Annotated in this window: 53 protein-coding genes (2 of these 53 running past the window's edge); 10 read left to right on the top strand and 43 right to left on the bottom strand. The window is 58.5% G+C overall.

All coding sequences use genetic code 11. The features are described 5' to 3' along the window. From fusA to mca, 6 genes are all read right to left on the bottom strand, one after another. A protein-coding gene (gene fusA, locus QBL02_RS10505; protein WP_282726386.1) for an elongation factor G crosses the window boundary here: on the bottom strand, positions 1-758 show its 5' end (the start). 1,357 nt of this gene lie to the left of the window's left edge; only the first 758 of its 2,115 coding nucleotides appear in the window; it begins with the start codon at positions 756-758; the stop codon falls past the left edge of the window. 196 nt (positions 759-954) lie between these two features. Further along, positions 955-1,425, bottom strand: coding sequence for a 30S ribosomal protein S7 (gene rpsG / locus QBL02_RS10500; protein ID WP_282726385.1), 471 nt, complete (start codon positions 1,423-1,425; stop codon positions 955-957). Continuing rightward, positions 1,425-1,796 (bottom strand): 30S ribosomal protein S12, encoded by a 372-nt coding sequence (gene rpsL, locus QBL02_RS10495; protein ID WP_282726384.1) that lies wholly within the window; start codon positions 1,794-1,796, stop codon positions 1,425-1,427. Before rpsL ends, rpsG begins: the two co-directional genes overlap by 1 nt. A gap of 334 nt (positions 1,797-2,130) precedes the next feature. After that, the gene (gene recQ / locus QBL02_RS10490; protein ID WP_282726383.1) at positions 2,131-3,951 is read right to left on the bottom strand and encodes a DNA helicase RecQ; all 1,821 of its coding nucleotides are present in this window, start codon (positions 3,949-3,951) and stop codon (positions 2,131-2,133) included. 9 nt (positions 3,952-3,960) lie between these two features. Continuing rightward, complete coding sequence (locus QBL02_RS10485) at positions 3,961-4,242, bottom strand: hypothetical protein (RefSeq protein ID WP_282726382.1); 282 nt, start codon at positions 4,240-4,242, stop codon at positions 3,961-3,963. Beyond that, positions 4,242-5,111, bottom strand: a complete 870-nt coding sequence (gene mca / locus QBL02_RS10480; protein WP_282726381.1) for a mycothiol conjugate amidase Mca — start codon at positions 5,109-5,111, stop codon at positions 4,242-4,244. Before mca ends, QBL02_RS10485 begins: the two co-directional genes overlap by 1 nt. A 107-nt stretch (positions 5,112-5,218) precedes the next feature. Between mca and QBL02_RS10475 the strand changes: the two genes are divergently transcribed. Further along, the gene (locus tag QBL02_RS10475; protein ID WP_282726380.1) at positions 5,219-5,635 is read left to right on the top strand and encodes a DUF4307 domain-containing protein; all 417 of its coding nucleotides are present in this window, start codon (positions 5,219-5,221) and stop codon (positions 5,633-5,635) included. Positions 5,636-5,815: 180 nt separating this feature from the next. Further along, a complete protein-coding gene (gene greA, locus QBL02_RS10470; RefSeq protein WP_282726379.1) occupies positions 5,816-6,298 on the top strand; it encodes a transcription elongation factor GreA in 483 nt (160 codons plus the stop codon). A 95-nt stretch (positions 6,299-6,393) separates the two neighbouring features. On the opposite strand, the gene ilvA is transcribed toward greA, so the two are convergent. Then, on the bottom strand, positions 6,394-7,653 hold the full coding sequence (ilvA, locus tag QBL02_RS10465; protein ID WP_282726378.1) for a threonine ammonia-lyase: 1,260 nt from the start codon (positions 7,651-7,653) through the stop codon (positions 6,394-6,396). Then, positions 7,650-8,879 (bottom strand): AI-2E family transporter, encoded by a 1,230-nt coding sequence (locus QBL02_RS10460; protein WP_282726377.1) that lies wholly within the window; start codon positions 8,877-8,879, stop codon positions 7,650-7,652. Before QBL02_RS10460 ends, ilvA begins: the two co-directional genes overlap by 4 nt. Before the next feature lie 39 nt (positions 8,880-8,918). Between QBL02_RS10460 and QBL02_RS10455 the strand changes: the two genes are divergently transcribed. After that, entirely contained in the window at positions 8,919-10,118 is a 1,200-nt protein-coding gene (locus QBL02_RS10455) for a crosslink repair DNA glycosylase YcaQ family protein (protein ID WP_282726376.1), read from the top strand. A gap of 28 nt (positions 10,119-10,146) precedes the next feature. Here QBL02_RS10455 and QBL02_RS10450 read toward each other — a convergent pair whose 3' ends face one another. From QBL02_RS10450 to QBL02_RS10440, 3 genes are all read right to left on the bottom strand, one after another. Next, on the bottom strand, positions 10,147-11,541 hold the full coding sequence (locus QBL02_RS10450) for an aldehyde dehydrogenase family protein (protein ID WP_282726375.1): 1,395 nt from the start codon (positions 11,539-11,541) through the stop codon (positions 10,147-10,149). Between the two features lie 107 nt (positions 11,542-11,648). After that, positions 11,649-11,942, bottom strand: a complete 294-nt coding sequence (locus tag QBL02_RS10445; protein ID WP_282726374.1) for a hypothetical protein — start codon at positions 11,940-11,942, stop codon at positions 11,649-11,651. Beyond that, complete coding sequence (locus tag QBL02_RS10440) at positions 11,939-13,294, bottom strand: inorganic phosphate transporter (protein WP_282726373.1); 1,356 nt, start codon at positions 13,292-13,294, stop codon at positions 11,939-11,941. Before QBL02_RS10440 ends, QBL02_RS10445 begins: the two co-directional genes overlap by 4 nt. 222 nt (positions 13,295-13,516) lie before the next feature. Here QBL02_RS10440 and QBL02_RS10435 point away from each other — a divergent pair, with 222 nt between their 5' ends. Then, positions 13,517-13,789 (top strand): mycoredoxin, encoded by a 273-nt coding sequence (locus QBL02_RS10435; protein ID WP_282726372.1) that lies wholly within the window; start codon positions 13,517-13,519, stop codon positions 13,787-13,789. Positions 13,790-13,830: 41 nt separating this feature from the next. Here the strand turns inward: QBL02_RS10435 and QBL02_RS10430 are convergent, their stop codons facing one another. The 6 genes from QBL02_RS10430 to truB form a co-directional block, all read right to left on the bottom strand. Further along, entirely contained in the window at positions 13,831-14,868 is a 1,038-nt protein-coding gene (locus QBL02_RS10430; protein WP_282726371.1) for an ATP-dependent 6-phosphofructokinase, read from the bottom strand. 84 nt (positions 14,869-14,952) lie between these two features. Continuing rightward, complete coding sequence (locus QBL02_RS10425) at positions 14,953-17,067, bottom strand: DEAD/DEAH box helicase (protein WP_282726370.1); 2,115 nt, start codon at positions 17,065-17,067, stop codon at positions 14,953-14,955. A gap of 187 nt (positions 17,068-17,254) precedes the next feature. Beyond that, on the bottom strand, positions 17,255-18,202 hold the full coding sequence (locus QBL02_RS10420; protein ID WP_282726369.1) for a bifunctional riboflavin kinase/FAD synthetase: 948 nt from the start codon (positions 18,200-18,202) through the stop codon (positions 17,255-17,257). Then, positions 18,202-18,675: a hypothetical protein gene (locus tag QBL02_RS10415; RefSeq protein WP_282726368.1), complete on the bottom strand. Its 474-nt coding sequence runs from the start codon at positions 18,673-18,675 to the stop codon at positions 18,202-18,204. The genes QBL02_RS10420 and QBL02_RS10415 overlap by 1 nt, the downstream gene beginning before the upstream one ends. Positions 18,676-18,797: 122 nt before the next feature. Beyond that, on the bottom strand, positions 18,798-19,154 hold the full coding sequence (locus tag QBL02_RS10410; protein ID WP_282726367.1) for a hypothetical protein: 357 nt from the start codon (positions 19,152-19,154) through the stop codon (positions 18,798-18,800). 11 nt (positions 19,155-19,165) lie between these two features. Next, on the bottom strand, positions 19,166-20,137 hold the full coding sequence (gene truB, locus QBL02_RS10405) for a tRNA pseudouridine(55) synthase TruB (RefSeq protein WP_282726366.1): 972 nt from the start codon (positions 20,135-20,137) through the stop codon (positions 19,166-19,168). Positions 20,138-20,187: 50 nt separating this feature from the next. Here truB and QBL02_RS10400 point away from each other — a divergent pair, with 50 nt between their 5' ends. Then, positions 20,188-21,096, top strand: a complete 909-nt coding sequence (locus QBL02_RS10400; protein WP_282726365.1) for an A/G-specific adenine glycosylase — start codon at positions 20,188-20,190, stop codon at positions 21,094-21,096. Between the two features lie 33 nt (positions 21,097-21,129). Here the strand turns inward: QBL02_RS10400 and rbfA are convergent, their stop codons facing one another. Then, complete coding sequence (gene rbfA, locus QBL02_RS10395) at positions 21,130-21,693, bottom strand: 30S ribosome-binding factor RbfA (protein WP_282726364.1); 564 nt, start codon at positions 21,691-21,693, stop codon at positions 21,130-21,132. 163 nt (positions 21,694-21,856) lie between these two features. On the opposite strand from rbfA, the gene QBL02_RS10390 reads away from it, so the two are divergent. Then, positions 21,857-22,852: a DUF805 domain-containing protein gene (locus QBL02_RS10390; RefSeq protein WP_282726363.1), complete on the top strand. Its 996-nt coding sequence runs from the start codon at positions 21,857-21,859 to the stop codon at positions 22,850-22,852. A 307-nt stretch (positions 22,853-23,159) separates the two neighbouring features. On the opposite strand, the gene infB is transcribed toward QBL02_RS10390, so the two are convergent. The 19 genes from infB to QBL02_RS10295 all read right to left on the bottom strand — a co-directional run bounded on the left by infB (position 23,160) and on the right by QBL02_RS10295 (position 46,719). Beyond that, positions 23,160-25,931, bottom strand: a complete 2,772-nt coding sequence (gene infB / locus QBL02_RS10385; RefSeq protein ID WP_282726362.1) for a translation initiation factor IF-2 — start codon at positions 25,929-25,931, stop codon at positions 23,160-23,162. Positions 25,932-26,005: 74 nt separating this feature from the next. Continuing rightward, positions 26,006-26,263, bottom strand: a complete 258-nt coding sequence (locus QBL02_RS10380; RefSeq protein WP_282726361.1) for a YlxR family protein — start codon at positions 26,261-26,263, stop codon at positions 26,006-26,008. A 185-nt stretch (positions 26,264-26,448) separates the two neighbouring features. Beyond that, positions 26,449-27,279: an ABC transporter permease subunit gene (locus QBL02_RS10375; RefSeq protein ID WP_282726360.1), complete on the bottom strand. Its 831-nt coding sequence runs from the start codon at positions 27,277-27,279 to the stop codon at positions 26,449-26,451. Then, positions 27,276-27,926, bottom strand: coding sequence for an amino acid ABC transporter permease (locus tag QBL02_RS10370; protein ID WP_282726359.1), 651 nt, complete (start codon positions 27,924-27,926; stop codon positions 27,276-27,278). The genes QBL02_RS10375 and QBL02_RS10370 overlap by 4 nt, the downstream gene beginning before the upstream one ends. Positions 27,927-28,024: 98 nt before the next feature. Further along, complete coding sequence (locus tag QBL02_RS10365; RefSeq protein WP_282726358.1) at positions 28,025-28,888, bottom strand: glutamate ABC transporter substrate-binding protein; 864 nt, start codon at positions 28,886-28,888, stop codon at positions 28,025-28,027. Between the two features lie 92 nt (positions 28,889-28,980). Continuing rightward, the gene (locus QBL02_RS10360; protein ID WP_282726357.1) at positions 28,981-29,793 is read right to left on the bottom strand and encodes an amino acid ABC transporter ATP-binding protein; all 813 of its coding nucleotides are present in this window, start codon (positions 29,791-29,793) and stop codon (positions 28,981-28,983) included. Positions 29,794-29,968: 175 nt separating this feature from the next. Then, on the bottom strand, positions 29,969-30,952 hold the full coding sequence (locus QBL02_RS10355) for a TAXI family TRAP transporter solute-binding subunit (protein WP_282726356.1): 984 nt from the start codon (positions 30,950-30,952) through the stop codon (positions 29,969-29,971). After that, on the bottom strand, positions 30,949-32,325 hold the full coding sequence (locus QBL02_RS10350) for a HAMP domain-containing sensor histidine kinase (protein WP_282726355.1): 1,377 nt from the start codon (positions 32,323-32,325) through the stop codon (positions 30,949-30,951). Before QBL02_RS10350 ends, QBL02_RS10355 begins: the two co-directional genes overlap by 4 nt. Before the next feature lie 3 nt (positions 32,326-32,328). Then, complete coding sequence (locus QBL02_RS10345) at positions 32,329-32,994, bottom strand: response regulator transcription factor (RefSeq protein WP_282726354.1); 666 nt, start codon at positions 32,992-32,994, stop codon at positions 32,329-32,331. A 414-nt stretch (positions 32,995-33,408) separates the two neighbouring features. Next, positions 33,409-34,404, bottom strand: coding sequence for a transcription termination factor NusA (nusA, locus tag QBL02_RS10340; protein ID WP_282726353.1), 996 nt, complete (start codon positions 34,402-34,404; stop codon positions 33,409-33,411). 108 nt (positions 34,405-34,512) lie between these two features. Beyond that, the gene (locus tag QBL02_RS10335) at positions 34,513-39,225 is read right to left on the bottom strand and encodes an FtsK/SpoIIIE domain-containing protein (RefSeq protein ID WP_282726352.1); all 4,713 of its coding nucleotides are present in this window, start codon (positions 39,223-39,225) and stop codon (positions 34,513-34,515) included. A gap of 81 nt (positions 39,226-39,306) precedes the next feature. Further along, positions 39,307-39,828 (bottom strand): hypothetical protein, encoded by a 522-nt coding sequence (locus QBL02_RS10330; RefSeq protein WP_282726351.1) that lies wholly within the window; start codon positions 39,826-39,828, stop codon positions 39,307-39,309. Between the two features lie 128 nt (positions 39,829-39,956). Then, positions 39,957-40,475, bottom strand: coding sequence for a hypothetical protein (locus QBL02_RS10325; RefSeq protein ID WP_282726350.1), 519 nt, complete (start codon positions 40,473-40,475; stop codon positions 39,957-39,959). Positions 40,476-40,609: 134 nt separating this feature from the next. Then, a complete protein-coding gene (locus QBL02_RS10320; protein WP_282726349.1) occupies positions 40,610-41,131 on the bottom strand; it encodes a hypothetical protein in 522 nt (173 codons plus the stop codon). A gap of 128 nt (positions 41,132-41,259) precedes the next feature. Continuing rightward, on the bottom strand, positions 41,260-41,793 hold the full coding sequence (locus tag QBL02_RS10315; protein WP_282726348.1) for a hypothetical protein: 534 nt from the start codon (positions 41,791-41,793) through the stop codon (positions 41,260-41,262). A 98-nt stretch (positions 41,794-41,891) separates the two neighbouring features. Then, positions 41,892-43,955 (bottom strand): alpha/beta hydrolase, encoded by a 2,064-nt coding sequence (locus QBL02_RS10310; RefSeq protein WP_282726347.1) that lies wholly within the window; start codon positions 43,953-43,955, stop codon positions 41,892-41,894. Further along, on the bottom strand, positions 43,952-44,260 hold the full coding sequence (locus QBL02_RS10305; RefSeq protein WP_282726346.1) for a hypothetical protein: 309 nt from the start codon (positions 44,258-44,260) through the stop codon (positions 43,952-43,954). The genes QBL02_RS10310 and QBL02_RS10305 overlap by 4 nt, the downstream gene beginning before the upstream one ends. 14 nt (positions 44,261-44,274) lie before the next feature. Next, positions 44,275-44,568, bottom strand: coding sequence for a WXG100 family type VII secretion target (locus QBL02_RS10300; protein ID WP_282726345.1), 294 nt, complete (start codon positions 44,566-44,568; stop codon positions 44,275-44,277). A 384-nt stretch (positions 44,569-44,952) separates the two neighbouring features. Then, positions 44,953-46,719: a proline--tRNA ligase gene (locus tag QBL02_RS10295; protein ID WP_282726344.1), complete on the bottom strand. Its 1,767-nt coding sequence runs from the start codon at positions 46,717-46,719 to the stop codon at positions 44,953-44,955. 87 nt (positions 46,720-46,806) lie between these two features. Here QBL02_RS10295 and QBL02_RS10290 point away from each other — a divergent pair, with 87 nt between their 5' ends. Further along, positions 46,807-48,318, top strand: coding sequence for a phospholipid carrier-dependent glycosyltransferase (locus QBL02_RS10290; protein ID WP_282726343.1), 1,512 nt, complete (start codon positions 46,807-46,809; stop codon positions 48,316-48,318). 45 nt (positions 48,319-48,363) lie between these two features. On the opposite strand, the gene QBL02_RS10285 is transcribed toward QBL02_RS10290, so the two are convergent. Next, complete coding sequence (locus QBL02_RS10285; protein ID WP_282726342.1) at positions 48,364-49,038, bottom strand: response regulator transcription factor; 675 nt, start codon at positions 49,036-49,038, stop codon at positions 48,364-48,366. After that, positions 49,031-50,452, bottom strand: a complete 1,422-nt coding sequence (locus tag QBL02_RS10280; RefSeq protein ID WP_282726341.1) for an ATP-binding protein — start codon at positions 50,450-50,452, stop codon at positions 49,031-49,033. The genes QBL02_RS10285 and QBL02_RS10280 overlap by 8 nt, the downstream gene beginning before the upstream one ends. Before the next feature lie 115 nt (positions 50,453-50,567). On the opposite strand from QBL02_RS10280, the gene QBL02_RS10275 reads away from it, so the two are divergent. Continuing rightward, on the top strand, positions 50,568-52,088 hold the full coding sequence (locus QBL02_RS10275) for a PspC domain-containing protein (protein ID WP_282726340.1): 1,521 nt from the start codon (positions 50,568-50,570) through the stop codon (positions 52,086-52,088). Further along, on the top strand, positions 52,085-52,597 hold the full coding sequence (locus tag QBL02_RS10270; protein WP_282726339.1) for a hypothetical protein: 513 nt from the start codon (positions 52,085-52,087) through the stop codon (positions 52,595-52,597). Before QBL02_RS10275 ends, QBL02_RS10270 begins: the two co-directional genes overlap by 4 nt. 153 nt (positions 52,598-52,750) lie before the next feature. On the opposite strand, the gene QBL02_RS10265 is transcribed toward QBL02_RS10270, so the two are convergent. Further along, a complete protein-coding gene (locus QBL02_RS10265; protein WP_282726338.1) occupies positions 52,751-54,304 on the bottom strand; it encodes a histidine kinase N-terminal domain-containing protein in 1,554 nt (517 codons plus the stop codon). Positions 54,305-54,527: 223 nt separating this feature from the next. Here QBL02_RS10265 and QBL02_RS10260 point away from each other — a divergent pair, with 223 nt between their 5' ends. Next, the gene (locus QBL02_RS10260; RefSeq protein ID WP_282726337.1) at positions 54,528-54,917 is read left to right on the top strand and encodes an Rv3235 family protein; all 390 of its coding nucleotides are present in this window, start codon (positions 54,528-54,530) and stop codon (positions 54,915-54,917) included. Positions 54,918-55,045: 128 nt separating this feature from the next. Here QBL02_RS10260 and QBL02_RS10255 read toward each other — a convergent pair whose 3' ends face one another. From QBL02_RS10255 to QBL02_RS10245, 3 genes are all read right to left on the bottom strand, one after another. Continuing rightward, on the bottom strand, positions 55,046-55,906 hold the full coding sequence (locus tag QBL02_RS10255) for a MetQ/NlpA family ABC transporter substrate-binding protein (RefSeq protein ID WP_282726336.1): 861 nt from the start codon (positions 55,904-55,906) through the stop codon (positions 55,046-55,048). Positions 55,907-56,006: 100 nt separating this feature from the next. After that, positions 56,007-56,771, bottom strand: a complete 765-nt coding sequence (locus QBL02_RS10250; protein ID WP_282726335.1) for a methionine ABC transporter permease — start codon at positions 56,769-56,771, stop codon at positions 56,007-56,009. Beyond that, positions 56,768-57,499, bottom strand: partial view of an ATP-binding cassette domain-containing protein gene (locus QBL02_RS10245; protein WP_282726334.1) — the 3' portion only. It continues 234 nt past the right edge of the window; 732 of the gene's 966 nt are visible here — the last part of the coding sequence; its start codon lies beyond the right edge, outside the window — the gene reads right to left on this strand; its stop codon occupies positions 56,768-56,770. The genes QBL02_RS10250 and QBL02_RS10245 overlap by 4 nt, the downstream gene beginning before the upstream one ends.

The following is a 57,499-nucleotide window of genomic DNA, read 5'->3' as shown; positions in this document are numbered from 1 at the left end:
CGGATGCCGCCCTTGATCTCATCGATGGTGAGCTCTTCGCCACCAAAGAACTTCTCGAGAAGTGCGTCGTCGGTCTCTGCAACGGTCTCGACGAGCTTTGCACGGTACTCTTCGGCGCGAGCCTGGAGGTCAGCTGGGATCTCCTGGGTCTCGTAGTTAGCACCGAGGGTAACGTCACCCTTCGAGTCGCCCTCCCAGACGAAAGCCTTCATGGTGAGCAGATCGACAACACCGATGAAGTCGCTCTCAGCGCCGATTGGCAGCTGCATAACGAGTGGCTTTGCACCGAGGCGGTTGACGATGGTGTCTACGGTGAAGTAGAAGTCAGCGCCCATCTTGTCCATCTTGTTGACGAAGCAGATGCGTGGAACACCGTACTTGTCAGCCTGACGCCAAACGGTCTCTGACTGAGGCTCAACGCCCTCCTTGCCATCGAACACAGCAACTGCGCCGTCGAGTACGCGGAGCGAACGCTCCACCTCAACGGTGAAGTCAACGTGGCCTGGGGTGTCGATGATGTTGATCTGGTTCTTGTTCCAGAAGCAGGTCACAGCGGCAGACGTAATCGTAATGCCGCGCTCCTTCTCCTGCTCCATCCAGTCAGTCGTCGCGCCACCATCGTGGGTCTCGCCCAGCTTGTGGTTCACACCCGTGTAGAACAGGATGCGCTCGGTCGTTGTGGTCTTGCCAGCATCGATGTGAGCCATGATGCCGATGTTGCGGACCTTGCTCAGGTCGGTGAGCACGTCTTGTGCCACGGGTGTCTCCTCCGATAAGGGGGTGAAAAAGTTTGTGTGATGCGGGTGAATACCCGCAGATTTGGGCGAGAAACACGCGAGGTGATCCTCGCCCAAATCTTAGAAAGCGATTACTACCAAAGGTAGTGAGCGTCTGCTTCGCGATAAACGAAGCAACGCGTTCGCCAGAAAGCCTGGAAGGGCTCTCTGCTGCCGCTTACCAGCGGTAGTGTGCGAATGCGCGGTTCGACTCAGCCATCTTGTGAGTGTCTTCACGACGCTTCACAGCGGCACCAAGGCCGTTCGAAGCGTCAAGAATCTCGTTGGTAAGGCGTTCGGTCATGGTGTTCTCACGACGTGCCTTTGCGTAGCTGGTCAACCAGCGCAGTGCCAGAGTGTTGGCACGGTGCGGCTTCACCTCGACGGGCACCTGGTAGGTGCTACCGCCGACGCGACGTGAACGAACCTCAAGGGTTGGGCGCACGTTGTCGAGCGCCTTCTTGAGTACGGTCACGGCATCCTGGCCGCTCTTCTCGGCAACGACCTCGAGTGCACCGTAAACGATGCGCTCTGCGAGGCCCTTCTTGCCGTCGAGCAGGATCTTGTTGACGAGCTGGCTAACTACGGGCGAGCCGTAAACCGGATCGGCTACGACTGGGCGCTTTGGAGCAGGACCCTTACGAGGCATTACTTCACCTTCTTTGCACCGTAGCGGCTACGAGCCTGCTGGCGATCCTTGACCGCCTGCGTGTCGAGCGCGCCGCGCACGATCTTGTAACGAACACCGGGAAGATCCTTGACTCGACCACCGCGAACGAGCACCATCGAGTGCTCCTGCAGGTTGTGGCCTTCGCCCGGGATGTACGCGGTGACCTCGGTACCGTTGGAAAGCTTCACACGAGCGACCTTACGCATCGCCGAGTTTGGCTTCTTTGGTGTGGTCGTGTACACACGTGTGCACACGCCGCGCTGCTGTGGGTTCGCCTTCAGAGCGGGAGCCTTGGTCTTGGTGACCTTTGGCGAGCGCCCCTTGCGAACCAGCTGCTGAATAGTAGGCACTGATTCTCCTTGTTACTCCTGCACGGTGACAGGAATGCTGCAATGTTTGAGCATTCGCGACCACTCGCGTGGCCACTGACCTGCTGCTGCTCACTCAAGAGTGCGCAACGGGTGCAGGTATGCCGTGGGGGTAGTTCGACTTTCGCCGAGTGACCCGTTGGTGACTCCCCCAGCGTTTACCGCGCACGGCAAACGACGGTGGAACACACCAAGAATCAACTATACGTGCCGTGTGTCACATTGCGCAATACAACAGGGCTTCGCATTTGCTGCGTTCATTTGATCTTCACTTATAGGCAAAAGATCCGGCTGCCAAGCACTCACCTATTGCGCGCTATACCGAAGCTGAAAGCAGTTCAAGCACAGCCTCACCGTAGCGCTCAAGTTTGGCCTGGCCGATACCCGAAATCTCAAGCAATGCCTCAGCGTCACGTGGCAGATGAGTAGCAAGCCCCCGCAGAGTCGCGTCACCAAACACCACATAGGGCGGCACACCCTGCTCACGAGCTTCGCCGAGTCGCCATTCGCGCAGCTTCTCGAACACTTCGGCCTGAGCTTCGGTGAGGTCCGCGGTAGCGGCCTGCTTTTTTGCGTTGGATCGCCCGGCCGCCCGCGCGACCACCTCTTCGCGCATCATCACCTGCTGCTCTCCGCGCAGCACAGGCTTTGAGGCTTCAGTCGGGGCAAGCACACCCCACTCGCCCTGTGATTCCAGCTGCCCGGTGGCCAACAAATGCCGCACCACGCCTCGCCACTGCGCAACGGAGAGATCGGCACCGATCCCCCAGGTGCTCAGCTCATCAAGTTTCAACTGCGTGACACGTTCAGAGCCGACGCCTCGCAGCACGTCAATGTGCTGCCCGGCAGCAAAGGTGCGACCACCGCGCTCGTTGTAGGTGCGCAACACAGTAGAGAGCAGCTTCTGTGCCGGCACTGTGGCATCCCAAAGCTTTGGCGGGTCAAGGCAGACATCGCAATTGCCGCACGCCTCGCCAAGTTCCTGGCCAAAATAGCGCAGCAAATACTGTCGCCGGCAGTGCACAATTTCGCACAGCTCAAGCATGTGGTTGAGATGCGAGATTTGATTGCGCTTCGCAAACTCGTCACCATCGCCGCCCTCAATCAGCTGCCGCTGCTGCACAACATCGGCGAGCCCGTAGGCCATCCATGCTTCCGCAGCATCACCGTCACGACCGGCGCGACCGGTCTCCTGGTAATACCCCTCGACTGATTTAGGTAGGTCAATGTGGGCAACAAAACGCACGTCAGGCTTATCTATGCCCATTCCAAAGGCGATTGTCGCAACCACCACGACACCGTCTTCACGCAAGAAACGAGTCTGCGCAGCGAGACGCTCGGCAGCCGGCAAGCCAGCGTGATAGGCAACAGCATCAACCCCGGCATCACGCAACCAGCCGGCAGTCTGTTCGACTTTGCGACGGCTCAGCGCGTAAACAATCCCAGCCTCACCGGCATGCTGATCCCGCACAAACCTAGTGAGCTGCTGTCGAACCTGCCCCTTCGACTCAATCTGGTAGCGAATATTGGGCCGATCAAAGCTTGAGACGAAGTGCTTCGCCTGCTCAAGATGCAGCCGCTCGGTGATTTCACGATGTGTTGCGGGTGTCGCGGTTGCGGTGAGAGCAATGCGCGGCACATCTGGCCACTCAACGGCGAGCGCACCGAGCCTCAAATAGTCTGGCCTGAAGTCATGGCCCCACTGCGACACACAGTGCGCCTCGTCGATGGCAAAAAGCGCGATCTTCGATTGGCGCAACAACTCGATGGTGCCTGGCGAGCTCAGTCGTTCCGGAGCGAGATACAACAGGTCCAGTTGGCCTGCAGCATACGCTTCTTCAACAGATCTGCGCTCTTCGAACGACATTGCAGCATTTAATGCCGCCGCCCGCACTCCCACCATCTGCAGTGCTGCCACCTGGTCATGCATGAGCGCAACCAGTGGCGACAGTACGATCCCCGTGCCCTCGCGGCACAGCGCCGGCACCTGATAGCAGATTGATTTGCCGCCGCCCGTGGGCATCAGCACTACGGCGTCACCGCCTGCGGTGACATGTTCAACGATTTGCTGCTGGTCGCCACGGAACGCCGGGTAGCCAAATACCTCGGCTAGCACCTGTGTCGGGGTGGCTACCATTTGAACTGCTTAGGCCTGAGAATCGGGGCGAGGATCAGTCTCGCCCTGCGCGCTCGCCTGTGCTGCTGCATCGCGCTCTGCGATTTCAGCTGCCAGTTCTTCCTGAATCTCAGCACGGTACTTTGACCGGCGCAGACGGCGCACCATGTCAAAGCCGAGGAAAAACAGTGCAATCGCAAGCAGCGCGATCACCAAGAATCCGCCAACACCTGGGGTGACCTTGTTCGGGTCAAACTGCTCGCTCTCAGCCGCTTCTGCAAGCACCGAAGCGAATTGAACTGCGGCAAACATTATGCGCTCTCCTTATTGATTCCTTGGAAAAGATCTGTCTCGTCAGTGCTTGTGGCAACGCGAGAGGCGGCAAGTCGGTAATCTTCCGACGGCCAAGCTTCGCGCTGCAGATCATTCGGCCAGAAGAAGAATGAGCTGTCTGGGGCGACCTGGCTCGCGTGCGCCCGCAAAGCGTCGTCGCGGCGCTCAAAGTAGTTGCCTACTTCAACACGCGTGGTGACATCGCTTGGCTTGTCGGCGAAGCGCTCGATCATTCCCTCGAATTGCTCGATCATTGGTGATTCGGGATCGCGCTCGCGAAGAGTCTCAAACACTCGCAGCATTCGTTCTGGGTTAAAGATTGATTCGTAATAAAGCTTGCTCATGGCCCAGGGCTCTCCAGCCTCTGGGTATGCCTCGGCGTCGCCTGACACTTCCCAGGCGAGCTTCGAGATCTCATGGCAGCGAATGTGATCTGGGTGTGGGTAACCACCGCGTTCGTTGTAGGTGATCATCACGTGAGGTTTGAATTCGCGTACGATCCGCACAAGGGCCTCAGCAGAAACCTCTACGGGAATGTCAGCGAAGCTACCCGCGGGAACCGCGATGCCCTCATCTGGTAGCCCGGAATCCTGGTACCCAAGCCAGCGGTGCTCAAAGCCAAGAATGTCGCGAGCCTTTTCCATTTCGCCGCGACGCAGACCGGCCAGGTCGCGACGACTTTTGGGGTCGCGAGCGACCAGCTCATTGAGCACGTCGCCTCGCTCACCACCGGTACAACTCACCACCAGAACTTCAACACCCTGGTCGCGGTAGTGCGCGTATGTGGCCGCACCCTTGCTTGATTCGTCGTCGGGGTGCGCGTGCACCGCGATCAGCCTCAGCGCCATCGACGCCCTCTCAAGTGATTCCCGGACAAACCCGGTACGCTGACAACCGGGGTTCAGTCTACTCGTCTGGGCTGAGACAGAATCTGTGTCTAAGAGAATGAGGATGCGTGACCGACCAAGCATCGCAATCGCTGCTCGATGAACGCTACGGGAAGGGCCGCAAACGCACCCTCGATAAGCGCCTGGGTTGGGTCGTAGGTGGAGCAGCGGTGCTCACCGGTCTCGCCTTTGTGCTCTTTGGCGGCTGGCAGCAGGGCTCCGACCTTGAGTTTAAAGATCTGCACTACTCGGTGAACAGCGAGACTTCGGTCACGGTAGATGTGCAGGTTACTGCCCCAGCTGACGCAACAGTGGTGTGCGCTGTCGAGGCTCTCAGTACTTCTCATGGAACAGTCGGCTGGAAACAGATCACCATCCCTCCGGGCGATGAACGTACCCGACGGTTCACTTCAACCATGATCACCACGTCACCTGCAACGACTGGTCGAGTCAGGGACTGCTGGGAGCTCACGGGCGAGGCCTAAGGCTGATCAGCTTTTCGCCTCTGGCCTTGCGTCTGCACGCAGAGACACGCGAATTCAAGCCGAATCACGCACAAGTGTCTGGCAAGCTCAGAGGGCGCAAAATCGGCACAACTGCTAAACTTGTTCGCTGAGCCCCGGCGTCGCTGGGGCTTTAGACATATATACCAAGGAGATGCCGCAATGGCAGACAAGCAGACTTGGCTCACTCAGGGCGCCTACGACCGACTCAAGGGTGAGCTCGATCAGTTGAGCGGACCCGGCCGTCGTGAGATTGCCGCACGTATCGAAGCAGCTCGCGAAGAGGGCGATCTGAAGGAGAACGGCGGCTACCACGCAGCCAAGGATCAGCAGGGCCAGATGGAGGCGCGCATTCGCGATCTTGAAGAGCTGCTGAAGCACGCCGTGGTTGGCGAGGCGCCAGAGGCAAGCGGCGTTGTCGAGGTCGGCACCGTAATCACCGCCGAAATCTGGGGCGATGAAGAGCGCTTCTTGCTTGGTAGCCGCGAAATCGCAGACGGCTCTGACCTTGATGTTTACAGTTCTGAAAGCCCACTTGGCGCCGCGATTCTGGGGCTCAAGGTTGGCGATACCTCAAGCTACGCCGCACCCAATGGCAACCAGATTGAAGTGAAGATTCTCTCGGTTGAAACCTACGAGGGCTAATCACCTGCCCTTCAGCGGCCTCACACTGAAAGCGAAATGCAATAGGCGCCCCGATTACTCGGGGCGCCTATTGCATTTCGGCTGAAGCCAGTACCTTAGTACCGCTCACCCACCCGCACGGTGTAGCCAGCTTCACGCAGCGCTTCAACGACCTCTTGGCCGTGCTCGACGCCGCGGGTTTCGATGTGCAGCTCGAGCTCAACATCGCTGATTGGCAATTCGGTTGCGTGCCTTGTGTGCAGCACCTCAACCACATTTGCGTTCTTCTCAGCAACAATCGAGGCGGTACGAACTAGCTGACCAGGAATATCTGGCAGCAGAATGCGCAACTTCAGGTAGCGAGATGAGGCAGCAAGGCCATGACCAATCACTCGCTGCAGCAATAGCGGATCAATGTTGCCACCAGAAAGAACCGTAGCTATCGGTCCGGTCGCCTTGATCTTGCCCGCCAAAATAGCTGCCACACCTGCGGCGCCGGCCGGCTCAACAACAAGCTTCATACGTTCAAGCAGCGCAACAATGGCGCGAGCGATGTCGTCGTCGGTAACCGTGACAATCTCATCAACGTATTTCTGCACGTATTCGAAAGTCAGGTCGCCTGGCCGCGCCACAGCGATACCGTCTGCAATGGTTGGCTTGGTCTTAATCGTCACAGGATGACCAGCTTCAAGCGAAGGCTGGAACGCCGCAGTGTTTTCAGACTGCACACCGATCACGCGGATCGAGCGGCCCTCTTTCTCAGCCCGCAGTTTTGCAGCGGCGGCGACTCCTGAGATCAAGCCGCCACCGCCGATAGCGACCACAAGCGTTTCAATATCTGGAGCCGCGTCGAGCATTTCAAGCGCAACGGTCCCCTGCCCCTCAATCACCGAGAGATGATCAAAAGGAGCGATAAAGACGGCCCCGGTGTCTTTCACAAACTGGCGTGCCCCCTCAAGAGTGCCCTCGAAGCTGTCGCCCTCAAGGCGAACATCTGCTCCATAGTTTCGGGTGGCCTGCAGCTTCGGCAATGCGACACCTAGAGGCATAAAAATTGTCGCCTTGATACCCAACTCGCGCGCCGCATATGCCACGCCCTGAGCATGATTGCCTGCAGAAGCCGCGACCACACCACGTGCGCGCTCTTCTTCGCTCAAACCAACGAGCCGGTTATATGCGCCACGCAGCTTGTAGGCACCGGTGCGCTGCAGGTTTTCGCACTTCAGATACACCTTTGATGCGCCGCTTGCCTCCGAAAGAAACCTTGAGGTTTCAAGCGGGGTGCGCCTGGTGACCTTGTGCACCGTTTCAAGTGCCTGCTCGAAGTCAGCCAGGGTGAGTTCGGCAGCGGGATTGTTGCTTGGTAGAGCGGTCATTCGCCCTCTCCTCCGCGATTCGTACGTGCGTTCATGCGGGCCCGCGTTTTAGCCTCGCGATGAACTCGATTCTTTTTGTGATAGTCAGCCACGGGGTCTTGCCCCGGGTCCCAATTTTTCTCAACGAGAGTGTTGACCATCGCACTCGCTGCCGCGGTGAGCGGCACAGCAAAGAGCGCGCCAGGGATACCAGCGAGCAATGCACCGGCTGAGACTGCAAGCACCACACCGAGCGGGTGCACCTTGACGGCGCTTCCCATCACGAGCGGCTGCAGAACGTGGCCCTCAATTTGATTCACGAGGATCACCACACTCAGCATCAAAAGGGCGTTAATTGGTCCGTTATAGACAAGCGCGATAAACACGGCAATCGCGCCGGTCGAGATTGCACCGAGGAACGGGATGAAGGAGCCCATAAACACGAGGATCGCAATAGGAATCGGCAACGGCACTCCAAGTACCGCTGCGCCAACGCCAATACCAACCGCGTCAATAAACGCTACGAGCACCTGCACACGCACGTACTGACCAACCGATACCCAGCCGTTTTTACCGGCAGCATCAATTGGCGCGTGCGCCCGCTTCGGGAAAAAGCCCAGCACCCAGAACCAAATACGTTTTCCGTCGATCAGCAAGAAGATCAACGAGAAAAGTGTGAGCAGCGCACCAGCGAGCACCTGAGTGAAGGTTGTGGTGACGCTCAGCGCTCCGCTCCAGATTTGGCCCTGGTTGTCTTTAATAGTTTCAAATACCTGCTCGACAGCAGCGTTGAGCTGATCTGCGCTGAGACCGAACGTGGTTTCAAGCCAGCCAAGAATGTCTTGCCAGGAGACCATCGCTTTACGGGCTACGTCACCGAAACCTGCACGAAACTGGCTAACGATCAGCCAGATAAGCCCGGTGACCGCAAGTAAGAACGCAAGCATCGCTGCGGTAACACCCAACCATCGCGGATAGCCGCGGTGCTGAAACGCATGCACAATCGGATACAGCAGGGCAGAGAGCAGAAGTGCAATCACGACAGGGATCACGATAATTGCGACCTGCGCGATCAGCCAGACAAATGCCGCTACGGCAATACCGATCAAGATCAGTCGCCATGACCATGCGGCCGCGACCCGAACTCCGAGCGGCAGCTCAACGGCAGCGTTGTCTACTACCTCTTCGTGCGCAGGATCGGCCAGAGTGTGGCCATCGCTGGCTCGTGCATGGGTTTGCTCTTCCACGGATTCATCCTAGTGTTCGTTGCGATACCATCCCTGAATATGCACGGAACCCCAAAGCAAAGCCTCTCCCTTGCAGAAGCGCGCCGCATCTCCCTGGTCGCCCAGGGTTTCACGGGAGCGCCAAAACTCGGAGCGCGCAGACCCTTTGATCCAGCGCTCGACAAACTGCATGTGCTGCAAATTGACTCAGTCAACGTTTTCGCCCGGTCGCACTATTTGCCAGTGTTTTCGCGGCACGGCGCATACGACGCACAAAGCTTTGATTCGCATCTCTGGCAAAGCGGCGAGTTCACCGAATATTGGGCGCACGAGGCGGCTTTTATTCCACTCGCGGATCGCCCACTCTTTGGCTGGCGAATGGACGATTTCGCGGCGCGCTACGCCGAACGAATGGTTCAAAGCAACACAGCGATTGAGCAAGTGCGCGCACAATTGCGCGAAGGCGGTCCACAATTTGTGCGTGAACTTGAGAGCGGCCCGCGCGAAAAGCGTGGACCCTGGTGGGACTGGAGCGAAACCAAACGAGCAGTCGAGATGCTTTTTGCCACGGGTGAGGTCGTTTCAACCGGCCGCGAACGATTTGAGCGGAGATATGCACTCGCCGAAGAGGTACTGCCTGCCGAGACCCTGCGCACGGTGTCGCGCGGCGATGCGCAACGTGCACTGATCGATCAGGCGGGGCGTTCGCTCGGAGTCGCGACGCTCAACGATCTTGCCGACTACCACCGTCTCAAAACAGGTGAAGCTCGAGTGGCCGTGCAGCAGCTTGAAGAATCCGGCGTACTCATTCCGGTGACCGTGCAGTCTTGGGTAGACGCAAAAGGCACAGCGTTGCCTGCCTGGCTACATTCAGAAGCCCGTATTCCTTCGCGTCTGAGCCCCGATGCCCTGCTCACGCCCTTTGACCCGGTTGTCTGGTTTCGCCCGCGCGCTGAGCGAATGTTTGACTTTCACTATCGGATCGAAATTTACACACCCAAAGAGAAGCGTCAGTTTGGCTACTACTGTTTGCCGCTCATGGTCGGCGGCAAACTTGCGGGGCGCATCGACCTGAAGGCTGATCGAGCGGGACGCGAACTCTTGGTACAGGCTGCTTGGCAAGAAGAGGGCGCAGCAGCGCGCACAGCAGAAGCTGCTGAGGCGCTACTCGCGCGTGCCGCCGGCTGGCAGGGGCTCGACCGAGTTCGAGTGTCAGGCGTGGGCAACCTTGCCCTGCCCTCTCACTTTGACGCGCAGTAGATCCTGCGATCCAACGAACAAAAGTCGGCTAACGGAGCTTACCGAGCACCTTTCGAACGATCTTCTCCTTGGCCCCAGTAAACGGCGGCATCACCGTCGCTGAAAGTGTGTCCGGTTGCAGCGGCTTCGAAAGCACAGCCTTCATGTGGCTAAACACCTCGAACGAACGCTCGCCGTGGTAAGCCCCTTGGCCGCTTTCGCCGACTCCACCGAAGGGCAAATCTGGCACGGTCAGATGCATCACCGGAACGCCGTACGAGAGTGCACCGGAACTTGTTTCGCTCTGCCAGCGGGCGCGCACCTGAGAATCATTACTGAAGACGTAGGCGGCGAGTGGCTTGTCGTGGGCATTTACATAGTCGAGTGCATCATCGAGGCTCTCGACCGCAACCAAAGGCAGAATCGGCCCAAAGATCTCGTCTTGCATCACCGAGGAATCACGGGAAACCCCGGCCAACACGGTTGGCTCGATAAATCTTGTCTCGGCATCGTGGCTGCCACCGACCACAATCTCACCATCGCCAAGGTAATTGACGAGGCGCTTGAACTGCGCGTCACTAACGATGCGCCCATAGTCAGGGTTGCGCTGCACGGCACTGCCATAAAGCTCGTGAATAGCGTCAGCGAGCTTTGGAGCGAGTTTGGCAAGCACCTCGGCGCGGCCGAGCACATAATCCGGTGCGACACAGGTCTGGCCAACGTTCATAAATTTGCCCCAGGCAATACGTTTCGCTGCCTCAGAGAGATTCACAGTCTCATCGATGTAGACCGGTGATTTTCCGCCCAGCTCAAGCGTAATCGGGGTGAGGTGTTCGGCTGCGGCACGGGCGACGATGCGACCCACCCTGCCGTTTCCCGTGTAGAAGATGTGATCGAAACGTTCAGCCAGCAGGGCGGTCGTTTCAGGGACACCACCTTCGACAACCGCAATGGCCCGACGATCGAGATACTCGGGAGTGAGCAGTGCAAGCACGGCGCTGGTGGCAGGTGCGATTTCGCTCGGCTTCACAATTGCCGCGTTACCCGCAGCGATCGAACCGATGAGCGGCGAAAGCGCGAGCATCAGCGGGTAATTCCAGGGTGCGATGATCAGCGCAAGGCCAAGCGGTTCGGGCACGATCTTTGCGGTCGCCGGTTGCACCGCGAGTGGGGTTGCCACTCGACGGGGACGCATCCACTTGCTCAGGTTGGCGAGAGTGTGATCGATTTCGCCAATCAAAAAGCCAATCTCAGTGATCTGCGATTCGAGCGGTGACTTGCCAAGATCGGCGTGCAGCGCTGCTTCGAAGTCTGCCTCGCGCTCAACAAGCATGTCTCGCATGCGCAGCAGCTGGCTGCGGCGCCAAGCTTCTGGACGGGTAACCCCGCTATTGAAGCTGTGTCGCAGGCCCTTCACTACTACGGGAACGGTCGATTCACTCATGGCCCAAGGCTACTCGGTGAAGCTCCGAGTCTGTAGGGCTTTGTGACTTCGCGCAGCTTATTCGCTAGTCGAGCTCGGCAGATTGGAGGAGATCAGCTCGACACGGCCTAGCCGTGGAGAGCTGGCACAATCAAATAAATACCAACCAGCACGCAAATCACGCTGAGTCCGAAGCAAATGGTTGCCGCGATTGTGGCCCAGCGCGGCCGATCGAGGTCGTCGACATCGTCATCTTCGTCATCACGTGATGGTCCGTCAGGTTCGTAGCTACCGTCGGGGCGAACCACTTTCGGTGCTGGGGTCGCCAGAAAACGAATTCCGAGCGAGTACAGTGCGACAACCACTACGGCCGAGCCGAGCGCCGCCACGAATACTGTCAGGAATGCCAGCCAGTCAATCATTGCTCGCCTCCGTGCTGCTTCTGTTCACGTTTTTTGGCCTGTTTTGCTGCCTTGCGTGCGGCACGTTCAGCGGCTTCTCGCTCTGCGGCAGCGCGCCGCTCTGCCTCACGGGCAGCCTTATCGTCGCGCACAGCGCTCTGTGCAACATTGGTGAGTGGCGGCACGGTACCGGTGCGGGTTGGCACCTTACGTACCTTGCGGCTACCAATGCGCACTGCATAGCCAGATTCAGCGACGTCTGCGACTGCCACTGCGTTTGTGTGATCCACCTTGTTGCGACGTGAACGCCAGAAGATGAAGACGATGAAGCCGAATCCGACAACTGTGTCGATCAAGATACCGATGGTGCCAAGGTGAGCGATCAGCGCGGCGATTGCACCGACTGCACCGGCTGCCGGCAGTGTGAAGAGCCAGCCGAGGCCGATTCGGCCCGCGGTGCGCCAGCGCACGCTTGAGCCTTTACGACCGAGGCCGGAGCCGATCACGGAGCCCGAGGCTACCTGTGTGGTTGAAAGCGCGAAGCCGAGGTGGCTCGACGCAAGAATTGTTGCTGCGGTTGAGGTTTCTGCTGCGAAGCCCTGTGCTGGCTTTACCTGGGTGAGGCCTGCACCGAGCGTGCGAATGATGCGCCAGCCGCCCGAGTAGGTGCCAATCGCGATTGCGAGCGCACAGGCCACGACTACCCAAAGGTGTGGGCCGGTGCCTGGCTCCTGCAGGTTGGCAGCGACCAGGGTGAGGGTAATCACGCCCATGGTCTTCTGTGCATCGTTGGTGCCGTGCGCGAGAGCGATCAGTGAAGACGATGCGATCTGTGCGTAGCGGAAGCGGCCGCGACCGTCTTTTTTGCCGTCGTGTCGACGGGTGATCGAGTAAGCAACCTTGGTTGCGATAAACGCAACAAGACCGGCGGTGAGCGGAGCCGCAAGCGCCGGAATGATGATCTTCGAGAGGAACACGCCGCCATTGATCGACGAGAGTCCGGCACCCACAATTGCGGCGCCAATCAGGCCGCCGAAGAGTGCGTGCGATGAGCTTGATGGCAGACCGTACAGCCAGGTGATCAGGTTCCAAACGATTGCGCCAATCAGACCGGCAAAAATCATCTCTGGGGTAATCAATACCCCTCCGTCGCCCTCGTTAATCAGGCCGCCAGAGATGGTTTTCGCAACCTCGGTTGAGAGGAAGGCACCAACAAGGTTCAGAATTGCGGCGAGCAGCACAGCCGTTTTCGGCTTGAGCGCTCCCGTGGCAATGGGAGTTGCCATCGCATTCGCGGTGTCATGAAACCCATTGGTGAAGTCGAAAAAGAGAGCCAGCACGATGACCAGCAACACGATGAGGGTGAATTCCACCAGCGTCTTCCGTTTGAGGTGTGCGTCCGCGCTCGCTCCCCCAGAAAATTCCCGGTGGTCACCAAAAATTTATTCTGCGTTTGCGTGCGATTCATTTTCGCAAGAGTCCTCGAATCGGTCAAGTCGAAACCACGTTCTCGCGATGGGAGTCCTGTCAGGGTTCTGGGACTCAGCGGCGGTAAGATTCAGGTTAATTCTTGAGCCTCAACAAGGAGTTCTTTCATGAGAGTTAGCGCGAACGATTTCATCCCCGCAGAGGGCACCATCACCATGTTCTCAACCGAGTGGTGCGGTTACTGCAAGCGACTCAAGAAAATGCTCGATAGCGAGGGCATCGGCTATACCGAGATCGACATCGAGAACACTCCGGGTACCCCTGAGCTCGTTGAAGCCGTAAATGGCGGCAATCGCACGGTTCCGACCGTGATCTATCCGGATGCAAGCACCGCCACGAACCCGTCGCTGCTTGATGTGAAGCAGAAGCTCGGCCGTTAAGCCGCAGTACTTCGGTAGTGCATCCAGTTTTTAGCGCTGGATCACCCGAAGCTCAGACGTGCCTCCGCATAGCGGTCGCCCGGCACTGTTTTGAGAATGCCGACTGCGTCTGCGAGCGGCACCATATCAATGCGGTCACCGTGCAAGCCTGCCATGGTGCCCCACTCGCCGCGCAGCACAGCGTCAGCAGCCGCAGTGCCGGTGCGCGTTGCGAGAACTCGATCGAACGCGGTTGGCGATCCACCGCGCTGTACGTAACCGAGCACGGTTGCTCGTGTTTCGATGCCGGTGTGTTCTTCGATCATGGGCGCGAGCACCTCAGCGATGCCGCCGAGCCTCGGGCGACCGAAACCGTCGAGACCCTCGCGAGTGGTTGCTTCGCTCTCGCCGGAGAGTTTAAAGCCTTCGGCGACCACGATGAGTGCCGAGCGACCCCGGTCGCGCACGCTGGTCACCCATTCGCTGATTTGCTCGATGCTTTCGGGGAACTCTGGCACGAGCATCGCTTGTGCACCACCGGCCATGCCAGCGTGTAGTGCGATCCAGCCAACGTCGCGCCCCATCACTTCAAGCACCATGCATCGACGGTGCGAGTCACCGGTGGTGCGCAAGCGGTCGATGGCTTCGGCGGCTACCGAGACTGCGGTGTCAAACCCAAAGGTGTAGTCAGTGGCAGCGAGGTCGTTGTCGATGGTTTTGGGTAGGCCGACAACGTTGATGTCGTGGCTTGCGAGAATGCTCGCTACGGTTTGGGTTCCGTTGCCGCCGATCAGCATGAATCCGTCGAGGCCGTAGCTGGCCATCTTTGCTTTGAACTCGCTGAGGTCGATCTTTTCGCCTGGGCGTCCGCTGAACGGCGCGACTCTGCTGGTGCCGAGAAAGACGCCACCGAGGGGTGAGATGCCCTGTACTGCGCTGCGATCCAGCGGCACCGTGTCTCCGTTGTGGAAGCCACTCCAGCCGTCAACAAATCCGATCATTTCGAATCCGTGCACGTCGACCCCGCGGAGCACGGCTCCACGAATCGCCGCATTCATTCCTGGGCTGTCGCCGCCCGAGCAGAGCACACCGATACGCATGAGCACCATGCTATCGAGCTAGCTCGCCCGAAGTGAATGGCAAGATAGCCACGCTTCGTAAGTAAAGCGCCAAGCAGCGTGATTTTAGCTCTCGAGAGCCGCCTTTAGCACTGCCATCAGGGTGAGCATCTGCACCGAATCTTCGTCTTCGCGAGGGCCTGCAGCGCCATCAAGCGCGCGGGCCGCAAGCCCGGCCTTCGAATCGATCAGCTCGGCAATACGCGCGTCGATCGTCTGCGCTGCAACAATTCGCCAAGCCGTGACCGGCTCTTCCTGGCCAATACGGTGCACACGGTCAATCGCCTGCGTCTGCTCTGCGTCGGTCCAGCTGAGCTCCGCAAGCACAACGTTTGACGACGCCTGCAGGTTCACGCCAACGCCGGCAGCGGTCAACGAACACACTGCCACCGAAACTGATTCATCGGTATTGAACGCGTCGATCTGCTGCTGCCTAAACGTCGCAGTCTGATCGCCACGAATCGAAACGGTACCGAGACCGCGTTCGGCGAATGCCGCTTCGGCACGGTCCATCACGTCAATATGCTTCGCAAAGAATACGACCTTGCCGACCGAACGAGCGAGCTGCGCCGCATAGTCCGCTGCCAGCGACGCCTTTGCCTGACCGATCTGACGCACCATAGTGAAGACGTTCAGACCGTTCGACGAGGCGTTCGACTCTTCAAGCTCTTGCGCTGCGACCATGCGAATAATCGACTCGTCACTCAGCTCCCGGCCAAGCTTGCCAGACTTGATCAGGTTGAATCTGGTCACCAGGCGATCAGCCAGTTGCTTCTCGGCATCGCGAATACCGCGGCCAAGATCATCGTCAAGCTCAACCGGCAGGTCGACGACACGCTTGGCAGGCAGATCAGCGGCAACATCAAGCTTGCGGCGACGCACAATGCCCATCTCGATCACACTCTCGCGTGCCGCCGGGTAGAACTGCGGATCAGCCGGTGTGTAGCCATTCGACTCGAGAGCAGCCATCAGGTCTGGTCCCGGCTTTTCAGCGTCGGTCCAGCCGAGGAAACGCCAGATCGCACGGAAGTCATCAATGTCGTTGATCAGGGGTGTGCCCGTAAGCGCGAGCAGTAGCGGCCTACCGCCTGGCACTCGCTCACGAATACGTTCAGCAATAGCGAGCACATTGCGTGAGCGCTGCGACTGCACATTTTTGATCATGTGCGCCTCATCGACGACCATTCCCTTGAACCCGAAACGCGAGATCCAGCTCAGGTGGCGGTCGAGAATGTCATAGTTCACGACAAACACATCCGCGAAGGCGTCAATGTTGTCACCGTCACCGTGAATCACAGTGACGCGGCGCTGTGGAGTCCAGCGCTCTACCTCGCGCGCCCAGTTCATCTTCACCACGTTAGGCACGACAACGAGCAGCGGGTATGCGTTCGCGACCGAAGCAGCGATTACCGACTGCGCGGTCTTGCCAAGGCCAGGCTCATCGGCAAGCAGATAGCTTCGGTGGCCCTCTCGCACGCTCTCCAAGAAACGCGCCTGGTGCGGCATCACTTCGAGGCCGCGCGGCGAGAGCCGATCGATCGCCGGCGCTTCGGGGAGTGGCATACAGGCGCTACCGCCGCCACCCTGCTCGAACGCTTTCAGCAACGGCCCAAGCAGCTCCCAGTTCGCCAGTCGCACCACCGGAGTCGGCTTTTTGTGCTCGGTGAGATCTGGAGCAAGGAACGGGTTCGAGAGCATACGCCCCTCGATCCCCGGAGGCTCAACCTGCCGTTCTGCCAACTCTGGCGGAACATAGCTGGCCTTCTTTTCTGGCTCTGGTTCTGCGTCAGGCAACTCAATACCGGCCTGCGTGAGCATCTTGCGCTTCAACGCGCGTGTGCCTTCGTTAATCGGCGCTGTCGGTTCAAGCAACGTGATGAGCGAGGTGTCCCGCGCCGCCGCTTTCGCCAAAATCGCAGCCACACCGTCGAGCCGCTTGAGTGTCTCTGCGCGCTCCGCGTCGCTCATCTGCTCGTCAGTTTTTACCCTGGCGCGCTCTTCACGCATCAACAGCGCGATGACATGAAACTTCGTGCGCCCCGAAGAGCTCGCTTTGCCTCGATGAGCAGAGGCTTCAACCTCGCGCACGGCGCGAGCAAGCAGCGGGATGATTCCCTCGTTATGTGTGTGGCGCCGACGGTTCTTCGAACGGTTCGTGCGAGCGGCAGTCGTGGTTGCCATGGATCTCCTGAATGGCGTGGCGCGAATTCGTAAATCGAATTGCGAGGCGCGCAGCAGATGCCCTGCCTGAAGCGTGAATTTCACGACGGCCTGAGCGTATCGCGCGCTGCCTACCGATATGTTACAACACGAGTCTGGGTCGACTCGCCGAAGCGACACTCAACACGCTGGATCGCCCAGCCACAGTTCACGGATGCTGCGCGATCAGGATAGTGCGAGTCTCGCGCACATCCTCGTTCATACGAAGCAAAAGCGCATCGACATTGGGGAACGCGACCATACCGCGCAGACGCTCGACAAACTGAACTTCGATCTGTTTGCCGTACAGATCGCCATCGAAGTCAAGCAAAAATGCTTCAACCCGCGGCTCACCCTCGGGATCAAAAGTGACGTTCGCACCAACCGAGATAGCAGCCTTGTGCGTTTCACCGTCAACGGTTGCCCAGCCTGCATACACGCCGTCTGCCGGGCGAAGTCCCTCGACAACGCCACCAAGGTTCGCGGTTGGAAAACCAATTTCCCGGCCACGCGCATCACCGTGTACGACTTCACCGCGCAGTGCGACATGGCGATCCATCATACGAAATGCGGTTTCCACGTCACCCTGCAAGATCGCTTCACGCACCCGAGACGAAGAAATCTTGCCGACCGATGGATCCTCGACATTGCCGATAATTTCGACCGTAAAGCCAAGACGCTCACCTGCGCTCGCAAGCAAAGCAGGATCGCCAGCGCCACCCTTGCCGAAACGGAAGTCAGCACCTACACAGATGTGTTTCACGTGCAGCAAGTCGACCAGCACCTGCGCAACAAAATCTTCAGCCGGAATCGCAGAAAGCTGTTCGTCAAACGGCACCATGACACACGCTGTGGCACCGGCAGCCTCAAGCGCATCAACACGCTGATAACGACTCATGATCGGATCAGGGCAAGCCTCGGGGCGCAGCAAACTGAGCGGATTATTCGTAAAAGTGAAAACGACCGGGGTCAGCTCTCGAGCCTGGGCAACCGCGGTGACACAGTCGAGCAAAGCGCGGTGGCCTCGGTGCACACCGTCAAACTTGCCTATCGCGATTGCGGTGCCGCCGCTGAAATCATCACCAGAGATTTCCGCCAAAGATTCATAGACCCGCATTAGTAGAGGCTCTCACTCTCATCGTGATCCTCGACCGGCAACTTCTGGCGCGCACCGTCACGAACCAGCCAAATCATGCCAAGAATCGGCAAAACCAGCGGCACAAAAAGGTAACCGCTACCAAAATATGACCACACAGAATCGTGTGCAAACAAACTCGGCACAAGCAGGCTCAGCGTGCCAACAATCAGCACACCAGCCATCTCAAAAATCAGTGCACTCCAAGCGAGCGTGCGCCACACGGCACCCTGCCCCCGCTTCAGCAACGCGAAGGTCGCAACGATGTACACCAGGCCACTCACCAGCGACAAACTGTAGGCGAGTGGAGCCTCATCGAACTTCGAAATGAGCTGGTACACCGCACGAAGCGTCGCAGCAAGCGCGAGAATCAGGTAGACCGTAATCAGCACTCGGCCAAGCCCACTCGTGCGGGACTCGGCGGTAACGACGTTGGCGCTCTCATTATTCGGCACGGGCACCAGTTTACCGTCTCGCGGGTGCAAGTCTGCCCACCGACCCGAGACGTCAGCACTGCGACGTCAAGCCCTGAGGGCTCAACGCGCCGAGCTTTCATACGCGCTCTAAAGTGCGTGAATCAACCCCAGATAACGAGCATGCGGTAAAGCATGACCGCGACCGCAAGATTTACCACCATAAGCACCAGATGGGCGCTTCGGCGCCGATCGATCAACGCCCAAAACGCGGCACCAAATGGCAAAACGGCGGCCACGATCAGATACATCCAGAACTCAAGCAAATCGCCAATCGCGAAGTTGCCAAAAGCAGGAGCAGCTATCGCCATCACTATCTGCACGACCAAAAGCACCCCGACAAGCGCGGTCGCGCCAAGGGTGTAATCGTTTGGGGTGCGCTTGCGGGCGTAATCGATCAGGCAGACAATCGCAGCAATGCCCGCCACCGCCATCTGCATAATGGCAAACCAGGTAACCATTCGATCGATCCTTACTGCTCTACCGAGGGAAAGTTAGTAACCACCCTGGTACGGCCATTTTTCACTTCAACGAGCCCAACCAAACGCCCCGATGGCGCAATGGCTGCCGCCAGCATTGCACGATCAGAACCGTTGCTGAGCAGCTGATCCTCGTCAAGATCCAATCGCTTGCCGTGCCCAAGATCAACTTCTTGCTGATCGCTGAGGGCAAGCACCGGGAAGAGTTTCGAGGCGACCTCTGCCGGCGGCAACAGATTCGCAGTGCTCACCGAGCCGTCGGCCAAGCCCTCGTTTGGTGCGGCATCGGTCACCGAAAACGGGCCAACCTCGGTGCGTCGAAGTGCGGTCAAATGCCCGCCAACCCCAAGTGCCACACCCAAGTCGCGCGCTAACGCGCGAATATAGGTGCCTGAAGAACAGCGAACAGTTACGTCAATGTCGAGCACCACAATCGGGATATCCCCGCCATTGAGTCCGTGCGCAGCCACGAGTTTTGGTTCTTCAATTTCGAATGAGTGCACCGTCACCGGTCGCTTTTTCAGTTCAACCTGCTCACCCGCGCGCACGAGGTCGTAGGCCCGCTTTCCATCAACTTTGATGGCGCTCACTGAGCTTGGTGCCTGCTCAATCGGCCCGGTGAGAGCAGTGACAGCTACACGAATTGCCGCCGGATCTTGCTCTAGCGCACGGATCTTCTTAGCGTCAGCAATATCAAGCACGTCGCCTTCGCGGTCATCGGTCACGGTCGAAACGCCGAGCCGAATCGTCGCAGTGTATGTCTTGTCGAGGCCGACCAAATGAGTGAGCAAACGTGTTGCTGGGCCGGCACCGAGCATCAGAAGGCCGGTTGCCATCGGGTCGAGAGTGCCGGCATGCCCTACTTTCCGGGTGCCGAGTGCGCGGCGAGCTTTCGCTACCACGTCGTGGCTGGTCCACTCGCTTGCCTTGTCAATCAGCAAAATGCCGTTCGCCGCATTATTCACTCCACCACCCTACCGGCGAAGCCTGCGGCAACGGCTAATACACTGGGCGGGTGGCACAGTTTGATGAGCGTGAGACGGCGAAGATCCAAGACGCCATCATTGATTGGTTCGCGCTCGAAGCGCGGGAGCTGCCCTGGCGGGGCACTCAGGCAGATGAAATTGACCCCTGGGCTGTGCTCGTTTCAGAGTTCATGCTCCAGCAAACACAGGCCGCCCGGGTAATTCCGCAGTTTGAAGAGTGGATGAGGCGTTGGCCGAAACCCTCCGATCTCGCGGCCGAGGCACCGGGCGAGGCGGTGCGAGCCTGGGGCCGTCTCGGTTACCCAAGGCGTGCGCTTTGGCTGCATCGGGCTGCCACAGAAATTGCGGCGGAGCACAACGATCAGGTGCCAAGAGACGTTGACACGCTGCTGTCCCTGACGGGCATTGGGCCTTATACAGCGCGTGCCGTTGCAAGTTTCGCTTTTGCTGACCGCCATCCGGTCGTTGATACCAATACCCGTCGCGTGATAGCCCGCATGGTGCACGGTTTAGCTGCCGCAGCACCCCCACGAGCAAGCGACCTCGACGACATGGATGCGCTGTTGCCGCAGGATCCGGTGCGTGCGCGCTTGCTGAACGCTGCGGCGATGGAGCTTGGCGCAATCGTCTGTACGGCGCGGGCTCCGCTTTGCGGCTCCTGTCCGGTAGCTCAGTGGTGCGAATGGCGAGGATCGGGCTTTCCTGACAACGCTCCAGTCGTGAAACGGCAGGCCGCCTTTGCTGGCAGTGATCGGCAGGTTCGCGGGCGCATCATGGCTTTGCTTCGTGGGGCCAAAACGGAAGTCACGCGCGCCGAGGCTCTGGCTGCTGCTGCCGATGGCGGGCTGCGCGAACCGGCTCAGGCCGAGCGTGCATTTGATTCGCTCATTGCCGACGGCCTGATGGTGGAGGCTGAGGGTAGAGTGCGACTGCCCTAGCGTTTCGGCACTCTACCCTGTCTGCGACGCGAGTTACTTGTCGCGCTCGGCGGCCTCGTCGGCGTCGTCTAGATCGTCTGCATCGTCGGCGTCATCTTCATCGTCGAAGTCGTCGTTGTCATCGAGTTCGCCGTCTTCGATCTCATCAAGATCGTCGTCTTCGTCGGCTTCAGCTTCGAGATCTCGCGGCTTCGTATAGGGATCTTCTTCGCCTGCGTAGTGGGCGTTCGCTGCGAGAGCTTGTGCTTCGTCATCACGACGCTTAGCTTCAGCGAGCAGGTCGTTGAGATGCTGCGCGTTATCTGGAAGTTCATCGTGAATGAACTCAAGCGTCGGCGTGAGACGAGTGTTGAGCTGCTTACCAACCTCGCTGCGCATCATGCCCGTTGCAGCTTTCAACGCGGCAGCCGTGTCAGCCTGCTCTTGCTCGCTACCGTAAACCGTGTAGAACACGCTGGCGCTCTGGAGGTCGCCGGTCACCCGCACATCGGTGATCGTCACAAACCCCATGCGCGGGTCGCGTAGGCCCTTCTCAAGCCGACGCGCAATGATCTGCTGAATTCGCTCTGCGACCTTGGCCGCCCGTGGGTTTGACATGGCTCCAGTCTACCGCCCGGTTCGCTTCGCCTTTCTCCTCAAAGCGAAGACTTGCTCAAGGATCACAAATTTCCTCCAAATTTCATCCACATGAGCGATACCCTCGAAGTGCACACCTTTTCCTAGGTCGTACAAACAAGATACGTAAAAGAAGTAGATCCTCATGAGCCAGCCCCCAATTGACCCGACTCCGGAACAGCCCGAAGCGGCGGAAGCTCCCGAAGCTCCTCAGTTCACGTCGGCAGCGCCAGAATCACCCGCAGCGCCAGCGCCAGCGGCACCCGCAGCACCAGAGCTGCCAAACTATGCGCCGCAGCCACCGCACTTCAACGCTCCGCAGCCACCAGCAGCGCCGGCAACGCCAGCAACGCCAGCCGCTCCTGCTGCACCTGCCGCACCTGTGCCGCCTCAATTCGCAGCACCGCAGACTCCCTCACCCGCACCGCCTCAGTATGCTGCGCCACAGGCTCCTGCAGCACCTGCAGCGCCGCAGTACTCAGCGCCGCAGCCACCCGCTGCACCTCAGTTCGGTGCACCGCAGGCGCCGCAGTACCCAACCCCTAACGCGCCAGGCTACGGCGCTCCGCAGTATGGCGCGCCACAGCCACCCGTCTACGGTCAGGCACCCGCTTACAATCAGGCTCCCGCATACGCGATGATGTACCCGGCGGCACCTATCGGCACTATCCCAGGTGTCGGTGGCTACTTCGATGGCACCGCCGATCCAGACAACACTTCGCGACCGCTCTACGGAGCTGGGTTCGGCTCATCAGTAAAACGCTTTTTCAAGCAGTACGCAGATTTCACTGGTCGCACCTCACGCAGTGAATTCTGGTGGACGGCTCTGTTCCTCGGGCTCGGCAACTTTGTGCTCTTCATGCTCTACGGAATCGGCCTTTCGATCGCTGACACCGCTTCATACGGTGGAGGTTCGGCATACGCACTCGCCTTCATTGGCGGAGCACTGCTGTTCATCTTCTCCCTCGGCACGCTCATTCCAGGCATCGCCCTCACCTGGCGCCGCCTCCATGACGCGAACATGGCCGGTCCGTTCTTCTTCCTCAGCATGATTCCATACCTTGGTTGGATCGCGCTGCTCGTATTCGGAGTGCTTCCGTCGAAATCTGAGGGTCGTCGTTTCGACCAGCAGGTACGCTAACTACTAATATTCACTTCGGGCCCGAGCGATGTATTTCGCTCGGGCCCGAAGTGTTTTAGCGCCGGATCGCCCAGCGCCTTAATCCACAGCCGCTCGCGCTTTGCTTCGCTTCAGCGTCACAAACCCATAGCTCCAGAGTTCAGGGCTTCATGCTTCGATGTCTCCCCCGACCGCAAAATCGCATGGCCGCTCGACGGCAAGACTGCACCCGAAAGCGGCAAACGCGGCACAGCTGAAGAACAAAACTAAAGGGGCGGTGTGCCGGAAATCAATCCGGCACACCGCCCCTTTGAAGGAAGCTCAGCGCTTATGCGCGAGGCTTCTCGACCATCTCAGTGGTTTCGATTTCGTCACCGATCTGAATGTCGTTGAACTTGCCAAGGCCAATACCTGCCTCGAAGTCAGTCTTGACCTCGGTGACATCGTCCTTGAAGCGGCGCAACGACTCGATGGCGAGGCCATCGGCGAGCACAACACCCTCGCGGATAACGCGCGCCTTTGCGTTGCGCGTAATGGTGCCGCTGCGAACAATGACACCGGCGATGTTGCCGAACTTCGATGAGCGGAAGACCTCGCGGATCTCCGCAACACCCGACTGAACTTCTTCGTACTCTGGCTTGAGCATGCCCTTGAGCGACGATTCAATGTCATCAAGCGCGTTGTAGATGACGTTGTAGAAGCGAATGTCAATGCCTTCGCGAGCTGCACGCTCACGAGCCTTGACATCTGGACGCACGTTGAAGCCGATGACAATTGCGTTGTCGATCGTTGCGAGGTCCACATCGGACTCGGTGATCGCGCCCACACCGCGGTGCAGAATACGAAGCTGAACCGAGTCGTCGACCTCGATCTTCATCAGCGACTCTTCCAGTGCCTCAACAGCACCCGAAACGTCACCCTTGATGATGAGGTTAAGAGCCTCAACCTTGCCATCTTCAAGAGCCTTAGTGAAGTCCTCAAGGCTGATGCGCTTACGAGCCTTGGCCAGCTGCGCGTTACGCTCAGCTGCCTCACGCTTCTCAGCGATCTGACGGGCGGTGCGATCCTCGTCGGTAACCAGGAAGTTGTCGCCCGCACGTGGCACGCTCGACAGACCCTGTACCTGCACTGGACGCGAAGGAAGTGCCTCTTCGACCGCGTCACCGTTCTCGTCGTGCATTGCACGAACACGACCGTAAGCGGTACCAGCAACGATGGCGTCGCCGACACGCAGCGTACCCGACTGGATAAGCACGGTTGCAACCGCACCGCGACCCTTGTCAAGCTTCGCCTCGATGGCAACACCGCGAGCGTTCTTGTTCGGGTTCGCACGCAGGTCAAGACCAGCGTCTGCAGTCAGCAGCACAGCGTCAAGCAGTTCGGTGATGCCGATGTTGTTCTTCGCCGAAACGTCAACGAACATGACATCTCCACCGTATTCTTCGGCCACAAGACCGAACTCGGTGAGCTGCTGACGAACCTTCGCTGGGTTCGCGTCTTCCTTATCGACCTTGTTCACTGCAACCACAATTGGCACGTTCGCAGCCTGAGCGTGGTTCAACGCTTCAATGGTCTGCGGCATGATGCCGTCGTCTGCTGCAACCACGAGAATCGCGATGTCGGTAACCTGCGCACCACGAGCACGCATAGCGGTAAACGCCTCGTGACCCGGGGTATCGATGAAGGTCAGCGCACGGTCGATGTTCTCGTGCTTGGTGTGCACCTGGTATGCACCAATGTGCTGCGTGATGCCACCGGCCTCGCCGCCACCAACGTCTGCCTTGCGAATTGCATCGAGCAGTCGAGTCTTACCGTGGTCAACGTGACCCATAACGGTAACAACTGGTGGGCGATCCTCGAGAACGTCGTCGCCTTCTTCTTCAAGCTCGGCATCGATGTCGATGTCGAAGCCTTCGAGAAGCTCGCGATCTTCGTCTTCTGGCGAAACAACCTGGATCTTGTAGCCAAGCTCTTCGCCGAGAATCTCGAACGTTGCCTCGTCAAGTGATTCCGTTGCGGTAGCCATCTCACCGAGGTGGAACAGCACGGTCACCAGGTTCGAGGCGCTGGTGTTGATCTTGTCAGCGAAATCGCTGAGCGATGCGCCACGGCGCAGACGGATCGGAGTTGATCCGTCGCCGCGAGGTACGCTTACGCCACCAAGCGATGGCGCCTCACGCATCTCAAATTCTGCCCGCTTCGCCCGCTTCGACTTACGTGCCTTGCTCTTGCTGCCGCCGCGACCAAACGCGCCTGCAGTTCCAGCACCACGACCGCCACGGCCGCGACCAGCAAAACCGCCACCGGGGCGCGGTGCGCCAAATCCGGTTCCGGTACCGCCGCCTGCACCCGCGCCTGCGCCCGCACCTGGACGTGCGCCACCTGGGCGACCTGGACCGCCTGGGCGACCGCCTGGGCGGCCAGCGCCACCTGCGCCGCCACCCTGTGGGCGTGGCGCTGGGCGAGGAATGTTACCTGGGTTCGGGCGAGTGCCCATGCCCTGGTTCGAAGCGAACGGGTTGTTACCCGGACGAGGTGGGCGCGGAATGCCCATGCCCTGGCTCGACGCGAACGGGTTGTTACCCGGACGAGGAGCGCCTGGCTTCGCAGCACCCGGCTTTGCAGCACCCGGCTTCGGGGCGCTACCTGGCTTTGGAGCAGAGCCTGGCTTCGGAGCAGCACCCGGCTTCGCAGCGGCGGGCTTTGCAGCGCCTGGCTTAGCGGCAGCAGGCTTTGCAGCTGCCTCTGGCTTAGCAGCTGGGGCAGGTGCTGCCTCAGCGGCTGGAGCTGCTGGCTCTGCCTTTGGCGCAGGCTTAGGACCAGGCTTCGGGCCTGGCTTCATAGCGGCGCCTGGCTTTGCGGCACCTGGCTTTGCGGCTGCAGGCTTCGCGGCAGGGGCCTCTGCGGCCTCAGCAGCATCGGCCTTTACGAGCTCTGGGTGCTCGCCAACATAGGCCTGAAGTTTACGCACCGTCGGGGGCATGATCGTCGACGACGGGCTTTTAACGAACTCTTTCAGTTCGTCATTAAGAATTTCGACTGCCTTTTTGCTCTCAATACCGAGCTTCTTGGCAATCTCGCTTACGCGTGGGTTAGCCACTTTTCTCCTGTCTGGGTTCACGCCAGACAGGCGAGAACCAAAATTAGCGGACGGGTCTCATCGTGAGCCGCTCATTAGTTGTCCATGTGTGTTTCTAGCCTGTTCTCTAAAGGGCTGGTGTCGAGCGAACCCGACACTTTCAATGCACGCGCGAATGAGCCGCGCGACACTGCTTGTTTCAAACATACGGCCGTGGGGTGAACCCACGCGCCTCGCCCGGGCATAACCGCGCGATCATCGACAGCAAGTCGATCCCCGTGAGCTACAACCCTGAGCAGTACGTCTTGTGTCGCGCGTTGGCGGCAGGCGACGCATGTCCGAAGCGGATCCATCCTACCAGCTTCTCACACTCCTTGCCGAGCCAGCGATTCCTTGCGCGAGGCGCGCCATGCCAGCTTGGTGAAAGCCTCGATTAGATGACAAAAGCCGAAGCGCCTGGACCAAGCTTTTCCGCTTAATCCAGGCGCTTTTCATCAGGCGTTTTTCAACTCGCTTCTATGGAAAGACGGGTTTCAACCTAGGCCTGCTTTGCTGCCACTGCGCGCGCCGCGCGCCGGCCGATCCAGGAAACTAGCAGGTTGATTGCGAGGTAGATCACCGCACCAACCAGCCAGAACGTAAACATGTAGTAGTTACCAAAATAGGTGGCCAGGTTTTTCACGGTACGCAGCGTCTCGTAATAGCCAACGATGTAACCGAGCGAGGTGTCCTTCAAGAGCACCACCAGCTGGGCCATAATGATCGGCAACATTTGAGTGAATGCCTGCGGTAATTCGATCAACAGCCGAGTTCGCACTGGCGTCAAACCGATCGAGAGTCCGGCTTCACGCTGTCCCTTGTTCAGTGACAGAATGCCTGCCCGCAAGGCTTCACCCAAGATGGCACCGTTGTAGACGATGAGCGCAGCAACCACAGCAACAAACGCGCCGGTCGAGGCGACCAGAAGAATAAACAGCATCATCAAAAGAAGCGGCATGCCTCGGAAGAATTCCAGCACAATTGTGATTGGCACCCGGATCACCGGGTTTGAGGCAAGCCGACCAAAGGCTAGGAGCACTGCAAGAATCAGCGCGCCAACCATGCCAACGGCAGCCGCACTCAGCGTCGCCCCCACGCCCTGGGCCATGAGCACCCATACCTGGGATTCACCGAGCGGCTCCCAGCGGGTGGGGTCAAGAATGGGTGCGGTGACCGCACCGTTCACGGCAACCTGCGGAATCGCGAGTCGGTACACGACCCACCCGAGCAGCGCCAGCAGCGCCAGCACACCGACGACAGAAATCACACGTGAACGCGCACGCGCTTTGGGTCCGGGGGCGTCATAAAGAACTGTTGCTTGAGCAGTCATCGCGCAACCCTCACCTTCTTCTCGATCTGCCCGGCGAAGTACCCAAGCGGAACGGTGATCAACAGATAAAAGAACGCCACTCCAACAAGAATCGGGATCACCGCGTTGCCGTTGTTGTTTGCGAGACGCTGCGCCGTCGCAAATAGTTCAACGACGAAGAACCCGCCAGCTACTGAGGTGTTTTTCGTGAGCGCAATGAATACGTTGATCAGCGGCGGCACCACCATTCGAATGGCCTGCGGCAATACGATCAGCGAAAGAGTTTGACCGAAGCCAAGACCAATCGACCTGGCTGCCTCGGCCTGGCCAACTGGCACTCCGTTGATTCCGCTGCGCAGTGCCTCAGCCACGAAGGGTGAGGTGTAGAGAGCAAGCGCGATCACGGCCAGCACTTCATATGGTGGCTGGTTCGGGTTGATCAGTGGCAGCACAAACACCATAAACAGGAAGATCAGCGTCAGCGGCACATTACGAAAGAGTTCGGTATACGCGGTGGCAAAACCGCGCAACGAGGCCACGGGTGAAATACGCATGGTTACTACGACCAGGCCGAGCAGCATTGCTCCGGCACCGCCGAGTAGGAGCAGCCGAAGCGTCATCAGAAATCCGGCAAGCACCAGGTCTGCATTCTCAATGAGCACGTTCATTGCGCGTTCACTCCCTTCTTTGTTTTCTCTAGAGTCACTAGATTTTTCGACGAGGATCGGGCAGCAAAGCTGCCGCCCGATCCCTGCCGCGCTACAACTTAGTAGCGATCAATCGTTGGTGGGGTTGGCGTCGACAGAACCTTGCCTGCGGTGCTCTCCCACGCCGATGCCCAGCGTCCGTCATTGAATGACTTCTCAAGCGTGTCGTTGATGAAGTTGCGGAAGTCAGTGTCGTCCTTCTTGAGGCCGATACCGTATGGCTCCTCGGTGAATGGGTTGTCGATGACTTCGAATTCGCCTGGGTTCTGGTCAGCGAGCCCAGCCAGAATCACGTTGTCGGTCGATACCGCAACCACTTCACCCTGGCGCAGTGGCGTCAAGCAGTTTGAGTAGGTGTCGGTTTCGATTACCTCAACACCAGCGTCTTTCAGGTTCTGTGCCGAAGTCGATCCCGTGACCGAGCACACCTTTTTGCCCTTGACGTCATCAATGCCCTTGATGCCGTCTGGGTTGCCGTTGAGTACGAGCAGATCTTGACCAGCGATGTAGTACGGGCCGGCAAACGAGACAACCTCTTTGCGCTTGTCATTGATGGTGTAGGTCGCAACCACAATGTCTACCTGACCGTTTTCAATGAATGGCTCGCGGTTTGCCGAGACAGCCTCAACCCATTCGATGTTCTCAGGCTTGATACCGAGCTCACCAGCGATGATCTTCGCAACCTCAACGTCAAAGCCTTCTGGCTTATTGTCAAGACCCATCAACCCAAAGAGCGGCTGATCAAATTTGGTGCCGACCGTGATCTTGCCCGCGTCGTGCAGGCGAGCCATTGTGGTGCCTGCTTCGAAGGTGACTTCTTCTTTGACAGTCGGTTCTTCGGTGTTTGAGTTGCCGCCCGAGCAGCCTGCCAGCAAAAGAGCACCGGCTGCGGCCATGACTGCCGCGGTTTTTGTGAATCGCATGATTCCCTGCTTCCTAGTTGGTGTTGACAGTGTCTTTGTCATCACGTTGTTTCTCGTCAGGTTTATGAGACGCGCGAGCGCGTACTGGTGAATTAGTGGCCGAGGATCTTGGACAAGAAATCCTTGGCACGCGACGTCTGCGGGTCAGTAAAGAACTGCTCCGGTGTCGCTTCTTCGACGATCTGACCGTCTGCCATAAACAGAATTCGATCTGCGGCGCGGCGCGCGAACCCCATTTCGTGAGTCACGACAACCATCGTCATGCCGTCGTTAGCAAGCCCGATCATGGTGTCGAGAACCTCGTTGATCATTTCGGGGTCAAGGGCCGAGGTTGGCTCGTCAAGCAGGATCAGTTTGGGCTGCATCGCGAGCGAACGGGCGATAGCTGCACGCTGCTGCTGGCCGCCAGAGAGTTGCGAGGGCAGTTTCTTCGCTTGGTTTGCAATCCCCACGCGTTCGAGCAGCGCCATCGCGCGCGCTTCGGCTTCTTTTTTGCTCAGGCCGCGAACTTTGATTGGGCCGAGTGTCACATTTTCAAGAATCGTCTTGTGCGCAAATAGGTTGAATGATTGAAACACCATGCCAACGTCGGCCCGCAAGTGCGCGAGTTCTTTACCCTCTTGCGGCAGTTCAACCCCGTCAATGGCGATACTGCCCGAGTCGATGGTTTCAAGACGGTTGATTGCGCGGCAGAGCGTAGATTTGCCAGAGCCCGAAGGCCCGAGGATCACCACGACCTCACCGCGCCCGACGGTGGTGTTGATGTCGTTAAGCACGTGCAAATCGCCGTAGTGTTTGTTTACGCCTGAGACCACAACGAGTGGTTCTCGATCGTTGGCCTGTACACGAATAGCAGTGGTGTCACCGGCCGCTGATGCGGGACGTTCAGATGAAGATGCACTCATAATTGGCCTCTCATACTTCTGGCTTGTATGAAGAACCGAGCGCTTGCCTGATCAAAGACAGGGGCTACCGACGCATTCTCCATTGAATCGGACGAGATGATTCAACGGTAAGAGCGGCACGGGAGTTACACACGCCTCTTGAGGGTTTCTTGAGACTTGCAGGCTTGTCTAGAAACTAGTGTTTTGCAGCGGTGTAGTACTCGGCTGCGCCGGGGTGCAACTCTATGGGATCGGTGAAAATTGCCTGCCTCCGGTCAAGCAGGGCTGCGGTTGGCACCTGCTGCGCGAGTGCGGCCCGAGAGGCAAACAGTTGCTCTGTGATCTCACGCACAAGCGGTGCCGGGGCGTCCTCAGAAACCACCAAATAGTTCGGCACGGACATGGTCATGGTCGGGGTATCCCAGCCGTAAGAACCGATCGGAAACTCAGAGATCCGATACACCCCGCCATAGTTTGCATTCAGTTTTTCAACAACTTCAGCCTCAATCGGCACCAGGCGAAGCTGAACTTCTTTTGATAGTTTTTCTAGCCCCGGTGTCGGCACTCCACCGACCCAAAAGATGGCCTCGATTTGCCCGGTACGAAGTGCCTCAATCGCCGCGTCTGGTCCAAGCTCTTTGTTTTCAAGGCTTCCCGGCGTCAACCCAACCGCGCTCATCACACGCATCGACACGAGATTCACGCCCGAATTTCTAGCACCCAAAGACACCACTCTTCCGCGCAAATCGCGAACGTCATTGATGTCTGAGTCTGCCCGCACCACCAAGTGCACGTACTCGTCGTAGAGCCTCGCGATTGCTCTGACTGGAATTCGCTGCCCAAAAGTGCCATCACCAAGCGTGGCGTTTGCTGCCGCATCACTCTGTGCAAAGCCGAGCAGCGCCTGTCCTGATCCGATGCGGAACAGATTGTCGATCGATCCTTCGCTCTCTGCAACCACAAAGTCTTCAGGGAGATTCCGGGAGAGCTCGCTGGCAAGATTGCTGCCGTAGTTGTAGTAGACGCCTGACGTGCCGCCGCCAGAAATGACATACTTTGGTGAATTTCGCTCGGAATTCCCGTTAGCGCACGCACTCACGTTCAACAGCATTAGGACAGCGAGGATCGCCGCTACACCTGTCCGAAAGTCCCTTTTTCGCGCCAACCGTATTCGACTCATCGCACTCCCCCTTTGGGCAATTGGAAGCTCACCACGAGTCCTCCGTTGGCCGGAGCATCAACACTCAGCTGACCACCAAGCGAGGCAAGCAGATCGGTTGCGATCGCGAGTCCTAAGCCTGTTCCTGGCTTTTGCTCACTGCCTTCGCCTCTCCAGAAACGATCGGTCATTTTGCCAAGATCTTCACGGTTAATGCCTGGCCCATGATCGCGAATCACAATCTCAAAAGAGTCCTGGAGATCAATCACAGAAACCTCAATTTTGCTCCCGCGAGGCGCGTATTTCAGGGCATTGTCTATAACCGCATCAAACGCACTTTCGATCACAATCGCATCTGTCACCGCCTCCACAGCGTGCTCGGCATGTAATTCAAAACGAACCCGACCCTCATCAGCAACCTGCTGCCAAGCGTCAATTCGGCGCTCCACGAGTTCGACCAGATCGACTGGAGCAAAGGCAGCCTCACCACGACCGCTCCGCGCAAGTCCGAGCAAAGTTTCAAGAATCTGAGTCATGCGCCGCCCCTCCTCACGAAGCGCTTCAACATCTTCCTCATGCTCACCATCGAGGTCGATCGCAAGCAATTCGACTCGCAGCATGAGAGCGTTCAAAGGGTTGCGCAATTCGTGCGATGCAGTGAGAGCGAACTCCTGCTGCCGAGAAACAACACGTTCAATCTCGTTGGCCATTCGGTTAAACAGTTCAATCATGCGCCGAAGCTCCGGCGGGCCAGTATCGTCGGCGATCCTCGCCTCCATATGCCCCTGTTCAATCGCAGCCATCGCCTCATCAACTCGCCGCACCGGTTGCAACACCCAACTCGCGAGTCGGTTCATGAGCAGCAGGCCCGCCGCAATCGCGATCACCGCCGCGGCAGCGAGCACCACCCACTGCTGCGCGATGGTTTTGCGCAGTGATTCTGTGCTAGCAGAGAGCACCACTGCGCCGATCACATCACCGTCGTCAAAGACAGGCTCAACCAGCGCCGTTTCGGCGATGAGCCACGGCAAAACCGCCTGAGGAGTTTCTCCTCGTCTGCCCGAAAGCGCCAACTGCACTCGATCATTCGTGTCGTCATCAAGCACTTTTGAGGGCATGCCGATCGCAACCCAGGGTGTGCCCGATCGGTCGACCACGGCGACCTTCGCCCCATAGAGCTCGTGGTACCGAAGAGCCTCCCCCTCAATGACGGTCGCATTGCCAGAGCGCAACGATTGTCTTGCGCTCGTCACAAAATAACTCACGTCGCCGGAACGGTCGGCAAAAAATTCCTGCTGGGCGCTACGGGCAGCACTCCAGGCGTACGCACCCCCGAGGGCAAGCAGCACGCCAATAAGTGGCACCAAAAAAACAACGACCAGACGCGTTCGCATCGGTTAAGACACAACCATTCGGTAGCCAACACCACGCACCGTCTCGATGAGTTCACTGCGACCAGTTTTGCGTCGGATCGAGCCAATGTGCACCTCAAGCGAACGGCTAAAGGCGTGCCACTCCGTGTTCCACACCTCACGGATCAGACGCTCTCGCGGCACCGCCACACCCGGGTAACGAGCGAGCACACCCACGATGTCGAACTCCTTGCGAGTGAGATCAATGAGCTCGCCGTCAACAACTACCTGACGGCTGGTCATGTTAATGCACACACCCTGCGTCTCAACACGTTGATCCTGCGGCGCCGCAAGCACCCGAGAACGACGGGTCACAGCCTCGATTCGAGCTACCAATTCGCGCACGTCATAGGGCTTCACCACAAAATCGTCCGCGCCAGCCCGCAACCCACGAATACGGTCTTGCACGTGGCTTCGCGCCGTTGCAATGATGATCGGAACCCCCGTCTGTGCTCGAATGCGGCGACAAAGATCAATGCCGTCAACGTCGGGAAGGCCAAGGTCTAGCAGCACCACTTCGGTGTCTGAGCCGAGCTGGGCGAGGGCTTGTGATCCAGCGGCTGCAATTTGGGTACGATATCCGCGTTTGCGCAGGAAGACACTGAGCGCCTCGGAAACGCGCTCATCATCTTCGACGATCAGAATCTTCATTGGAATCTCCGTGCACCCGGCCCGGTAGCGGGGGCGGCCCACACCAAGTGCGATGCCAACAACATAACAGACAGTCCGGACACCTGGAATTGGCAGCACACGGAAAGCACCCATGCCCCCGATGCGAATGTGCGCTACAGGACTCCACGTCACTGCCACGTACTCGCAACAATCAATCCGGTTCAAGCGAGAAACGCAAATTACTTGAGCATTGCTTGAGCTAATAGGAATGGAATACTCATAAGGCGGTACCTCTCCGAAAAGAAGTACCGCCTTATGAAGGTTGAGTGTGACGCACGTCGCAACTTCACGCCCAGCGCTTCAACGCTTCAACGCTTCAACGCTTCAACGCTTCAACGCTTCAACGCTTCAACGCTTCAACGCTTCAACGCTTCAACGCTTCAACGCAAAGATTCAATCATTCATGATTGAATCTGGCTGAATGTCGATCTTTGCGCCCGTGAGTTTTGCGGCGAGGCGGGCGTTCTGGCCTTCCTTGCCGATAGCGAGTGAGAGCTGGAAGTCGGGCACGAGTGCACGAACCTGCTTCAGCTGCTCATTCAGCATAAACACATCAGTCACCTTTGAAGGCGAAAGCGCGTTCGCTACGAAAGTGGGCAGATCCGGTGAGTAATCAACGATGTCAATCTTCTCTTCACCGAGCTCACTCATGACGGCCCGCACGCGGCGGCCCATCTCACCAATGCAGGTGCCCTTAGCGTTAATGCCAGACTGATTTGCACGAACGGCAACCTTTGAGCGGTGACCTGCCTCGCGAGCAAGCGAAACGATCTCAACGATGCCAGCCGAAAGCTCAGGCACCTCAAGCTCAAAGAGGCGACGCACAAGACCGGGGTGGGTGCGAGAGACAACGATCTGCGGACCCTTCAGACCCTTTGAAACGCTTGTCACGTACACGCGCAGGCGAGTGCCGTGCTTGTACTCTTCGCCCGGCACCTGCTCTTCTGGCGGCATGATCGCTTCAAGGTCACCAAGATCGATGTGCACCATACGCGGGTTCTGCGCCTGCTGCACGATGCCAGAAACAATCTGGCCTTCCTTGTCCTTGAATTGACCGAGCATCTGGTCATCGCCGAGGTCACGAAGACGCTGATTGATGACCTGCTTGGCAGCGTTTGCGCCAATACGTCCGAATTCTTCGGTGTCAGCGAGTGCCTCGCCAATCACCTCTCCAGCGTCGTTCAGTTCTGGAACGAGCACGCTGATTGCGCCGCTCTTGCGGTCAAGGGTGACGCGAACCTGGTTATCGGCAGGTTCGGGATGCCCAATGTTCACCTCATGCTTAATGTAAGCAGTGTGGATGGCCTGCTCAATGATGCTGGCAAGTTCCTCAAACGGGATATCACGCTCGCGCTCAAGTCCGCGCAGCATGGCGAGGTCGATCTTCACGGTGGGCCTCCTTATTCAAATGTCAGTTCGCGTACGCGAATCAGCTATCTAGAATACCTCACGATGCAGCGCATACGCTTTATGCCTTCGATTGAGCAACAATCGTAATCAATGACTGGTCGTAACGACCGCGACCTGTACGGGCAGCACGCGTCCTGATTCGACCGCGAACCCTCGACCTTCTGTGAAATCAGCGCGCTTTACACGGCCGAAACTCTCACGGAATGGCGATCCACCGTCACCCTCATCCGGCTGTAACGCGAGACCCCAGCGCGGCTGCTTGAGTGCTGAATACAAATCCCAAACGCCAGAAGCTGCGCCCTGCTCAAACTCAAAGAGCACCAGCACCTCGGCACGCCTTGCCGCTTTTGCTAGCGCGACGAGGATCGGCAGTGCCTCGGTCCCCTCAGCCTCAGTTGGCCGTTCAACCACAATCACTCCGCGCGGAACACTTCTCGGAAACAGCGGTTTCACTTCAGGAGCTGCCTGTTCTGCTTCAGAACCGATCAATCCACCGATTGGCCCGCCGATCAACCCCTGCGTCAGCAGCCCGGGAGTATTCGGCAGTGTGCCGCCGAGAGCCACAGTCAACTCTTTAGCAAGATCTGCAACTTCTTCTGCTCCGCGCGCGACGCGATCCCATGTGCCCTTCGCACCAAGCCCGCCAGCACGATCCGGCACAAAACTGAGCAGCACACGCTCGACAGCAACGCCATCAGTTTCAGACCAGCGCGCAAACGCTGTTGCACAAGCGAGCGCGGCGGTCGAAAGGCCAGCGCCAGCAGGGCCAGCAATCACGCCGAGACCGGAGACTGGCATCGGCGCTGGCGTAAAGCCGTCGACTTCAATGCCGTAGACAGGCTGATTGGCAAGCTGTGCCGGCAACTCGTGCAACGCCACCAGTGTCGGCGCATTCTGAATAACCGGCGCCGTAGCCACCTGCTGCGAGCGCAATCGTTGCGCAAGTTCTTCCAGCGCCTTCGCCTGCCCAAGCAAATCTGGCGAATCACCCACGAGTGCCAGTTGAATTTCATCGCTCTGCCCAGCAAATACTCCACGGCCCGGGGGCGCAGCATCGAGCGTATCGGCGGGCACATCGATGTACGAGTAGTCATTCACCGAGGCGAGACGAAGCACAAGCTGCTGCTGCACACTCGCCGCAAGTGAACTCGGTACAACTCCGGCTCGATCAGCCGTAAGCACAACGTGCACGCCAACGGCTCGACCGGCCTGCATGATCTCGGTGAGCACCTGCATTGGCGCGTCCTTAGCGCCAAGCATTTCGGTAGCTTGCCGGAAGGCTGAGAACCCGTCGATGAGAAGCAGCACACGCGGCTCATTGGCGCCATTTGCCCGGTTGTATACGCTCAGTGAGTTTGCGCGGGCCGCCGCAAATCTGGTGCCCCGCTCACGAACAATGCTTTGCAGGTGCCGCAAGACACGACGTGAGAGCTCATCATCGTTGAGCGGCGCGACCGCACCGACAGTTGGCAGAGAAAGCAGCGGATCAAGCCCGCCACCGGCAGCATCGATCGCATAAATATGCGCGGGCTCTGCGGCTGCTGACTCACTCAATGAGGCCGCAATCGTCAGCAACGCACTGGTTTTGCCTGTGCCGCTCGCGCCATAAATCGCGATATTACCTGCCTCGTTCAGATCAAGCAGCACAGGGTCTTGGCGCTGCGCATCGGGTCGATCACGCATACCAATCAGCACTGCTGAGCCTGGGGTCTCGACGCTGGCACGTCGACGAGACCCAGCGCCACTGCCGGCACGCAAAGAATCAAGCGAGAGCATCGTCGGCAGCATGTCCAGCCAAGGCTTACGCGGCGAAGCGAGCGAAGCGGCCTCAGCGGCAGCAATCACGCTATCTCGCAAACGTTCGATGTCACGCGCGACCTGACCGCGTCGCGCTCGTTTTCGGATATCGGCGTGCGTTCCGTCTGGAATGTCCCAAGCGTCACCCTCAACGAAACTCAAATCACGAATCTCAAGACGGGCAGCTGTGACTTCATCGACGGAGCGGCCGCCAAGGTATCCCGTCTGAAAACTAGAGATGCGACCAGCACCAGACTTCACTGCCCCTCGGCCCGGAGTCTCTGCATCGAAAAAGGCCGCGTCCTTCACCCCAATCACATCGGCGCTATCAGCTTCGTCTGCCATCCGCAGAGCTACACGAAGGTTGGTGTTCGCACGAAGATTGTCTTTGATCACGCCCGCCGGGCGCTGAGTTGCCAAGATCAGATGCAAGCCGAGTGAGCGTCCTCGCTGCGCAACGTCGATCACGCCATCAACAAACTCGGGCACCTCACTCGCGAGTGCAGCAAATTCGTCGATCACGATCACGAGCGCGGGCGGCGCGGCCGCGTCACCGCGCTTTTCCATAGTGATCAAGTCTTTCGCACCGTGTTCAGCAAGCAGCTCTTCCCGGTAGCGCAACTCGGCGCGAAGCGAAGTAAGTGCGCGGCGCACAAGATGTGGGCTCAGGTCAGTGACGAGGCCCACCGTGTGCGGCAGATCAACACACTCGGCAAAGGCTGCTCCGCCCTTGTAGTCGACCAGCAAGAAAGTGAGGCGATCCGGGCTGATCGTTGCTGCGAGACTCATAATCCAGCTTTGCAGAAACTCCGATTTGCCTGCACCCGTGGTGCCACCGACAAGCGCATGCGGGCCGTGCACCCGCAGGTCAATCTCGGCTGGCCCCTCTGGACTCTGACCTACGACCGCAGCAAGCTTCACTGCGTCACGTTCTTCGCCCGGTTGCCAGGCACGCACGAGGCTGCCACTCGTCTGCCAACTCTGCAGAATTGGTCCGGCACCGCCGAGCAAATCAACACGGTGCAACTCGCGAAGATTCACGCTTCGTGGCAAGTCACTCTCATCGAGGGCGCGTGCCGCAGTGTCGTCAACCGGGGCGAGCGACCTCGCAAAAGCTGCTGCTTCATTGAGTTCCACGTATTCGATTCGGCTCAGCGCCACGGTCTGTCCGAAGCGCACAAAGTTCGCGGTGCCGACCTGGGGTAGAGGTAGTGATGTGGCCAACGGCGGCTGCGGCTTGCTCTGCGCGTGCGCACTCGAAGTTACCTCTACAAAGCTGCGGCAGGCCGCCGGCACCCGAGCGATGTCATCAGCAACCCAAATCACATGAATGCCAAGGTCCGGGCCATCTTCAGCGAGCGCAATCAAACGGGTGCGATGAGCCTCTTCAATCTCCTGTTCAAGTACGAGCACCACAACCGCAGGAGTTACCGGCAACGAGCTCACTGCTTCATCCGCACTGTCGGGCACCTCATCTGGGGTGAGGTGCGAACGAACCGAGGCTGAGTTCGTACCGCGACGCTGCTCAATCAATGCCTCAAGCGCAATCAGCAGCGTTGTCGCAGCACTCGAACTGTCGGCAAGTGGCCAGGCAGCAACGGGGCTGCCCACTGGGTCAATGTGCGGCAGCCATTTGAGCCATTCCCACGCGCCGCCCGCACGCGCCGATCCGGCGAACGCCGCAATCACCACTTCGGCTGGAGAGTGCAATCCGGCAAGCTGCAGTACGAGGCCGCGCGCAAGCCCGTCGGCGATCTGCTGATCCCCCGCTACCCCGATTGAACCGCAACGATCAAGGCGTTCAAGAACCGGAACCGGTGTGACCGAAGCAAATTCGTCTTTCATTTCGCGCAGTGCATTCCACTGCTCTGCCGCGGCATCACCGCGATGCGGCAGCTCAACTACGGTTCGGCTTGGCAGAGTGCCGTCACCAAACCGCAACTCTAGAAAACTCCGATGCTCTGGCCTTCTGGCCCAAAGTAAGCGGCTGCGAGTCTGCACCGCATTCGCGATGCTTGCGAGGTCAGGTGTCTCGGTGTGCCGTACCGCGACTTCTTCGGCGCGAAGTTCGCTCAGCTCTGCACGCTCGGTCGAAAGTGTTTCCAGAAATTGCCGCAGCTCTCGCTTAAGTTTGCGTTTGCCTGAGGTCAGGCTGTCAACCCATGAGCCGATCATCATAAGTGGCGTGAACGCGACCATCATCAAGCTCATCGGTGACCGAGTGACCGCAAACATGACGCCGCCCATCATCATGGGCGCGAGCATCGCAAGCAGTGGAATTCGGTTTGCTTGCGTGGGTTGTGGCGGCTTTGGCAGTTCGCGCTTCGTCAGAGGGAAACGAGGATCGACCCGTGGTGCTCTCGTGTGTGGATGTCTGTGGTCAAGTGGGCCACTTTCAGTCTGGTCTAAGAGCGGCGTAATTCGGACACGAATCGAACCAAGCAGCACCTCCGTCGCGCGAGTGATCGCGATTTGCTCAGCGGGCTGCCCGTAGGCTTCAATGCCGTTGGCTGAGCCAAGGTCGCGCAGCACCATATGTGCGCCAACTTCGATGACCGCGTGCCGTCTCGAAACGCTCCGGTCGTCGATCAGCACCCGGCTGAGAGAGTCACGGCCAATCGTGTTGTTACCCGCGACAAGACTGTAGACGGCGCCCTCTTGCGGGCCATTCAGCACCTCCACGGTGCCAAGCATGGGGATCGGCCTGTGCGCCTGTGTGCCAAATTCGGGCACTACTGTGATCTGCCAGCCCGATTGCAGGCCAGAAACGCCAACGCACGTTGCGGGGTCAAGCAGTTGCTCGCCCCGGCCATCGCCTGCGTTTCCAAGTAGCGTGACATGTCCACGACGAAGCGCTGCGAATGATTCCAGGTTTGAGCCAGCGAACAGTTCTGTGCGCATGAGGGAGAGAGCAAGTTCACCAATTGTCGTGGTGACATCGCAAGAAACGGTGATGTCGTGGTTTGCGCCGCCAGCGGCGCTCACGCCGAGTTTTAATTTCATTGTTTAGTGCACCCATTCGTGCGGAGTCAGGCGATTGAGACTTCTGCAGTATCAATCTTTGATTTTAGTTCTCGTGGTCTTTTAATCTGAAACTTGTTCACGAGTGGGTTGCTCTTCTTTCGAGTCGTTCTTTTCGCCCTCGTGCGCCATCCAGTTGCCGACGCTTTCGTTTACAGAGCAGCTGGTCATCACTTGAATGAGCAAGCCTTTCTCAGAAGCAGTGAATCCAAGAATGGCACCGTCTTCGCGATCTGCCCGGAAATACACTTCATAGTCATTCGGCGGTGTGACATCAGAAGTTACCCAACCCTCTGTTTCCCAAAAGCTGCGAACACGATCTGCAACCGAGAATGGATCTTCAAGCACAACGTCGTTATTCAAACCGATGTCGAGTCTTCCGCTATTGGAGCCCGCGCATTCCATCGGGAACACTCCCTCCAGGTAGCGGTCTCGCTCTTCGCTCGGCCCGGTCCACGGATAACTTGGCCGATCATAGAGGCGCTCATGCCACCCATCCGGCACCTCCGAAGCAGCAATTGCTTTGTCTGCCTCCGAAGCAAGCCAAACACGTTGTTCGCTCAACGTTTCGTTCGTCAAAGTCATTGATTCCGTCACAAGTGGCACCTCCTGAGCACACGAGGCGAGCAGGCCAAGGCACGCGAGCGAGGCCGCGAACGCTGAAATCGCGTGCTTTCCGCTGCGAAAGAATCTATCAACCAACAACAAAAGCTCTATTCTGCCGCTTGCTCACGAGTGGTGGGTTCTTCCTCGAACTCATTGGCTGCACCAGCAGGTCCGTAGCGATTTGCAACAGTTGAATTTACCGAGCAGCTGGAAGCGACTTCCAACAACATTCCCCTCGCTGTCGCATTGAACGCAAGCACAGCCCCGTCCTCCCGATCAGCACGAATATAAAGCTCTTCCTCGTTTGGGGGAATCACATTCGTGATCGTCCAGCCTTCACCCTGCCAAAAGTCCCTCACCTGATCAACGATTTGTGCGAAGGAATCAAGCTGGATGTCGTTATTCAAACCAAGATCTAGGAGACCCGAATTTGTTCCAGAGCACTGCGCCGTCACTAAGCCTCTGATGATTCGCTGTCTATCGGTGGCAACTGTCGACCACGAAATATCGTCTTCAGGTAGGTAGCCCCGCTCATGCCAACCTTCCGAAATACCCGTGGCGGAAATTGCGGCGTCCGCTTGCTCTGTCACCCAGCTTCGTTGATCTTCAAGGGTGTCATTACTCAACCGAGTAGATTCCGTCACAAGCGGCGCCTCCTGCGCACACGAAGTGAGCAGGGCAAGACACACTACTGAGGCAACGCACGCTGATGTCGCGCGCTTACCGCTGCGAAAGGATCTATGAACCAACAACAAAAGCTCTATTCTGCCGCTGGTTCGCGAGTGGCGAGCTCTTCCTCGAACTCATTTTTCTCACCCTCGTGCGCCATCCAGTTGCCAACGCTTTCGTTTACAGAGCAACTGGTCATCACCTTAATGAGCAAGCCTTTCTCAGAAGCAGTAAACCCAAGAATGGCACCGTCTTCGCGATCTGCCCGGAAATACACTTCGTAGTCATTCGGCGGTGTGACATCAGAAGTAGTCCAACCCTCCGCTTCCCAGAAGCTGCGAACACGATCTGCAACAGAAAAAGGATCTTCAAGTGCGACATCATTGTTCAGACTGAAGTTCATCCGGCCACTGTTGGATCCCGCGCATTCCCTCGGGAATATTCCTTCCATGTAGCGGTCTCGCTCTTCGCTCGGCCCAGTCCACGGGTAGCTTGGCCGATCATAGAGCCGCTCATGCCACCCATCCGGCACCTCAGAAGCAGCAATTGCTTTGTCTGCCTCCGAAGCAAGCCAAACACGTTGCTCGCTCAACGTGTCATTTGTCAACTTCATTGATTCCGTCACAAGCGGCACCTCCTGAGCACACGAGGCGAGCAGGCCAAGGCACGCGAGCGAGGCCGCAAACGCTGAAATCGCGCGCTTGCCGCTGCGAAAGGATCTATGAACCAACAACAAAAGCTCTATTCTGCCGCCTGCTCACGAGTGGCGAGTTCTTCCTCGAACTCGTTCTTCGCGCGCGCGTGCTCCATCCAATTACCGACACTCTCGTCGGCAGAACAGCTCGTATACACCTCAAACACCATACGGTCCGGGGTCGTTAGCAAAGTAAGAATTGCCCCGTCTTCCCGATCCGCCCGGTAGTCACGTCCGGTCTCGTCCTGGGGACCCAACGGAGAGACTGTCCACCCCTGTGCTTCCCAAAAATGTCGAACCTGGTCAGCTGTTCGCACAGGACTCTCCCCTACTGAATCATTGTGTAGGGAGATTCTGTTCTGACCAGTACCGGTGCCTGCGCATTCCCGAGGATAATACCCCTCAATATAGGCACTCCGTTCAGAGCTCGGCCCCGTCCAGTCGCGAATCCGTCCATCGCCAAGAAGTTCGTACCAGCCTTCGCTAATACCGGACGCCTGGATTATCGCGTCCGCTTGCTCAGCAAGCCAGGCCTGCTGCTCGGCGAGTGTGTCATCGCTCAGCCGAGTCGATTCAGTCACAAGCGGCACCTCCTGAGCGCACGCGCTCAATCCAAGAACAAAAGTTGAAGCGGTGAAGAACACTGCAACTTTTCGGTAGCGATTTTTCAAGCCTGGGATCATGTGGTCTCCTTCACACGATATGGGTACAGGTTGCCTGTAGCGGGGTCGATGATGTAGTTCACTCGTTCTGCTTCAGTGATTTGAAATGAATGCTGAAGTTTTAGATCAATGTTTCCAGTGGTGATCTTCGAAATAGAATTAATCGACTCTGTCGCTGAGTCTAGGTACCCCTGGCCAACCGATGCACTAATACCAGCCCCACCAGGTTCCAGTCCTGATCCTATTAGCGAGTGGCCATTTGTGCCCTTCAGTTGCAGAGAGGTGTCACCTTCTGCCGAGAACGAGATCGCGCCTCCATAAACTGGGCTAAAATTCTGCAGCCCATAACCGTTGGCATTCGGATTTGGCTGCCCTCTGCCGCTTGCCCCCGCGCCTGCTGGTGCGAGATGGTCTCCGTCTGCGTGAGTCGTGTAAATCGCTGATTGGCCAGGCGACACTTCTTTAACTTTAAGGTCGCCCAAACTCTTGATTTCAGCAGTGTCCAAGCCTGCCGAACCGATCATCACAAAAGTGTCAACGGGGTATTGCACATCTTTTAGTGCGATCGAGGCCACAGTGGTGCCGTAAGAATGCGCAGCTACATTCCGAGTTGGCAGCTCTCCCCCACCGTGCAACCGTGATGCATCAAGTCCATTGATTTCTGCGACAAGCCGACTTGCGCCGGTAATCGCGGATTCAGAAGCGAGAACACCAAAATCCCATTTAAGCGGGTCCCCAGGGGTGTCATAACCAAGCCAAGCGATGACAGCATTCTGGTTGCCGCCCGACACCCTACCTTGCGTCCGAAACAGGTTCACACCCGCTTCGTCCATACCTTTAATTCCCTCAGAAGCGTCGTTGAGCATCCCGGGAACAAGCCAGGTAACGTTGCCCGCAGTATCGACGTTTCCGTAAGAGACTGCCGCACGGGGCGGGCTCACTGCCAGATCTAGGCCCAGGACTTGAATCGGGGGGTCTGCGCCCTGTCCCGACCGAAGTTGCAGGTCTTCTCTGTTAAGAATGTTCTGCAGGCCCGCTGCCAAGCGCAGCTGTTCGGGAGTAAGCAATTGTGGGTGCTCGCGGAAGAAAGTCATCTGCGCCCGGTTGACCAGATTTCGCACTTCACCGCTCAGACCTGGCAGATTTCCAATTACTCCCGGCACGGCAGCAATGAGGATTGCCTGCTCTTCGGGTTCGAGGGTGTCCCAGTTGCTCGCGATCTCTTCTGGGGTAATGGACAGATTCTGAAAATGAGACCCGTCCTCGGTCCCGATCAATTTTTTCAGCAGAGGGTGGCTGGTGCTATAGGGAGTGCCTTCGTTACTTTCACCCCAAAGCTCGCCAGAAATTACAAGCGCTATGGTCCGTTTTGCCGAAGTACCGGCACCGGAGCCAAGGGAAATCATGTGCCCGATTGCGGTGTCGTCGAGCGCGTCCACGAGCGCTTTTTCAGCAATCCGACGCTCATCGATAAGCCGGGCCCACTCGGCTTTCAAGCTGTCAATGTGTTCGAGCGCGGTCTTCCAGCGAACAGCGGCGCCAAGCCACTGATTCTCGTACAGCATTCGCAGGTTCTGTTTGGCTGCGGATTGTTCTGCCGACGAAAGATCATCCGCCGCGCGACTTAACACGGGGTCTGGGAGTTGACCCGGCGGCACTGCCTGCCAAGAATACGACGCTGAGACACGAATCTCTCGAGCGATCCGTTCGATCTCCGACATCGCCGAAGAGATCGACTGCAGGTCATCCCTGACATCTTGTTTGATCTGATCGGCTCGTTTATGAATCAGCTCGACCTCTGACGCGTAACTGTTGAACGTCTTTTTCGCTTGACCAGCAGATTCGCTCAGCACATCTGAACCTGGCAGCAAACGTTCAAGCAGCTTGTTTTGAATTCGGGTGACGCCGACGCTTTTCGCACCAGATAGGTAGCGCGCAGCCCCTGAAACCGAAACGTTGTACTGGTAACAGTCATCAACGATGTCGTCCACAAATGTCGCGACAGCATTAATCTCGTCGACACTGCCCGCTTTAGGAGTGCCGACGAGAACTGCCGAGGCAGCAGGAACGCTCGGACTCAAGATTTTCCCTTTCGAACGGCGAAGCCAGATGCCAAGTTTGCGCTAATGAATGCGTCAAGCTCTGCGCTATCTCGCATCACCGCAGAAATACTCTCGCTGCCAGTCTTTGCCGCATCTGCGAGCGCCGCGCGCGCGACAGACAACCCTTTGAGATAGTGCTCAATTTGACCACTAATTCCGGTTAGCGAATCAATCTGTGCGTTGGGTCGCGACGTATTGTCGTGAACCATCACGTACGACGCCGCTACCAATGTGGCCCCGGCTGCGGAGAGTTCTGAATCTTCGAGCTTCAGCCCGTCACTCATGTGTTCTGCGCCAATTAGTTGATGCGGGCAGCAATCTGCGCATCCATGTCGCGCATTGCATTCGCAGTCTGGGTCAGGAAGCTCTGAATTTCGTTGAGCTTTGCAACTACGGTGTTTGCGCTCGTGGTGTAGTCGTTGTACGCGGCGTTGAACTTTACCGATGCCTGGTCAGTCACGAAACCCGAAGATACGAGGTTCTGAATCTGCTGCTGTAGCGACTGCAGTTTTGCGGTGATCTCCTCGCGGCCCTGCCCAAGCTGCGCTGCCGACTGCTCGATTTCAGCGTAAGAAACTTTGATATTCGACATGTGTGGCTCCGTCTCATTGTTATTGGGATACGCCATGCCGGCGCACAAAAGCCCTGATCAATCAGAACTCACCAAAACCCTAACAAGATCACGTCCGGCCACGTGGTATTCCACCGGATCCTCAAGAAAGCTTTGGTTACTGCTGCTTGTGGACGGAGAGTGGTAGCAATTTTCGACCCGATCAAACAGCCGTGATGCCAGAGAGCACCCAAGTTTCAACGCGCTGAGAACCAAAAACCGCAAGCAACAGCAACGAGATCAGCAGGAAGAAGCACACTTCAACCACGATCAAGCGACTATTGCTTGCGGTTTCAATTCACGAGCGAACGAGCAGGTGCCCGAACACGAGCACGAGCACGACCGCCCGGCACTCGCACAGGCGAGCTACGCCCCAAACAGTGCCGGCACGTCAGCGATCGCCACGCGATCCTTCGTGCCAGCAGCACGATCCCAGACCTCAGCGAAACCCTCAGCCGCATCGCGACCGACAACCACAACGCGTGGCACACCGAGCAGCTCAGCATCGCCGAACTTCACACCTGGCGAGACCTTCGGGCGATCATCAAACATCACCTCGACGCCAGCCGCCTCAAGCTTCGCAGCGAGCGTCTCAGCGATCTCGAAGACCACAGGGTCTTTGCCTGTTGCCACCAGGTGCACATCAAACGGTGCAATCTCGCGTGGCCAGACGAGGCCACGATCATCGTGGTTCAGCTCTGCGAGCACCGCAAGAATACGGGTCACGCCGATGCCGTACGAACCCATCGTGACAGTAACAAGCTTGCCATTTTCGTCGAGCACCTTGAGGCCGAGCGCCTCAGCGTACTTGCGACCAAGCTGGAACACGTGGCCAATTTCCATGCCGCGTTCCAGCTCGACTGGGCCCGATCCATCTGGCGCTGGGTCACCGGCACGCACGTTTGCAATATCGGCGATGCCGTCAGCCTCGAAGTCGCGACCGGCGACCAGGTAGGCAACATGCTTTTCGTCTTCGTTTGCACCGGTCACCCAGGCAGTGCCGGTGACAACACGTGGGTCGAGCAGGTAACGCACGCCGGTCGAACCGTTCTCGCCGAGCACGGCAGCGCCCTTCGATCCTGGGCCAATGTAGCCCTTCACAAGCCCTGGGTGCTTCTTGAAGTCTTCAGCAGTCGCTGGCTCGACCTCGGCACCGCCGAAGGCAACCTCGGCACGCTTCATGTCGGCGTCACGATCGCCTGGCATACCGACGACCACGATCTCACGTTCGCCATTGATCGGGGTAACTGCGAGCACCACGTTCTTCAGGGTGTCGGCAGCAACCCACTCGCGACCGTCTTCGCGTGGCAGCACCGCATTGGTGTGTGCGACGAGCGAATCGATGGTTGGCGTGTTTGGCGAATCGTAGACCAGCGCCTCTGGCTGTCCCTCAATCGACTGAGCCTCTGGCGCAACCGTGACGAACGCTTCAACGTTTGCTACAAAACCACCAGCCGAGCGCACAAAGGTGTCCTCGCCGATAGCGATTGGCAGCAAGAACTCTTCGCTTCGTGAGCCTCCCATTGCACCGGCGTCTGCCTTCACAATGACGTAGTCGAGGCCGAGACGCTTGAAGATCCGCTCGTACGCGTCACGCTGCTTCTGGTAGCTCGCGTCAAGACCCTCATCAGAAATGTCGAAGGAGTACGCGTCTTTCATGGTGAATTCGCGGCCGCGCAGCAGACCGGCACGTGGCCGCGCTTCATCGCGGTACTTGTCCTGAATCTGGTACAGGCTCAGTGGCAGATCCTTGTACGAAGAAACGATGTCTTTCACCATCAGGGTGAACATTTCTTCATGGGTTGGGCCGAGCAGGTAGTCGGCGCCGTGGCGATCCTGCAGACGGAACAGGTCGGGGCCGTATTCTTCCCAACGGTTCGTCGTCTCGTATGGATCGCGTGGCAAGAGGCCTGGGAAGTGCACTTCGTGTGCGCCAGCGGCATGCATTTCTTCGCGAACGATCTGTTCGATCTTTGCTTTAACTCGCAAGCCCAACGGCAACCAGGCGAACACTCCCGGCGCCTGGCGTCGGATATATCCGGCACGCACGAGGAGCTTGTGGCTGGCGACCTCTGCATCAGCAGGTTCTTCGCGCAGCGTCTTCAGAAAGTAGTTCGAGAGTCGAGTTAGCACGGTTTCTATCGTATCTGCTTCAACCGCCCCTATCGTGGCCGCAAAATCGAAATGGCATCATAAAAGGGCTGACCCTAGGCTTATAGGGTGTCTTTCGCGAAACAGCATTTGCGTTGGATCGCGCCGCTCGCGATCCTCGCCGTCGCTGCGTGGCTGCGACTCTGGTCGCTCGATAAGCCCGGGACCCTCGTGTTTGATGAGCTGTATTACGTGCGCGATGCCGTCACCCAACTCGTCTACGGCTACCCGACTGTGTGGACCGAGTTCGGCCCCGAGTTCAGTGGCGAGCTTGCCCGAGCGTTTCTAGATCAGGCAAGCTCCATCGCGCATCCGCCGCTTGGCAAGTGGCTGATTGGGCTCGGCCTGCTGTTCTTTGGCCCCGAATCGGCATGGGGCTGGCGGGTCGCCGTGGCAAGTGCCGGGGTCCTCACCGTAGCGCTCACGATGCGGCTTGGCTGGCTGCTCAGCCGCAGTCGGTGGGTGGCCTATCTTGCGGGGTTTTTGTTGGCACTTGATGGTGTGCATATTGTGCTCACCAGGGTCGCGCTTCTCGACGGATTTTTGACTCTATTCGTGGTGCTTGGCGCGATCTTTGTGGTGCGCGATTGGCAGCAAAGCGCGGGGCTGCAGGGCGGGCTGCACTGGCGCAGGCCTTGGCTGCTGGCTGCCGGTCTCACTTTTGGCGCAGCTGCCGCAGTGAAATGGTCTGGGCTTTATCCGTTTGCCGCTTTTCTGGTGCTGCTCACCCTTGGTGATCTTTTGCGTAGAATCAACCGGGCTCGGCTCTTGCGAGCACGTGGCATTGTGCAGTCATCTTGGCGCGCGGTCTTGAGCGCGATGCGGCAGGGACTTGCAACTGCGCTGATTGCTCTGCCTGCGGCAGCGCTCGCGTACGTGGCAAGCTGGACCGGCTGGATCGTGAATCCTGGCGGACAAAACCGGCACGAGGGCGAACCCTGGTGGGAGTCGCTCTGGCACTGGCATGTTGACGCTTTCGCCTGGCATTCGACCCTTGATGTACAGCACCCGTATCAGGCGAATCCGCTTGGCTGGCCGCTCGGTTTGCGCCCAACTGCCATGTATTCGGAGCGTGTGGATGGCTACGTGTCGGCTATCTCTCCGCTGCCGAACGTGTTCATCACCTGGGGCGGTGTGATTGCTCTATTGCTTTTACTGTGGGTGGTGCTCGGCCGCACTGTGTTCGCTGTTCGCGGGCGGATCGTTTCACCGCTACTTGGCAGCACTGTTGCGGCGAGCGCGTTTGTACTCACCGGCTATCTTTCGGGTTGGTTGCCTTGGGTGCTGACCCCTTCAAGACCGGCGGTGTACCAGTTCTATTCGGTCGTGATGACGCCGTTTGCGGCGCTCGCCCTTGCCCTCGTGTTGGTGGCATTTGCGAGGTTTGATAGCCGGGTGCTCACTGGCACCTTGCTTGGCAGAGTCGATGACCAGCAAGCTTTGCAGTCACGACGTATCGCAGTGCTGCTGCTGCTCGTGCTCACCCTCATACTGTCGCTGCTGTTTTGGCCGGTGTGGAGCGGCATTCCCATTCCAGAGTGGTTCTATCGCGCGCACCGCTGGCTGCCGGGGTGGGTGTAGCGTCCCTGAAGGTTCTGCGACTGTACAAAGAACGACACCCACGAGTCAGAGCAAACGCCGGCTCAACGCCCAAGCCGTTAGTTCGTGCCGGTTCGACAGTTGCAATTTACGCAGCACATTCGACACGTGTGTTTCCACAGTTTTCACCGAGAGGAACAGTTCGGCGGCCACCTCTTTGTACGCATAGCCTCGCGCGATCATGCGCATCACTTCTTGTTCCCGTGCGGAGAGGCGATCCAACTCGTCGTCTGTCGCTGCTGTCTCGCCGAGACCCGCACCGAAGGCGTCGAGCACGAACCCGGCAAGACGAGGCGAAAATACGGCGTCACCGCCCTGCACACGCGCAACCGCGGAAGTCACCTCGGCACCAGAAGAGGCTTTCGTGAGGTAGCCGCGGGCACCTGCCCGGATCACGCTCACCACGTCGTCGGCGGCGTCCGAGACACTAAGCGCAAGAAAACGCACTCCCGCAAGGCCTTGCTCACGACGCGAAAGCTCAGAGATACTGCGCAGCACCTCGGCGCCACCGCCTCCCGTGCCGCCGGGCAGGTGCACGTCAAGAAGCACCACGTCGGGCACAGCAGAGCAAATGACTTCGATCGCTTCGTCAACGTTTGCGGCCTCGCCAACAACGTCAAGCACGGGGCCGAGTTCTGCCCGCAAACCGGTACGAAAAATCTGATGGTCGTCAACGATCACGACGCGAATTTGCTCAGTCATCACGGCTCTTTTCGTTTTGCGTTGGATCGGCCAAAGGTAGCGAAAGTCGCACAGCCGTGCCGGCACCGCCTGGGCCAGGCACAATCTTCGCTGTTCCTCCGGCTCGCTGCATGCGGCCCTGAATTGACTCGCGCACTCCCATTCTGCCCTCTGGCAGCTGACTGAGGTCAAGCCCCGGCCCACGGTCGGTGATATCGATGGTGACCGCGCGCTGCCCGGTCTCAACATAAACGGTTACCTCACCGCCAGCATGCCTCGCCGCGTTCAGCATGGCTTCTTTGGCTGCGGCAACGATCGCTTCCGGCACCGCGCGTTGCGCACCCACCGAGATCACTTCAAAGCGCACCGAGTGGTGTGCTTCAAGCCCGGCGGCATGCGCGCGCAATTCTTGTTCCAGGGCTTCTTCGTCTACCGGCTCAGCTCCATCAGCTGCACGAAACAACCATTCGCGCAGATCACGTTCTTGTCCGCGTGCAAGGCGGGCAATGTCGCTGCCGGGTTCTGAACGCTGCTGAATCGCGGCGAGGGTTTGCAACACGGAGTCATGAAGGTGCGCGGCAATGTCGGCGCGTTCGGCTTCGCGCGCTCGAGCCGAACGCTCGGCAATGAGCTCTCGATTCACTCGCAGCGCCCACGGGGCGAGTGCAAGCGCGACACCGGCGAGCACCGCAAATGCCGCCCCGATCACGGTGAGCATGCTCGGCTGGCTCGCGGTCACAAAGAACATCAGCACGCCGACAGAGACAAGCGCGAGTGCACCGAGTACTCGGGGCAACATATTGCGTTCTGGGCGGTTGCGGTCGGCAATCTGCCACCAGGTGAGTCCGACGCCGACGAGCACAGCGAGGGCTGGCAGCAGCATGTCAAGGCGCAGCTCCACGCCAAGTTGCACTAGCACCAGGCCGAATCCGGTAGCTAGTAGACAGGCACCGAGCAGAAATTCGGCGATTGGCCAGCGCATGGCGCGGTTTACCAGTGGTGAGGGCGAAGCCGGTATCGCGCTACCGGGTTTTACAGATGGTTCAGCAGCTACTTGAGGGTTGTTCGCTGCCGAATTGGCGCTTTTTGCAGTCGCAGTGGTTGAGGTTGACGGTGCCGCATTTGCAGTGGCAGAGGCAGCTGCTGATCCAGCGCTAGATACCGCGCCAGTACGAGAAGGAGAAGCCGAGGTAGACGCGAACCCTGCCGGCTTAGTGAGCGCTCGCCGCATTGGCGCCACGGTATCGCCCGTATCAGTCGGAACTAGCAGCCAAAGCCAGGCATAAAAAATTACGCCTGCGCCGCCAAGCAAACCGAATATCAACATGGCAATACGCACGGTTTTTACCGGTACTCCAAGATGATCGGCCAGGCCAGCGCACACCCCAGCGATCATGCGGTCTTCGCCGCTGCGCACAAGTGTGGGTGTTGTCATGCTTCAATCAAACCATTTCCCCGTGGGTTCTCGGGGGCGTTCAGGCCACATTCAGGGTCGGCTCAGGGTAACCCCCCATAGCGGCCGCTGCGCCTCCACCGGCAAACTCGTAGTTATGAACGACACAACTCCTCCACAGGGCGGCCCCCAGGGTAATAACGGCCCGTCATTTGAACGCGGCTCTGACCGCTTTTTCACTTGGCTGCGCGGACTTGATATTACGCGCAGCGGTGATCGCTGGATCGCCGGTGTTGCTGGCGGTATCGCGGCAAAGGCAAAGATCGACCCGATCATTGTGCGCGGCGTATTCATTGTCTTGGCGCTGCTCGGCGGCCCCGGCATTCTGCTCTACATTGCAGCCTGGCTGATGCTGCCAGACGCCAGCGGGCGTATTCACTTGGAGGAACTGTTCCGGGGGCGAGCCTCGGCCGGGGCGGTAGTCGCAGCTATCGTACTCGGCGCAGTACTCATCGTTCCCACAATCATCGTTTTCTTCCGCACCGTGTTCCTCGGGCCCTGGGGGTGGGATACCTGGGGTGTGCTCCCCACCTGGCTGCAGGTAACCTTCGGAGTGCTTTGGTGGGCTGTCGCGGTGCCGGCACTCGCGATCTGGCTGATTACCTGGCTCAGTAGCCGCTCACGCAATCATTCTTCTGGGCACTACAAGGAGCAGGCCAATAAGTTTGCTGACCAGGCGAACGAATTTGCCGAGCGCACCACGACGCAGGCGAACGATTTCGCTGAACGCACAGCTGCTCAGGCCAATGACTTCGCTGAGCGCACCAGCAAGAAAGCGAACGAGTGGGGCCAGAGTTTCTCTGAAAAGGCCGACGAGTGGGGCACGAAGGTCGATGAGAAGTCGAAAGACTGGGAGAAGTGGGGCCACGAATACCGTGATGCCCACCGGCTCGGCGCCGTGCACGTCGTGGTGAGCCTCGCGCTCGCTCTACTTGCTGCGGGTTGCATCGCGACGGCGACACTCGCCTACGGCGGAGACAACAATCTCGCTCTCACCACAGGCTTGCTTGCCGGTGTCACGGTGCTCGCTATCTCGACAATCATCGCCGGCATTCGCGGTCGTGACAGCGGCTTCATTGGATTCCTCTCCTTCTTCGGCGTTGTCGCGCTGATCTTCGCACCGTTCAGTTCGCTGCTGCCCAGCGACACCGAGGTGGTACCTTTCGGTGATTCAGCGCTGCGAGTGCAGACCGTTGGTGAGGATCAAGCACTCGTCACTATCGCCGGGAACTCGCTGATCGATCTGAGCGATGTGCGAGCTAGCGCGAATGCACGAACCGTTGATCTTTGGATCCTCGGCGGAAACGCGACCGTTCGGATGCCAGACTCTGCTGCAACCACGGTGCGGGTGGATCTATTCGCTGGCACCATTAAGGATCAGCGCGATAGCGCAGATGAGCGTCGCCAGGGTGGCGTGCTGATGTCTCGCACAATGAAGCAGGGGTCGACTCAGGACGAGCAGATCCAAGTGCACGTGCGTATGCTCGGCGGCACCGTCATTGTTGAGGGTGCAGACGCTCCACCGACGAAGCCAGAACTCACCCGTGCTGAGAAAGATCGCCAAAAAGAAATCGACAAGCTCAAAGACCGCATTAGCGAATTGGAGGATGCACGATGAGTAACGAACCGAGCGAAACTCAGAAGGCTATCTCGGAGTGGGCACCGCAGCCAGCGGTTGGCGGCAAGGGTCCGAAAACGAACGAATTGCCCGTTGTCTCTGTCGAGCCAGCAAGTGCGGCAGATCCTACGCCCGAAGCTGCAACCGAAGCTGACGTCAACGCTGGATCAGCAAGCGCTCCTGATTCAACGCCTGCGGCTGAACCACAGCCCGGCCCACAGTCCGGCCCACAGCCCGGCCCGCAATCTGGCTCGCAGCCCACGCAACCAGCGGCCGCGCCAAGCTACCAGCAGCGTCCAGAGACCATGGCTCGTCGCCCGAAAACGGGCACAATTGTCTGGGGTGTGCTGATGCTCGCGTTCTGCGCGTACATGGCTGTTCAGCTGGTTGCACCCGACAGCATCGACGTCACCACGTTCGTGATTGCTGGCACCATTGGCCTCGGGGTGATCCTGCTCGCAATTGGCGGCATCGTGATCATCCGGTCAAACCGCAACTCACGCAAATAACTGCCCACCATGCAGTGCAAGGCCCGTCATCCTGCACGAAATCGCAGAAGGCAGACCAATGAGTTCCGGCACCTCAGCGGTCGCGCAGGATGACGGGTGCACCCGCCCGAAGCAGGCCTGAATAACAGCGAGAGCCAGAAACGGCTCTCGCTGTTATCTGCCTTCTACGCTCGTGCGGATCCAGTGCAGCGGCACCTCGATCGAGACGCGAGTTCCGCCACGCTCATCGGGGCCCCAAGTAATCGATCCACCGAGCTCACCCTCCACAAGGGTTCGCACGATCTGAGTGCCGAGGCCGTCACCCACGGTGCCACCGGGCAGGCCGGTACCGGTATCAACAACCTCAACCGCGAGGCGATTATCAGTACGGTCGGCAGTGATGTTCACTTCACCCTCACGGCCGGCCAGGCCGTGCTCCACCGCGTTCGTCACAATCTCAGTGAGCGCAAGCGCAAGCGGGGTCGCGTACTCGCTTGGCAGCTCACCGAAGCGGCCCTCCTTGTGCGGGTGCACCGTGGTGCCGTGCAAACTCGCTACCTCAGCGGCAAGACCGAGCACGCGGTCAAAGACCACGTCGAAATCAACAATCTGCGAGAGTCCGGTCGAGAGTGTGTCGTGCACAACCGCGATAGCCGCAACACGGCGCATCGCCTGACCCAGCACCTCTTTGGCTTCTTCACTGCGCGCTCGACGAGCCTGCACACGCAGCAGCGAGGCCACCGTCTGCAAGTTGTTCTTCACTCGGTGGTGAATCTCGCGAATGGTTGCGTCTTTGGTGATCAGCTCCTGCTCCTGCTGGCGCAGTCCCGTCACGTCCCGGGTGAGCACGATTCCGCCGATCCGCTCTTCATCTCGAATTACCGGAATCGAACGCAGCGTCACCACTCTGCCGTTAATCTCGACATCTGCGCGTCTCGCGACGCGGCCCTGCGCGATCAGAGGCAGTGACTCGTTCGTATCGAACTGCCCCTTCACGAGCTCTGCGATTGCCTCGGCAAAGTTTTCACCTTCAAGCTCGTCACGGTAGCCGAGCAGCATAAATGCCGACTGGGTGTTCGGGCTTGCGAAGGTAACGACACCCTCCATGTTGATGCGCACCAGACCGTCTGAGGCCCTCGGTGCACCGCGTTCGCGGCCGCGCGAGGTGCCCGGCGATGGGAAGAGGCCCTGCTGAATCATCGAGAACAGATCATCTGCAACCTCGCGGAACGCCTTACCGATGTGGTTGGTGTACTGCGGGTCAGATGGGCTCGTGTGCACGGTCAGCACGGCGAACGGCTGGGTTGGCATGCCGATCGTGGTGATCACGCCGGTGTCGGTATTGCGGGCGGTTTCAGATGCGCCAGCTGCCCCCTCGTCACGCATGCTGACCGAGAAGGCGTTCAGCTTCATTGCGGTCTCTTCGTACCAGACTGGCGCACGAGAACTTGCTGGCTTTCGTGTTTCCATCGTCTCGTCGACAATTTCGCGCCAGTCATCGCGCATGTAGTCGCCGATGATGTCACGGTAGAACAGCGTCACCGAACCGGCCGGGCGACTGTGCGCGACAGCAACATAGTTGTTGTCTGTGGTTGGCACCCAAAGCACCACATCACCAAGCGCGAGGTCAGCGAGCAGCGGCCAATCTAGCGTCAGCAGCTCAAGCCAGTCGAGCTGCTCATCGCTCAGATCGGAGTACTTAGTTGCAAGGTTGCGAAGGGTAGACACGGTTTCAGCATAGAGGGCAAAATCTTCGGATCAAGTGAAGTTCAGCCTAGCCACGCTGGGAAGTCGAAAAAACCTTTGCGATCAGAGCTTAAAGCTTCTACAGACTAGGCGAAATTCCTATTGTGGATTGCTGTTGATCTGCGCTTATGGTGTTCTTCACAGCCGCGCTAGCGGATCAACACACGCATCGGGGAATGCGCTCAAACCGATTTGAGGAGCCCCAATGCAAGCAGTATTCAATACAGATGCCCTCCCCTTCGATTTCGCCGAAGAGATCCCCGATCCGCAGGATCGATTTGTGCGGAGACTGGCAACACTCTGTTTTGAAGCTGTAGAAGGTTTACGCGGAATTCACGAGATTGGCACCATGCTCTCGATGGGCGCAGCCAGGCAACTCGCAGTGCAACGGACGGCGCACCGAGAGCGCCGTGAGGCGCAGCTTGACCGCCGAAGGTGCATCGCAAGCCCGGGCAGACTTCGCCTGTGCCGAGTGTTTCCCCACGTAGCCGAAGCGACCGTCGTGCTGCACACCGAGCATCGTTCTCACGCGGTTGCGCTGCGACTCGAATGGGCGCACGGGCGCTGGCGGGCAAGCGAGATATACGTGATGTGACCAGAGAACATCGGGAGAGGGCGGCGAACTCCGCCACGGTGGATCGCCCACACAAAAGATCGCCCGCAGGCATGCGCAATGCATGCCCGCGGGCGATCCAACGTATTTCTAACTGAGTACGCTCAAGCTTAGAAAGCTGGCGATACGTCACCACCTGGCCAGGTCTCCTCGATGAAGGCCTTGGTCTCTGGCGAAGTGAGCAGCTCGTCGAGCTTGATCAGGCGTGGATCGTTCACATCGGCCGAGCGCACGGTGAGGAAGTTGGCGTAGATGTTACCCTCAAGCGGCTCAATGATGAGCGCATCCTTCAGAGTGAAACCTGCATCAAGGAAGTAGTTTCCGTTCAGAATGCCAAGGTCGACATCGGCGAGGGCACGTGCCTGTGCAGCCGGGTCGGCCTCAATGAAGTTGAACCCGTGAGGGTTGTACTCTTTGCTGCCCTGGATCGCGAGCACGCTGAGGTCGCCATCCTTAGGCAGCACAACGAGGTCTTCCTGAGCGAGCAGGCGCAGCGCACGCTCCTGGTTCGCTGCATCGTTAGTGACACTGATCTTTGCGCCATCTGGCAGCTCGGCTACGCTCTTGTACTTCTCTGAGAACGCAGCGTAGGGCTCAACGTGAACGTCGCTCAGCGGCTTGATGTCGTAGCCGAATTCTTCGACCTGAGCATCGAAGTATGGGCGGTGCTGGAAGTAGTTTGCGTCTACCTCGCCCTCTTCGAGCCAGCGGTTGCCAAGTGGGTAATCGCTGAAGGTCTTAATTTCGAAATTGATACCAGCGTCTTCAGCGAGGTTCTCCTGAACAAACTTCAGAATGTCAGCGTGAGGAACCTCAGTGGCGGCCACCTTGAATGGGGTGTCAAGCGAAACCTCGCCCTTGTCTGCGGTGTCTGCACCGGCAGCGCCACAGGCTGCGAGGCTGAGTGCGATCAGCGCTGAAGCGCCGACTCCGAGAACACGAAGTACGCGGTTTGAACGTGAAATAGACATGGTGTGTCTCCTGTTTTTGGGTAGGTGTGACGCCATTGACGGCACCTTGACGGAACTGAAAAATCTGAGTGAAACGAGCGAACTTAAACGGAAAACGAAATTACTTAGGCATTCGTTGCATTTTGCTGAACTGTTTCTTGTTGATGGCTCGGCCAGAAGCCGTAGACCGGTGATCGAGTGCACGAGCTGCTGCATCGCCGATCAATTGGAAAATCTGCACAATGATGATCAGCAGGATCGTCGCCGCAATAAGCACCGGCAGATCGAAGCGCTTGTAGCCATAAGCGTCTGCGAGATAGCCAAGACCGCCACCGCCGACGAGTCCGGCCATCGCCGAGTAGCCGACGAGCGCAATTGAGGTGGTGGTCACAGCAGAGACGATGCTCGGCAGTGCTTCTGGCAGCAAGGTGCGGGTGATGGTCTGGTACTTGCTCGCGCCACAAACAATTGAAGCCTCAATTTTGCCGGCAGAGACCTCACGCAAAGCAGACTCAACGAGACGCGCTAGGAACGGAATCGCGCCGATTGCGAGGGGCACGACCGAGGCGGTCGCACCGAGGGTGGTGCCCACTACGAATCGGGTCACCGGCAGAAGCAGCACCATAAGAATGACGAACGGAAGCGAACGCACAATGTTCACGATTGTGCCGACGATCTGGTTTGCAGCGGATGCCGGACGCAGGCCCGTTGGTCCGCTATTCCAGAGGTAGACACCGAGCGGCACGCCAAAGATCACCGAGATTATGAGTGCGGTCAGCACCATATAGAGGGTCTCGAGAGTAGACGAGGGCACCGCTTGGGTTATCACCGGGTTTGAGAAGATTTCTTCCCAGGACCAACCGCCCTTTGCCAGCACCGCGCTCATCCTTCTGCCACCGTAAAGTCATGCTCGCGCAACCATGCGGCAGCCCGATCGCGATCTGCGAGCGATTCGAAGCCGAGGGTTGCGCTCACCACGTGCACATCGCCAATCGCGTGTGTGCCACCGGATACCAGGGCAACCTCGATATCGAGTTCACGGGTGATCTTTGAGATAAAGGGAATCGCGGCCTGCACATGGCCGCCACTCACCTGTAGTTGTGTGTCGCCCTTAGCTGCTTCAACGCCGAGGTCGCTCAAGAGCGGCGAGTCTGCGTGCGCTGCAACGGCCTCAACTGTGCCGTCGTCAACGATGCGTCCGCCTTCGATGACAGCGACGCGGTCCGCGATGCGGCGCACCACAGCGAGGTCATGGGTGATGATCAAAATGGTGACGTTGAGCTCGTTGCGAAGCTTCACCAGCAGATCGAGCAGGTCTTCGGTTGTGCTCGGGTCGAGTGCCGAGGTTGGCTCGTCGCAGAGCAACACATCTGGGTTTGAAGCGAGTGCTCGCGCGATACCAACACGCTGCAGCTGGCCGCCGGAAAGTTGTGAGGGGTAGTTGTTCTGGCGATCGCCAAGCCCGACAAGCGTGAGTAGCTCTTCGGCACGCCTGGCTCGATCCGCTTTTTTCCAACCAGCAATCTCGAGTGGGTATTCGACGTTCTTTTTCGCGGTGCGATTGTCGAGCAAATTCGCGTGCTGAAACACTTGACCGATTGCGCGGCGTGCCTG

Source organism: Leucobacter sp. UT-8R-CII-1-4, from assembly GCF_030010235.1.
Taxonomy (GTDB): Bacteria; Actinomycetota; Actinomycetes; order Actinomycetales; family Microbacteriaceae; genus Leucobacter.
Note: the sequence above shows the minus strand (reverse complement) of the source record. Positions and strands in the feature narration are given on the sequence as shown.

What these genes read in the sequence shown, in the direction of transcription:
- rpsG (WP_282726385.1), bottom strand. Translation starts at nt 1,425, where the DNA reads ATGCCTCGTAAGGGTCCTGCTCCAAAGCGCCCAGTCGTAGCCGATCCG.
- recQ (WP_282726383.1), bottom strand. Translation starts at nt 3,951, where the DNA reads ATGGTAGCCACCCCGACACAGGTGCTAGCCGAGGTATTTGGCTACCCG.
- QBL02_RS10485 (WP_282726382.1), bottom strand. Translation starts at nt 4,242, where the DNA reads ATGTTTGCCGCAGTTCAATTCGCTTCGGTGCTTGCAGAAGCGGCTGAG.
- mca (WP_282726381.1), bottom strand. Translation starts at nt 5,111, where the DNA reads ATGGCGCTGAGGCTGATCGCGGTGCACGCGCACCCCGACGACGAATCA.
- greA (WP_282726379.1), top strand. Translation starts at nt 5,816, where the DNA reads ATGGCAGACAAGCAGACTTGGCTCACTCAGGGCGCCTACGACCGACTC.
- ilvA (WP_282726378.1), bottom strand. Translation starts at nt 7,653, where the DNA reads ATGACCGCTCTACCAAGCAACAATCCCGCTGCCGAACTCACCCTGGCT.
- QBL02_RS10455 (WP_282726376.1), top strand. Translation starts at nt 8,919, where the DNA reads ATGCACGGAACCCCAAAGCAAAGCCTCTCCCTTGCAGAAGCGCGCCGC.
- QBL02_RS10450 (WP_282726375.1), bottom strand. Translation starts at nt 11,541, where the DNA reads ATGAGTGAATCGACCGTTCCCGTAGTAGTGAAGGGCCTGCGACACAGC.
- QBL02_RS10445 (WP_282726374.1), bottom strand. Translation starts at nt 11,942, where the DNA reads ATGATTGACTGGCTGGCATTCCTGACAGTATTCGTGGCGGCGCTCGGC.
- QBL02_RS10435 (WP_282726372.1), top strand. Translation starts at nt 13,517, where the DNA reads ATGAGAGTTAGCGCGAACGATTTCATCCCCGCAGAGGGCACCATCACC.
- QBL02_RS10430 (WP_282726371.1), bottom strand. Translation starts at nt 14,868, where the DNA reads ATGCGTATCGGTGTGCTCTGCTCGGGCGGCGACAGCCCAGGAATGAAT.
- QBL02_RS10425 (WP_282726370.1), bottom strand. Translation starts at nt 17,067, where the DNA reads ATGGCAACCACGACTGCCGCTCGCACGAACCGTTCGAAGAACCGTCGG.
- QBL02_RS10420 (WP_282726369.1), bottom strand. Translation starts at nt 18,202, where the DNA reads ATGCGGGTCTATGAATCTTTGGCGGAAATCTCTGGTGATGATTTCAGC.
- QBL02_RS10410 (WP_282726367.1), bottom strand. Translation starts at nt 19,154, where the DNA reads ATGGTTACCTGGTTTGCCATTATGCAGATGGCGGTGGCGGGCATTGCT.
- rbfA (WP_282726364.1), bottom strand. Translation starts at nt 21,693, where the DNA reads ATGTCAAACCCACGGGCGGCCAAGGTCGCAGAGCGAATTCAGCAGATC.
- QBL02_RS10390 (WP_282726363.1), top strand. Translation starts at nt 21,857, where the DNA reads ATGAGCCAGCCCCCAATTGACCCGACTCCGGAACAGCCCGAAGCGGCG.
- QBL02_RS10380 (WP_282726361.1), bottom strand. Translation starts at nt 26,263, where the DNA reads ATGGATCCGCTTCGGACATGCGTCGCCTGCCGCCAACGCGCGACACAA.
- QBL02_RS10375 (WP_282726360.1), bottom strand. Translation starts at nt 27,279, where the DNA reads ATGACTGCTCAAGCAACAGTTCTTTATGACGCCCCCGGACCCAAAGCG.
- QBL02_RS10370 (WP_282726359.1), bottom strand. Translation starts at nt 27,926, where the DNA reads ATGAACGTGCTCATTGAGAATGCAGACCTGGTGCTTGCCGGATTTCTG.
- QBL02_RS10365 (WP_282726358.1), bottom strand. Translation starts at nt 28,888, where the DNA reads ATGCGATTCACAAAAACCGCGGCAGTCATGGCCGCAGCCGGTGCTCTT.
- QBL02_RS10360 (WP_282726357.1), bottom strand. Translation starts at nt 29,793, where the DNA reads ATGAGTGCATCTTCATCTGAACGTCCCGCATCAGCGGCCGGTGACACC.
- QBL02_RS10355 (WP_282726356.1), bottom strand. Translation starts at nt 30,952, where the DNA reads ATGAGTCGAATACGGTTGGCGCGAAAAAGGGACTTTCGGACAGGTGTA.
- QBL02_RS10350 (WP_282726355.1), bottom strand. Translation starts at nt 32,325, where the DNA reads ATGCGAACGCGTCTGGTCGTTGTTTTTTTGGTGCCACTTATTGGCGTG.
- QBL02_RS10345 (WP_282726354.1), bottom strand. Translation starts at nt 32,994, where the DNA reads ATGAAGATTCTGATCGTCGAAGATGATGAGCGCGTTTCCGAGGCGCTC.
- QBL02_RS10335 (WP_282726352.1), bottom strand. Translation starts at nt 39,225, where the DNA reads ATGAAATTAAAACTCGGCGTGAGCGCCGCTGGCGGCGCAAACCACGAC.
- QBL02_RS10330 (WP_282726351.1), bottom strand. Translation starts at nt 39,828, where the DNA reads ATGACTTTGACGAACGAAACGTTGAGCGAACAACGTGTTTGGCTTGCT.
- QBL02_RS10320 (WP_282726349.1), bottom strand. Translation starts at nt 41,131, where the DNA reads ATGAAGTTGACAAATGACACGTTGAGCGAGCAACGTGTTTGGCTTGCT.
- QBL02_RS10305 (WP_282726346.1), bottom strand. Translation starts at nt 44,260, where the DNA reads ATGAGTGACGGGCTGAAGCTCGAAGATTCAGAACTCTCCGCAGCCGGG.
- QBL02_RS10300 (WP_282726345.1), bottom strand. Translation starts at nt 44,568, where the DNA reads ATGTCGAATATCAAAGTTTCTTACGCTGAAATCGAGCAGTCGGCAGCG.
- QBL02_RS10285 (WP_282726342.1), bottom strand. Translation starts at nt 49,038, where the DNA reads ATGACTGAGCAAATTCGCGTCGTGATCGTTGACGACCATCAGATTTTT.
- QBL02_RS10280 (WP_282726341.1), bottom strand. Translation starts at nt 50,452, where the DNA reads ATGACAACACCCACACTTGTGCGCAGCGGCGAAGACCGCATGATCGCT.
- QBL02_RS10275 (WP_282726340.1), top strand. Translation starts at nt 50,568, where the DNA reads ATGAACGACACAACTCCTCCACAGGGCGGCCCCCAGGGTAATAACGGC.
- QBL02_RS10270 (WP_282726339.1), top strand. Translation starts at nt 52,085, where the DNA reads ATGAGTAACGAACCGAGCGAAACTCAGAAGGCTATCTCGGAGTGGGCA.
- QBL02_RS10260 (WP_282726337.1), top strand. Translation starts at nt 54,528, where the DNA reads ATGCAAGCAGTATTCAATACAGATGCCCTCCCCTTCGATTTCGCCGAA.
- QBL02_RS10255 (WP_282726336.1), bottom strand. Translation starts at nt 55,906, where the DNA reads ATGTCTATTTCACGTTCAAACCGCGTACTTCGTGTTCTCGGAGTCGGC.
- QBL02_RS10250 (WP_282726335.1), bottom strand. Translation starts at nt 56,771, where the DNA reads ATGAGCGCGGTGCTGGCAAAGGGCGGTTGGTCCTGGGAAGAAATCTTC.